The following is a 57,245-nucleotide window of genomic DNA, read 5'->3' on the forward strand; positions in this document are numbered from 1 at the left end:
GTCCAGCACATCAACGTTTTCCGCCGCACAGAATCAGGCCAGCACGCTGTATCTGCCCCCCGGTAGCTGGCGGACAGTGCTCGACTGCCTGTGTGAGCATTTCAGTGCCATCGGGCGCGATCAATGGCTGGATCGAATCGCCCGGGGCAGGGTGCTCGATGGCCAGGGTCAGCCGATTGCGCTGGACTTGCCCTACAAGGAAGGGCTGCGCATTCACTATTTTCGTGAAGTGCCGGATGAAAAACCGATCCCGGTGGTCGAGTCGATCCTGTATGCGGACGACCATCTGGTGGTGGCGGACAAGCCGCATTTCCTTCCGGTGACCCCGGCAGGCGAGTACGTCGAACAGACGCTGCTTCGTCGATTGATCCGGCGCCTGGACAATCCCCATCTGGTGCCGCTGCACCGGATTGACCGGCACACTGCCGGGCTGGTGATCTTCTCTGCCAATCCACAGACGCGGTCGGCGTATCAGTCGCTGTTTCCGACACGGCAGATCGAAAAACGCTATGAAGCCATTGCGGCCGCGCTGCCCGGGCTGGATTTTCCGTTGGTACACAAGAGCCGCATGATCGACGGTGAACCGTTTTTCCGCATGCAGGAAGGGCCGGGTGTGAGTAACACCGAAACGGCGGTAGAGGTTCGTGAAAAGAATGGCGAACTCTGGCGCTACGGCTTGTATCCGGTGACCGGCAAGAAGCATCAGCTACGGGTGCACATGACGGCGCTGGGGGCGAGCATCTGCAATGATCCGTTTTACCCTGAAGTGCTCAAAGACGTTGAGGATGACTACGCCAATCCGCTCAAACTCCTGGCGCAGGGGTTGCGATTCATCGATCCGGTCACAGGGCTGGTGCGCGAATTTGAAAGCCGGATCACGCTGGACTGGTGATCCCGGGTATCAACCCTTTTCTGCCAGACACGAAAAAGCCCGCATATTGCGGGCTTTTCTGTATCCGCTGTCGAACTGAAGACTTACAGCTCTTTGACAGTGCGGATCTGATCCTTGTTGATGCGGGTGTGCTTGCCGTCCAGTTGTTCGAACTCGTAGAAGCCCGAATCTTCATCATACTTGGGGGCGTCGACAGCCTGGATTTCGCGACCGTCATTCAAGGTGATCACTGTTGGCGAGGCGCAACCGGCGAGGGTGGCAAGGCCCAGTGCGAGCATGAAAGTGGCGAGGGTCCGTTGAGTCATGAGTGTGTCTCCGAAGGGAAATTCTTTTGGTTACTGAGCTTGAGACGTATACAAGGCGTGCAAGTTCCTTGAATGCTGTCAGTCTGACACAGTGTTGTGCGAACTCAACAGTTCAGGGGTGTTGAGATTGGCCAGCCGTGGGTCGTTGTCGGGGCAAACCAGGGCCTGGGCATCGAGACTGCGCATCAGTCGGCCCGGGCTACGTTCCCCGGCTTTCCACGCGTCTTCGAAAGCCGGCAGGAGTGCCACCGGGATCACGCAAAGCAGCGGTTCCCAGTGATCGTCATGTCTCAACATTAAAGGTTTTTCAGAATTCAGACTGGCCGCTTCTCGCAGGCTTTGCATCAGTGGCAGATCGATTCGTGGAACATCGCAGGGCAGAACCAGCAGATGGGCGTGGCGCGCAGCTTTCAATCCGGCGCGAATACCGGCCAATGGTCCGGGAAAGTCTTCCTCGTCGTCTGTCACCAACTGATCAGCGTAGGGCGCGTAACGCTCACGATTGCGGTTGCAGGAAATGATCAGGTCATCCGTCAGCAGGCGTGCGTTGTGTTGCACGTGCGCAATCAGCGGTTTTCCTTGCCACTCCACGAGTCCTTTGTCCTGACCTCCCATGCGTTGGCCGCGGCCACCCGCCAGCAACAGGATCGAGCAAGGTGGCAGCGGTATATTCGAAGTCATGGCAACTCTGCGCAAGGTCGGCAAAAAAATAGGGTGCTGTGATATAACACCGGGCTGTTTCTCCTACAACTGGACGAGCCTATGAAAGCCAAGGCTGATGTACCTTTCGCACCGCTCAACATCGCTGTTCTGACGGTTAGCGACACTCGAACCCTTGAAACCGATACCTCCGGCCAGGTTTTCGTCGATCGCTTGACGGCCGCTGGCCACAATCTGGCGGAGCGGGTGCTACTCAAAGATGACCTGTACAAAATCCGTGCACAAGTCGCCCACTGGATTGCCGAAGATGTGGTGCAAGTGGTGCTGATTACTGGAGGCACCGGTTTTACAGGTCGCGACAGTACCCCCGAAGCCGTTGCCTGCCTGCTCGATAAACAGGTTGATGGTTTTGGTGAGCTGTTTCGCCAGATTTCGGTTGCCGATATTGGCACCTCCACGGTGCAATCCCGTGCATTGGCAGGCCTGGCCAACGGCACACTGGTCTGCTGTCTGCCGGGCTCGACCAATGCAGTGCGTACTGGTTGGGATGGCATCCTTGCCGAGCAACTGGACTCTCGACATCGGCCCTGCAATTTCGTCGCTCATTTGAAACAGGCAGCGCCTTGTGAATCCCGTGGGTAAGCCAGGCAAGACCGGCAGTCTGATGCCAGTCGAGGAGGCATTGGCGCGTCTGCTGGAAATGGCCGACGCCTCACGGGTTGTCGAGCGTGAACATTTGCCGCTGGCGCAGATTCAGGGACGAATCCTGGCGCAGGACCTGTTGTCGACGCTGGATCTGCCGCCATGGCCCAACAGCGCGATGGATGGCTATGCGCTGAATCTGTCGAACTGGACCGGTAAGCCTATGACGGTCAGTCAAAAAATCTTTGCCGGGCAGGCGCCAGATTCATTGGCGCCAGGCACATGCGCCCGAATCTTCACGGGGGCGCCCGTACCTCCGGGGGCAGACGTTGTCGAGATGCAGGAAAATGTCGAGGTTCACGCCGATGGCCGAGTGAGTTTCATCGAGCCGATGTCAATCGGGCAGAACATCCGCCCGCAAGGTCAGGAAACCACGGTAGGGGAACTGGTATTGCCGGCTGGAACGCGACTGGGTCCGATAGAACAAGGTCTGGCCGCGTCGTTGGGGTGTGCCGCTCTCGACGTCATTCGCAAGGTGCGCGTAGCGGTCTTGTCGACCGGCGATGAGCTGGTAGAGCCGGGAACGCAATTGGGCCCGGGGCAAATCTACAACAGCAATCGGGTATTGCTGTGCAGCTGGTTGCAGCGGATTGGATGTGACGTGGTGGATGCCGGGATTCTTCCTGATGATTTATCCGCTACTCGCGCACGTCTTGGGGAGTTGTGTAATGTGGATCTGATTCTTTCGACCGGTGGTGTGTCGGTCGGTGAAGCGGATTTTCTTGGCATAGCGTTGAGGGAAGAGGGGGAGCTGACACTCTGGAAGCTCGCTATCAAACCTGGAAAACCTCTGACAGTGGGGCACTTTCGCGGCATCCCGGTCATCGGTTTGCCGGGCAATCCCGCTTCTACCCTGGTGACCTTCGCCTTGCTGGCACGGCCTTATCTGCTGCGCCGGATGGGCGTGCCGGATGCCGAACCATTGAAGTTTTCGGTGCCGGCAGGATTTGTCTGGCCGCAGGCCGGGAATCGCCGCGAATATTTGCGCGGGCGCCTGGAGCAGGGAAAGGCGACTATCTACCGTAACCAGAGCTCGGGCGTACTGCGCAGCGCCGCGTGGGCCGATGGGCTGGTTGAGGTTAAGGAAGGACGAACCCTTGTTGAAGGAGACAGTGTGCCTTTCATACCATTGAGTGAGCTTTTGGGCTGAGTCAGGACTGTGATATGCAGGCTCGGCAGAGATGACCGATGCCTGCATCCCGTTCAACGGCTGATCAAGGCTACGAGTTGATCGAACCGGCTGTTGGCAACCCAGCCAAGCAGTCCGAGTACCACTGTTGTCGCGCCTGCCGAGTAGGCAAGGCGGTGCTTGATGGCTTTGACATCTCCTCTGACTTCATCCATGTCGCGGCGGATGTACTTGAGATGGGTTTCCAGCTCGCTGACACGAGGTTCCATATCGGTTTCTCCGGTTTTCCTGGCACTGCTGTTGAACTCGGTTTTATGACTGGCACGACTTTCGGTAGGAGGCATGACCGGAATTACGGGCACTCTTGCTTCATTGCTTTGCATTGAACTGCCCGTCCGCTGTTTTGAGTTCCGTTTGGCTAATGCCGGCATGCAACCTTTCGAAGCTCCTTGAGCTGTTTCCACTCATTTACTGCACATCCTTGTGTTGTCGGATTGAAGATCGTTGACGCCCCACACGTTCTACCAATGGGTGAGTCAGGTCAATTAAGGCGATTCCTCACGTTCTGTACGAAAAAGTACCTTCATGTAGGACGAGCAATCCCGCTGCTGGAATAAGTCCATGACGCCTGCGACTTTTTTACCGGTATTGAGGGTCAAGATGTTCCGTACAGGTTCATATTCGGGAGTGAGGATAATGAGTGAACGCAGGGCATTGATGATTCTGCATGGCAAGCAGGCACTCAACGAGGCCGTTCGCGCCGCTGTCGAGGCCAAGCGTGGTCAGGGTTGGGAGCTGGCAGTGCGCCTGACTTGGGAGGCGGGTGATGCTCAGCGGCTGGTGGAGGAGGCATTGGCGTCCGGATTCAGTCAGATCATCGCTGGCGGAGGGGACGGCACCCTGCGTGACATCGCCGAGGCGTTGGCGGCGCAGCCGGGCAAGGCCAGTCTCACGCTGTTGCCACTGGGAACCGCCAACGATTTTTCGCGTGCAGCAGGTATCCCGTTGGAGCCAGCCGAAGCATTGGAGTTGCTTGACGCTCCTTCACATGACATTGATCTGGGTGAAGTGGGCGGGCAGATCTTCTTGAACATGGCCACCGGTGGATTCGGTAGCCAGGTCACGGCCAATACCTCGGAGGATCTGAAAAAGGTTCTGGGAGGTGCGGCCTATCTGTTCACCGGCCTCTCGCGTTTCAGTGAACTGCATGCCGCCTACGGCGAACTGCAGGGACCGGACTTTCACTGGCGTGGCGAGCTGCTGGCGCTGGGGATCGGCAATGGCCGTCAGGCCGGCGGGGGGCATGTATTGTGCCCGGAGGCACTGGTGGATGACGGTCTTCTGGATATCAGTATATTGCCGGCACCGCAGGAGCTGGTCGGCACGCTGAAAACCTTGCTCAGTGATGGTTTCGGCATCGATAACATGTTCGTGCGAACCCGTTTGCCGTGGGTCGAGATCAAGGTTGCGGAGGGGCTCTGCATCAATCTCGATGGCGAACCACTGGAAGGCAACAGCCTGCGATTCGCAGCGCGTCCGGGAGCGCTGCGTGTGCATCTGCCCAAGGATTCGCCATTGTTGGGCGGAATCCGTGAGTTCAGTCGTCCAGACTGATGATCTGTTCGCGCACGGCAAACAGCACCAGACCCGCCACGTCGTAGATCTGCAGGCGCTTCATGATCTGCGAACGGTGGGTTTCCACGGTCTTGATGCTCAGGCCCAGACCGTTGGCGATCTCACGTGTGGATTTGCCGCGCACGATCAGGCGCAGGATTTCGAGCTGGCGTGCAGTCAGGTTGTGTGACTCGACAGTCTCTGGCTGCTGCTTCAGATTGCGGGTCAACGCCTGATTGATCACGGTGTGGGCAATGGCCGGACTCAAGTAGCGTTCATTATTGCGCAGGGCTTCCAGCGCATGCTCAAGCTCGGTGGCGGTGGTGTCTTTGAGCAGATAGCCGTGAGCCCCGGATTCCAGCGCCTGCATGATCAGCGCCGGATCGGTATGCATCGACAGGATCAGGACCTTACTCTGTGGGCGGACTCGTCTCAGCCGTTCCAGGGCTTCCAGGCCACTGGTTTCTTTCATGGAAATATCAAGCAACACGATATCGGGAGACAGGTGCTCGACCATCTCCAGCAATTGCGAGCCGTCATTTGCTTCACCGATTACCGCGTAACCGGGAATATCCAGTACCAGGGCGCGCACGCCGGCCCTGATCAGCGAGTGGTCATCCACCAGAAGTAAGTTACAAGTCAACGCATAACCTTATTCGTACTGGCCCGCTCGAGTGCCCGGGGCGCCCAGGGGAATAGTGCTTCGATTTGAGTACCTTTGCCCGGCTCACTGGTGACGCTCAGTGTGCCGCCCAGTTGCTCGATCCGTTCAGCCATCCCGGCCATGCCCCGTTGTCCCTCACGGGCGGGATTGGCCGCCGGAGAGAAACCCAGGCCATCATCGCTGATCAGCAAGGTCAGGCCCTGGGGCAGGCGCTGCAAGCGGATCAACAGATTTCTGGCTTGCGCATGGCGAAGGATGTTCGTCACTGCTTCCTGAGTGATGCGAAAGGCCGCTATGGCCATTTCTTCCGGGATTCCGTTCAGGCGTTGCTGGCAGTCCAGACTCCAGTGCACCGTGGAGTTGGTCAATACCTTGAGCAAATGTGCGCGCAAACTGGCTTCAAGGCCGAGGCTGGTCAGTTGTCGCGGGTTAAGAATGGCCGAAACATCGCGAACCTTGTTGAGGGTTTCATCAAGGGTGTCGCAGAGTGCGGAGCATTGCTCCTGCATGTCGTCCGGCAGTCGACGCTTCAGCCATTCGCTTTGCAGCTTGGCGGCGGTCAGCAACTGGCCGATATCGTCGTGGAGTTCACGACTCAGGCGATGGCGCTCGTTTTCCTGGACTTCCAGGAGCCGATCGGCCAGCTCCTGAGGCTGGAATTTGATGGATTTGCGCGACAGGCGATGCTGTGTCCAGACGCAGCCGGCAGCCGCCACATTGATCAGCATCAGACCGAGTGACAACTGCGCGGACAGACCATAGGTCAACAGGCTGCCCAGCGCCGCACCCGTGCACAGCAAAAGTGTGAACCGGCGGGCATTTTCTCGGGAGGGAGGCCATGTAGTGATTGACTTGAGGCTGGCGTACATAACGGATGGAGCCAATGGATGTTCGCTGCGGGAAGACCGGTCAGAATGGAGGGCGGTCTCTGTCTGAAAAATTGTGATTCAGGTTGTTGATTTCAAAACGGTCCAGTGATCGGTAAATGACTGCCAACTTCGCTGGAGACGATCATTGAAGTCACAGTGCCATTAAGTGAAAACAACTAACGCGCGGCATAATACCACTTAACATACCGTTGGTCGCGTTTGCCCTATATGTCCAAAGAGTCAGGAAATATTCAATGTTGGACGAGGGTTCCATAATGGAAAAAGTTGAATTATCGGGGCCGATAATTATCGACTCCATAGCGGGCCTTCCTTTTATACACAGGAAAACCCTGGCTTGAGCAGATGAAAGTCTGCTTCGCCAAGCATGATTATTTATTGAATGAAGTCGCGGACAGGCATGAATTATTCAATTGCGACATTTGAAGGCAAATACTTATGAGCCGAGATCCAGGCCCATGATGGCATGGTTACGCTTGCTGCTCCGACCAGCTCACGAGAGATAAAGGTTTGCCGCTGCGCAACGGCTGAAAGTGGTTTTGTCCGACCTGAAAGGCAAACGCCTCGATGAGCGAGACCTGCTCGCTTTCATCCAGGCTCAGCTGCCCGGTGCGAGGGTCGATCAGCTCCAACTGCCAGGCGATCAGGGTCAAACAATCCTTCAGTGCCGTCAGCGCCTGTGCGTGCAGGTCCACGTGGTCCTGCGCCTGGGCGAGCAGGCCGTGAAGATGCAGGGAGAATTCGGAGACCGCATCCAGCGCCAGGGCACCGGCCTTGTTTGCCAGCTTCAGAAGGGTGCTGAGCATGCAATCGATGGCGTCCTTGTCATTGCTGATCAACTGCAAGTGACTGAGACATTCTTCGGACTTGGCCAGGAGCATTTCAGCCTCGACAAGAAATTCGGGGAAGCGCTGCGTCCAGTCATCACGGTCGTTCGGCATGCTTATCTCCACCACGTCATGTCTGATGAGGGAATGCCGTGTGTGTCGACGATCATGAACCGTCGCGTGATCGCGCCCCGGCGTGCAAAGACACAGGCCTGGGGTTTCAAGAGGATGTGTTTCCACTGAACTGCGATCGCACACAATAGCCTGACTCCGTTCATGCAATGAGAATGGCGTCACATTAATGGCTATTGGATATCGCGAACATCAGGTTGGGCCTGATTGTTACTAAGGGATTCCCTTAGGCACGGGAACCTGTCGCGCAAACTGAGGTCGCGCCGAAGAGAATGTAGCAGATGATTTCACCGGGCCAGTAAAGCATGATGTTAATGTGACATCAATGCCTGTTCATGGCATTTTGTTAGGGATTTGTGACGGAATCAAGATCCGTCAGATCCAGCCGATAACCCCCAATAGTGAATTCATCAGAACAAGCCCAGGAGTCATTGATGGCCGGCATTCTCGACACGGTAGACCAACGCACGCAACTGGTGGGTGAGAATCGCCTGGAAATTCTCATGTTTCGACTGGCCGGACGCCAATTGTTCGCGATCAACGTGTTCAAGGTTCAGGAAGTCCTGCAACTGCCGAAGCTGACTCTGATGCCCCAGCGTCACCCGTTTGTCTGCGGCGTGGTCAATCTGCGCGGCCAGACGCTGCCCGTGATCGACCTGTCCCAGGCGATCGGCATGCGGCCATTGGTGCCGGGCCCGAACAGCACGATCATCGTCACCGAATACAACCGTTCGGTGCAGGCGTTCCTCGTCGGTGGCGTGGATCGCATCGTCAACATGAACTGGGAAGCCATCCTGCCGCCGCCGACCAGCGCCGGTCGCCAGCATTACCTGACGGCCATCAGCAAGGTCGACGATCAGTTGGTGGAAATCATCGACGTCGAGAAAGTCCTCGCCGAAATCGTGCCTTACAACGCCAAGGTTTCCCGCGACAAACTGGACGATCCGGTGCTCGAACGCGCCCGTGGCCGCGAAGTGTTGCTGGTGGACGACTCCAACGTCGCGCTCTCGCAATTGCGCGACACCCTCGGCCAGTTGGGCGTGAAGATGCACATCGCCAGTGACGGTCTGAAAGCCCTGAACATGCTCAAGGCGTGGGCGGACACGGGGGTGAACATGACCGACAAACTGCTGATGGTGTTCACCGACGCGGAAATGCCGGAAATGGACGGCTATCGCCTGACCACCGAAATCCGCAACGACCCGCGCCTGCGTGGCCTGTATGTGGTGTTGCACACCTCGCTGTCCGGCAGTTTCAACGACTCGATGGTGAAGAAGGTTGGTTGCGACAATTTCCTCTCCAAGTTCCAGCCGGACAAACTGGTGGATGTGGTGCGCCAGCGTCTGATGCTCGACGCCGTACCGGCCTGATCTGTGGGAGCGAGCTTGCTCGGGATGGCGGTGTCACATTCAATATTTTTATGGGCTGAAACGCCGCTTTCGCGAGCAAGCTCGCTCCCACAGTTTTTGGGCTTTGATTCGCTGACGAAGCTCGTATAGGGTGGCGTTTTTGACCCACCAGGGAGCTGGCCATGCTGCGTTTGAGCGCGCTTTATCGTTACCCGTTGAAATCCGCCAAGGGTGAAGTCCTGCAAGGGATCGGCCTGGACAAACTGGGGCTTGAGGGCGATCGACGCTGGATGCTGGTGGACGAGGCCAGCGGGCGGTTCCTGACCCAGCGTGCCGAAGCGAAGATGAGCCAGCTATCGGCGCTGTGGAGTGCCAGCGGCGGTCTGACGCTCAGCGCGCCGGGGCATTCGGCAATCGATGTCGACTTACCTGGCAGCGAAGCCGACCTGCGTGGTGTGACCATCTGGCGCGACACCTTGCGTGTACCGGATGCTGGTGATGAAGCGGCCCGTTGGGTCAGCGAGTTCATCGGCAAACCGACCCGTCTGGTGCAAGTGCCGCTGGATCGCGCTCGTACGACCCAGGCCGGGTACGGCAACGATGACGACCAAGTGGCATTCGCCGATGGTTTCCCGCTGCTGCTGATTGGCGAGGCATCGCTGCAACATCTGTCGCAGGAAGTCGGGCGTCCGCTGGAAATGCTGCGGTTCCGTCCGAATCTGGTGATCGAAGGCAGCGAGGCGTATGCCGAGGATGGCTGGAAGCGCATCCGCATCGGCGATGTCGAATTCCGGGTGGTCAAGTCCTGCTCGCGGTGCATTCTCACCACGATCGATCCGCAGACCGGTGAACGCAGCGCTGACCGCGAACCACTGGCGACCCTGCAGAAGACTCGCGCCCAGGCCGATGGCGCAATGTTCGGCCAGAACCTGGTCAACGACAGCAACGGCCGGCTTGAAGTCGGCATGCCGGTGGAAATCCTCGAATAACCCGCCCTGAAACGAAAAATGCCCGTGTCCTTGGACACGGGCATTTTTCATGACCGCAGAAAACCAGGGTTTCAGCCGCGGTATTCGCACAGGTAAGCGGTGTCGACGGCCACTTTCAGCTGGAACTTGCTGTTGGCGGGCACGTTGAACTGGCTGCCGGCGGCGAAGGTTTCCCAGTCGCTGCTGTCTGGCAGCTTGACGGTCAGTGCGCCCGAAACCACGTGCATGATTTCGCGCTGGCTGGTGCCGAATTCGTATTCGCCCGGGGCCATGACGCCGATGGTCGCAGGACCTTCAGCGGTGCCAAAAGCGATCGACTTGACGGTGCCGTCGAAGTACTCGTTGACTTTAAACATGGGCGATTCCTCTCGAAAAGGGCTTAAAAGGGTTAAAAAGGGTTAAAAAGGGTTAAAAAGGGTCGGCCAGTATGCACAAGGCTTCTGGCGCCGTCACCTGCGCTAGAGCGGCAGCACCAATGGCAATAATCGGGCGGTATTGCGCGCATCTTCCAGCGCCCGGTGCTGTTGACCGGTGAATTGCATGCCCGCCAGTTGCAACGCGCCATTGAGGCCCAGCGGCCGTTCGAGGCGTCGGGCCTTGGCAAAGCGCTGTTTGAGATTCATGTGCGGCACCCGGCTCAGGGCGCTGTCGAGTTGCAGCCGCTGCCATTCCTGAAGCAACTGTTTGCGGTCGTAATCGCCCCAACTGGCCCAGCCTTCAAGGCGCGTCTGATGCTGACCGAGCCAGCGCTCGAAGGCAGGCCAGACTTCGTTGAGCGTCTGGGCCGAGTCGATGTTGGCCTGGGTGATGTGCGTGAGTTCGCGGCAAAAAGCCGTCAACAAGGGGCGCCGCGTCGGTTTGACGAAGCGCTGAAAGTGATCCTGCTCGCGACCGGCGCGATCCACCAGGGTCGCGCCGATCTCGATGATCTCCATTTCCGTAACCGGCCAGCCACCCTCATCGGTGGTGGCTTCCAGATCTATGACCAGCCAATGGGGCATCGCAGGGTTCCTGATTTCCGCGTCCTGATTATTCAGAGCGTAGTCAAACCTTGCGGATGCGCGCGGCGACTACTCGACCTGCAACAGAACCTGACGATTTTTTACCTGATCGCCGACCTTGACCTGCACCCGCTTGAGCACGCCGTCGATGCCGGCCTTGAGCGGATGCTCCATTTTCATCGCTTCCAGCACCACCAGCAGTTGGCCCTTGCTGACCGGGCTGCCTTCGCTGACGAGCACATCGATGATGGCGCCATCCATCGGGGCTTTCAACGTGCCGGAACTGACGCTGGTCTGACTGTCGATCACCGCGTGAGTTCGATCCACCAGGTGCAGGCTGCCGGGGTGGGTGAACAGCCAGAGCTGGTCGTCGCGAAGGCGATAGGCATGGCGCTGGCGCAGGCCGTCGATTTCCAGTGTCACGGCCCCGGCGGTGTGCTCGACCCATTTGAGTTCGATGACGCGCTCCGCGACCTGCACTGCAAACGTGTTGTCCGGACTGGCGCGCAGTTGCACGTTCCAGTCGCGGGCGTCGAGGCCGATGCGATAAAGCAACGGCGCACCGGCATTGTTGCGCCATCCGGACAGCGGGGCGCGATATTGCTGCGCGGCGGATTGGTAAAACAGCACCGCCGCGACGGCCAGCTCTTCGGCACTGGGCGAATAGGCGTGCAGGCAGTCGTGATCTGAGAAGTGTTGAGGGATAAAGCCAGTGCCGAATTCCCCGCTGATGAACTGCGGATGCTGCAACAGGCTGGCGAGCAACCGCTGATTGCTCTGCACGCCAAGCAACACGCTGTCCTGCACCGCACACAACAGTTTGCGCCGGGCCTCTTCACGGGTTGCGCCGTGGGCGATCAGTTTGCCGAGCATCGGGTCGTAGAACGGTGAGATCGACTGGTCTTCGATCAGGCCGTGATCGATCCGCGCACCGCGATCCAGTGCCGGCGCCCAAGCTTCGACACGCCCGGTCTGAGGAAGAAAACCCTGGGCCGGATCTTCGGCATAGAGGCGCACTTCCATGGCGTGGCCATTGAGTTTCACCTGCGCTTGGGTCAGCGGCAGCGGCTGGCCCTCGGCGACCGACAGTTGCCACGCCACCAGGTCCAGCCCGGTAATCAATTCAGTCACCGGGTGCTCGACCTGCAACCGGGTATTCATCTCCAGGAAGTAAAACCGGCCATCGGTATCAAGCAAAAACTCCACAGTGCCGGCGCCGACATAGTTCACCGCACGTCCGGCCTTGAGCGCCGCTTCGCCCATCGCCTGACGCAGTTCTTCGGTCATCACCGGGCACGGTGCTTCTTCGATGACTTTCTGATGGCGCCGCTGGATCGAACAATCGCGCTCGCCGAGGTAGATCAGGTTGCCATGCGTGTCGCCGAACAGCTGCACTTCGACATGACGCGGTTCGATCAGCGCCTGTTCGAGGATCAGTTCATCGCTGCCGAAACCGTTCAAGGCTTCGGAGCGAGCCGTGCGCAACTGCGCCGGCAGCTCTTCGGCGCTGTGCACCAGTCGCATGCCGCGTCCGCCACCGCCGGCGCTGGCCTTGATCATCAGTGGGTAACCGATACGTTCGGCTTCACGGGTCAGGGGCGCGTCGTCCTGCTCGGCGCCTTGGTATCCGGCGATGCATGGGACGCCGGCGGCGAGCATGGCAATTTTCGACTGGCGTTTGCTGCCCATCAGTTCGATGGCTTCGACGCTGGGGCCGATGAAGGTCAGGCCGGCCTGTTCGCAAGCCCGGGCGAATTCGGCATTTTCCGAGAGGAAACCGTAGCCGGGATGGATCGCGTCGGCGCCGCTGCGCCGGGCGGCATCGAGGATCGCCGGGATGTTCAGGTAGGACTGCTGCACCGGCGCCGGGCCGATGTTCACCGCTTGATCGGCCATCTGCACGTGCAGCGCATCGGCGTCGGCGTCGCTGAAAACGGCGACCGTGCGATAACCGAGGGCCTGGGCGGTGCGCTGGATGCGGCAGGCGATTTCACCGCGGTTGGCGATCAGGATTTTGTGGAGGGCGGGCATGGTGGTTTTCCTGAATGTTGGCGGTGAATTGAAGGGCTTCATCGCGAGCAGGCTCGCTCCCACAGGGTCAGGTGCTCCATCCGGGTTTGCGCTTTTGCACAAACGCCATCGTGCCTTCGATCCCTTCGGCGCCGGTCACCGCTTCGCTGAACCACTGCGCGGCTTCGTCCAGCAATTCACTCGACGGCTGGCCGGCGCTGGCCAGCAGCAGTTTTTTCGTCACGGCATTCGCTTCGGGGGCGCAACACAAAACGTGATCGAGCACTTCATCCAGCCGCTCGGCGAGCGCCTGTGGGTCCTGCTCGACAAAATGCACCAGCCCCAGGCGCCGGGCCTGGTGGCCGTCGAAGCGAGCGGCGGTCAGGGCCAGGCGACGGGCTTCAGTGAGACCGATGCGCTGCACCACAAACGGCGCAATCTGCGCCGGCAGCAGGCCAAGGCTGGTTTCCGGCAAACCGAATTGCGCCTGATGATCGGCGATGGCGATATCGCTGACACAGGCCAGACCGAAGCCGCCCCCGAGCACCGCGCCCTGCAACACGGTGATCAGCACTTGCGGCGCGTGCTGCGCTTCTTCCAGCAATGACCCGAAGGCACGGTTCAGATCGCGATAGGCATCGCTGCCCTGGGCGCGGGCATTGGCCATGTCCTTGATGTCGCCGCCGGCACAGAAATGCCCACCGGCACCGCTGAGCACCAGTGCGCGAACGCTGCGGTCATCGCGCACCTCTGCCAGCACGGCGCGCAACTCGGCGACCATTTGCAGGCTCATGGCGTTGCGGCTTTCCGGGCGATTGAGGGTGATGTGCAACACGCCGTTGTGCCGTTCCAGCAGCAGCGTCTGGCAATCGGGCAGGGCGCTCATTTCTTTTTCCCCGGCAGGATGCCCATCAGTTTGCAAATGATCCCCAGCATGATTTCATCGGCGCCGCCGCCAATCGACACCAGCCGCGCGTCGCGGTAGGCGCGGGCCACCGGGTTGTCCCACATGAAACCCATGCCGCCCCAATATTGCAGGCAACTGTCGCTGACTTCGCGGCCAAGACGTCCGGCCTTGAGCTTGGCCATCGAGGCCAGTCGGGTGACGTCCTGGCCCTTCACATATTGCTCGGTGGCCTGATAGACCAGCGCCCGCAGGCATTCGATTTCGGTCTGCAATTCGGCGAGACGGAAGTGGATCACCTGATTGTCGATCAGCGCGTTGCCGAAGGTCTTGCGCTCCTTGCAGTACTCGATGGTGCTGTCGACGCAATATTCCAGGCCCTTGATCATGTTGGCCGCGCCGAACAGACGTTCCTCCTGGAACTGCAGCATCTGCATCATGAACCCGGCGCCTTCATGGCCGATGCGATTGCGCTGGGGCACGCGTACGTTGTCGAAAAACACCTGGGCGGTTTCCGAGCTGCGCATGCCGAGCTTGTCCAGATGCGAGCTGAGGCTGATGCCCGGCGTGTTCATCGGCACCATGATCAGCGACTTGTTGACGTGCGGTTTGTCGTCCGAGGTGTTGGCCAGCAGGCAGATGAAGTCGGCGCTCGGCGAGTTGGTGATCCACATCTTGCTGCCGTTGATCACATAGTCGTCGCCGTCCTTGCGCGCGGTGGTCTTGAGCCCGGCGACGTCGGAACCGGCGCCGACTTCCGAGACGCCGATGCAACCGACCTGCTCGCCGGTGATCGCCGGACGCAGAAATTCTTCGCGCAATTCATCGGAGCCGAAGCGGGCGAGGGCGGGGGTGCACATGTCGGTCTGCACGCCGATCGACATTGGAATACCGCCGCAGTGGATGGTGCCGAATTCTTCGGCCGCGACGATCGAATAGCTGTAATCCAGGCCCATGCCGCCGAATTTTTCCGGCTTGGAAATCCCCAGCAAACCGAGGTCGCCGGCCTTGCGGAAAATCTCGTGGATCGGAAAGCGCCCGGCCTTTTCCCATTCATCGACGTGCGGGTTGATCTCGTGCTCGACGAACTGGCGGACGGTACGGCGCAGGGCTTCGTGTTCCGGGGTGAAGATCATTTTTATTGTTCTCCTTTAATCCGTGGCGATCAGAACCGGCTGACGCCGAAGCTGTTGGGTTGCAGCGTGCGCACGTCGGCTTCGTGGCAGATGTCCAGCAGATAGCCGAGCAGGGTGCGGGTGTCGCGCGGATCGATCAGCCCGTCGTCCCACAGGTTGGCGCTGCCGTAGAGAGCGGTGGACTGGCTGTCGAGTTTCTGCGCGGTGACCTGCTCCAGCATGTCGAGCATTTTCGGGTCGGGTACCAGGCCGTCCTTGAGTTGTTTGGCTTCGGTGACGATGCGCAGCACCTTGCCGGCCTGGGCGCCGCCCATCACCGCCGTGCGGCTGTTGGGCCAGGCGAAGATGAAGCGCGGATCGAGCCCGCGTCCGCACATCGCGTAGTTGCCCGCACCGTAGGAGCCACCGACCACGATTGTCAGTTTCGGCACCCGTGCATTGGCCACGGCCTGAATCAGTTTTGAGCCGTGCTTGATCACGCCGTGCTGTTCCGATTCGGTGCCGACCATGAAGCCGGTGGTGTTGTGAAAAAACAGCAGCGGCGTCTGGCTCTGGTCGCACAGTTGAATGAACTGCGCCGCCTTGCTCGCGCCATTGGGCGTGATCGGCCCGTTGTTGCCGATGAAACCGCAGGTGCGCCCCTGAATTTTCAGGTGGCCGCAAACAGTCTGCTGATCGAACTCGCCCTTGAACTCCAGGAAGCGCGATTCATCGGTGATCCGCGCAATGATTTCGCGCACGTCGTAAGGTTTTTTCGGGTCGTCCGGAATCAGGCCGAGCAGTTCGTCGATGGGGTACAGCGGCTCCTTGAATTGCGGTTTGGGCAACCACGGTATTTGCTCGTTCCAGTTCAGCAGGCTGACGATTTCCCGCACCTGACGCACGCCGTCGGCATCGTTTTCGGCCAGGTATTCGGCGGTGCCGGCCACTTGTGCGTGCATCTCGGCGCCGCCCAGTTCTTCGTCGGTGGCGACTTCACCGGTCGCTGCTTTAAGCAACGGCGGGCCGGCAAGAAACAGCTTGGCCTTGCCGCGCACCACCACCACGTAATCCGACAGCCCCGGCTGATAGGCGCCGCCAGCGGTGGCCGAGCCGTGCACCACGGTGATCTGCGGCAAACCCATCGCCGACATCCGCGCCTGATTGGCAAAACTGCGCGCGCCCTCGACGAAAATCTCCGCCGCGTAATTGAGGTTGGCGCCGCCGCTTTCGGCGAGGGTGATCACCGGCAGTTTGTTTTCCTGAGCGATCTGTTGCAGGCGCAGGGATTTTTTCAGACCCGACGGGGAAATCGTCCCGCCCTTGATCGCGCTGTTGTTCGCCACGATCAAGGCGCGCACGCCGGACACGTAGCCGATGCCCGCGATCAAGCCGCCACCGGCCGAACTGCCGTCCTTGTCGTCGTGCAGTTTGTAGCCGGCCAGGCTCGCCAGTTCGAGGAATGGCGCGCCGGGGTCGAGTAGCAGGTTCAGGCGTTCGCGGGGCAGCAACTGTCCGCGCTTGTCGAATTTCGGTTTGGCTTCGGCAGCCTTGTTCAGCAGGTTCTGTTCGAGTTGCTGGACTTGCTCGATGGCCGCGAGCATCGCTGCGCGATTGCGAGCGAAGGCTTCGCTGTGCGGGTCAAGTTGGGACTGGATCTGCGGCATGGCTTACTCCTTGTCCTTCAAGACGTCCGGCATATAGGCCCGGTGAAAACCGTTGAAGGATTCGCTGTGGGTCGCCTTGTGCAGCGGCCATGCTCGACTGCCCAGACTGGCTGCGCCGTCGATGCGCAAGGTGCTGCCGCTGATGAACGCGGCAGCCGGGCTGAGCAGAAACACGATCGCCGCGCTGACTTCCGACTCGGTGCCGATGCGCTTGAGCGGCACGTGTTCGCGTAAGGTCGGGATCACGGCTTTGAACGCGCCTTCGTAAGTGTCCATGCCGCTGGAAGCGATCCAGCCCGGGGCCAACGCATTCACCCGTACCCCGGCGTAACCCCATTCGAACGCCGCCGTTTTGGTGAAGTTGTCCATGCCCGACCGCGCGGCGCCGGAGTGGCCCATACCGGGCATGCCGCCCCACATGTCGGCGAGCATGTTGACGATGCTGCCGCCGTGTTTGCTCATCGACTGGTTGAACACTTCCCGGGCCATCAGGAAACCGCCGACCAGATTGGTCCGCAGCACGGTTTCGAAACCTTTCTGATTGATCGAGGCCAGGGGCGACGGGTACTGGCCGCCGGCATTGTTGACCAGTCCGTGGATCGGCCCGTGTGCCCGGATCAGTTCGCTGATCAGTGCTTTCACGGCTTCTTCGTCGCGAATGTCGCAGGTGTTCCAGGCGGCGAGACCGCCGTCTTCGGCAATTTCGGCAGCGACGGTTTGAAGCTTTTCCGGTTTGCGTCCGACCAATATAACGTTGGCCCCGAGCGCCGCCAGTTCATGGGCGGTGCAACGCCCGATGCCACTGCCGCCTCCGGTGACGATGACGGTCTGACCGCTGAACAGATCAGCCCTGAAAATCGATTCGAACGCCATGGTGCCAATCCTCTAGTCGAACTGTTCGGCGATGCTCTGCGGCACCGGGATCTGGATTTCCAGTAGTTGTTGGGCGAAGGCCTTGCCTTGCGGGTCGATACGCAGGCTCGCCACGCCACCGCCACCGAGGGCGTTTTCCAGCAGGAAGTTGAGGCTGTGGGTGCCCGGCAGATACCAGCGTTCGACCCGGCCGTAAATCGGGTCGAGGACATGGCTCATCCAGTCGACGACCACCGCCGGGGTCAACGCCTCGGCGATCCACGGCAGGTATTCGGGACGACGCGGCATGACGCCGATGTTGCTGTGATTGCCTTTGTCGCCGGAGCGTGCCACGGCCAGCTTCACCAGTGGCACACTCGCGTCGGCGCGGCCCTGGGGTTTGGGCGTTTCGTGGGGCCGGGGCAGATCCTGACTGTCGAGGGTGGCGGGGGCGGGCAGAGTGAATGGATGAGACTCGCCAGCGATGTCGATCTGCAATGTGCAGGCGCTTTTGTCGATCAGGAACGAGAACAGCCGGATCAGCGGATACACCGTCGGCCGCCCGCCGACAATGCCGGTCAGGCCCGGCGCCATGCCGGTGGCGGCCTGGGCGATCTCCCGGGAGAACAGGATCAACGCTTGTTTGTTCGGGTGACGCACGGCGAGTTTGATCACCACTTCACGGCTGTCCCGGCGCTGGCCGTGAGGGCCGTAGGTGGCTTCGCTGCCGAGCAGTTCGAAGTGGGTTTCGGTGTAGGGGCCGAGACCTTTCTGGTCGAGCATTTCCGAAGTCTTGTCGAGGATCGCCTGGCTGACGCGCCGGGCTTTCTCCACGGCATCGATGCCGGCGATCAGGCAACTGGCGGTGCAACGGAAACCGTCCGGATACGTTGCGCTGACCTTGTATTGGTCGCTGGGCGGCAGGCCTTTGGCACCGTGGACCCGGACGGCGTTTTTGCCTTGTTGCTGGAGTTTGACCTGGCTGAAATCGCAGACCACATCGGGCAACAGATAGGCCTGAGGGTCACCGATTTCGTAGAGCATCTGCTCGCCGACGGTCAGTGGCGTGACCAGTCCGCCGGAACCTTCGGGTTTGCTGACGATGAACTGGCCGTCGGTGCTGACTTCGACGATCGGGAAACCGATGTGTTCGTAGTCCGGCACGTCGCGCCAGTCGGTGAAGTTGCCGCCGGTGCACTGCGCGCCGCATTCGATGATGTGCCCGGCCAGGGCCGCTTGCGCGAGTTTGTCGTAGTCGTGCCACGACCAGCCGAATTCGTGCACCAGCGCGGCGCTGACCACTGCGCTGTCGACCACACGGCCGGTGATGACGACATCCGCGCCCAGGCGCAGCGCTTCGACAATGCCCGGCGCGCCGAGGTAGGCGTTGGTCGACACGCACATCGGCGGCAGCGGGGCGCCGCTGAACATTTCCGTGATGCCTCGGGTGGCGAATTGTTTGAAGTTCGGTTGCAGGTCATCGCCCGACAGCACGGCGATTTTCAGCGCCACGCCGGCCTTGTCGCAGGCCGCTTGCAGAGCGGCGGCGCAGGCCTTGGGATTGACCCCGCCGGCATTGCTGATGACGCGAATCTTCTGTTCGGCCAGTTTCGGCAGCAGGGGCGCGAGGACTTCGATGAAATCGCCGGCGAACCCGGCTTGCGGGTCCTTCATGCGCGCGCCCGCCATGATCGACATGGTGATTTCGGCCAGGTAGTCGAAGACCAGATAATCCAGCTGTCCTGCGGCCACAAGCTGCGCGGCGGCGGTTGAGGTGTCTCCCCAGAATGCGCTGGCGCATCCGATGCGAACCGTGGTGGGCATTTTGATCTCCGACTCAGGAACCTGTGACAGAAGTGCATCGAGACTACCAAGCAAGCGCTTGGTTTGTAAACGCCTGGAATTATCTTCTGCCCAAGCGCTTGCTTGGTCACCGCCGGCGGCTTAAATTGCCCGCGCAACCCCGCCGTTTCTGCGGCGTGCGGCGCATTTGACTGATCGACTGTAGGAGAGAACGGGTGGACGAGCAAAAAGCCCTGAGGGTCATGCGTGAACTGGTCGATGCCGGCCAGCTGACCGATCCGGACAGCGCTCGCGGCAAACTGCTGCAAGTGGCGGCCCACCTGTTCCGCAACAAAGGCTACGAGCGCACCACCGTGCGCGATCTGGCCGGTGCCGTGGGGATTCAGTCGGGCAGCATCTTTCATCACTTCAAGAGCAAGGATGAAATCCTGCGGGCGGTGATGGAGGAAACCATCCGCTACAACACCGCGCTGATGCGTGCGGCCCTTGCCGATGCCGCCGATGTGCGCGAGCGGGTGCTGGCGCTGATCCGCTGTGAATTGCAGTCGATCATGGGCGGCAGCGGCGAGGCGATGGCGGTGTTGGTGTACGAATGGCGTTCGCTGTCCGAAGACGGTCAGGCAAAAGTGCTGGCGCTGCGCGACATTTACGAAGACCTCTGGCTGCAAGTGCTGGGTGAGGCCAAAGAGGCGGGGTTCATCCGTGGCGACGTGTTCATTACCCGACGATTTCTCACGGGCGCGTTGTCCTGGACCACCACCTGGTTCCGCGCCGGCGGCAGCCTTAGCCTGGATCAACTGGCCGAAGAAGCGCTGATTCTGGTACTCGAAGAACGCTAGGCGCTTTCTATCGGGTCGGGAAACTGGCTAACTGGGCGAAACCGCCTAGCTTGAATGCAATGATCGGTACTTTTTCGGGGAGTGGGGTGTTTTGAAGTCTTCGCCAATTCGGACGGCCGCCGGGCTGATGCTCGCAGCGCTGGCTGCATCATGGGTATTGTCTGCTCCGGCGGCGCAAGTGGTTCGGGTGGGCGCGGCGCATTTTCCGCCCTACACCATTCGCCCGGAAAACGGCGCCGACACCGGCCTGCTGCCGGAACTGGTCGCGGCTTTGAACAGCGCCCAGAGCGACTATCGTTTCGAGCTGGTGCCCACCTCGATTCCTCGCCGGTTCGGCGATTTCAAGGATGGCCGCACCGACATGGCGATCTTCGAAAATCCGGAATGGGGCTGGAAAGACATTCCCCACACCACCGTCGACATGGGCCTGGAGGACGCGGAGATTTTCGTCGCGCAGAACAAGCCCGGTCGTCAGCAGAATTACTTCGCCGATCTCAAGGGAAAACGGCTGGCGCTGTACAGCGGCTATCACTACGAATTCGCCAACTTCAACGCCGATCCCAAGTACCTCGCTGAAACCTACAGCGCCACGCTGACCTATTCCCACGACAGCAACCTGTTGATGGTCTTGCGCGGACGCGCGGACGTTGCGCTGGTGACCCGCTCGTACTTGTTCGATTACCTGCTGCGCAACGAAAAAGTGCGCGACGAATTGCTGGTGTCGCAACGCATCGACCAGATCTACCACCATTACGCGATTCTCAGTCCGAAGGCGCCGATCACCGGCGAAGCGTTCGGCAAATTGCTGCAAGGTCTGCGCGACAACGGGCAGATGCTAAAGATCTTCGATCCGTACAAGATTGCGGTGGTGCCGGTGCCGCATCAGTGACCAGCGGTTTTTCGCGTCCGGCCTAAATTTCCCGCCCCGGCTCACGTCCCATCGTTGAACTGTCGACGATTATCGTGAGCCCGACCCATGTCCAATCTGAATGACCTGACTGCCCTGGCCCTGCCTTCGGGCAGCCAACTGGTAGCCGATGCCACCGAAAGCCGTCTGAGCCTGAGCCTGGACGGGCAACCGCTGATTCGCCTGCGTCTTGATCGTGAAGGCCAGGGGCCGATCCAGATCGATGAACGCTACGCACTGCCGCCGGGCCAGGCGCTGTGGGCGGCCTGTTATTGGCTGTTTGCCCGGGATCCGGCGCGTCAGCAATTGATCTGGCAACTCGATCAGGCTCCAACCGAAGCCTTGCTCAGTGGTTTGTTGGTGGGCACTGAAGTGGCGGGAGAATATCGCTGCGAACGCACGTTGTTCTGGCAATTGCCGCAACCGTGGCTCGGCACCTCACTGACGGGCAGTTATCCGCAGCAGATGGTCATCAGCAACGGCAAGCGCCATCCGCTGCGACCGATGAAGCCGCGTGGCGAGGTCTATCGGCGTTTCGATGCCCGTCTCGGTGCCTGGATTTCCCTGCGAACGGTGGAGATCGAGCAGGATCTGGCGCGCTTCAATCGCTGGCAGAACAGCCCGCGAGTCGCCAGTTTCTGGCAGGAGGAGGGCAGCCTCGAACAGCATCGCGAGTACCTGAGCAAACTTGACGCCGATCCGCACACGCTGACCCTGATCGGATGTTTCGATGATCAGCCGTTTGCCTATTTTGAAGCCTACTGGGCCAAGGAAGATCGCATCGCACCGTTCTACGATGCCGACAATTACGATCGCGGCATTCACATGCTGGTCGGGGAGGAAGATCATCGCGGCCCGCACAAGGTGGCGAGCTGGCTATCGGCGCTGGTGCACTACCTGTTCCTGGACGATCCGCGTACTCAACGTGTGGTCGCCGAACCGCGTGCCGACAACGCGAAGATGATCGGCCACATGCACAACCAGTGCTTCCACTGCGAGAAGGAATTCGACTTCCCGCACAAGCGCGCGGCGCTGATGATCCTTGGGCGCGAGCGGTTTTTTGATCGCTGCAAACTGGTGTGATTTCTCGCTGAAACAAAAAAGATCGCAGCCCTTCAACGAAGGCTGCGATCTTTTTTTTGGCTCTGCTTAAGCCCTGTTTTGGTTCAGCGACGGTTCGCGGACACTGCATCGGCGCGACTGCCGGATACCTTGCGGCAGTGCACCAGCGCATCACGAATCATGAAGTTGACCAGCGTCGGCGAAACACCGAGTTCCTTGGCGATGTCCTTCTGCGGCACGCCGTGCAGACGGTACATCTCGAAGGCGTAGCGCGTGCGGACCGGCAACTCGGTCAGCGCGTCGGCGATGTGTTCCAGGGTCGAGAAGTTGATGTGCGAGGTTTCCGGCGAAGCGCCCTGAATGACCACGTTCAACCCTTCCTCCTCGGGGCCGGCGTACTTCTGCTCCAGCGCCTGTTTGCGGTAGTGATCGATCGCCAGGTTGCGCACGATCTGGAACAGATAACTCAGCTGGGCCTTGATCGACGACGTGATCGGCGGTGCCGACTGCAGTCGGAAGAACGCATCCTGCACCACATCTTCGGCGCGTGACCGGCAGCCGGTAATGCGGGCTGCAATCTTGACCAGAATCAGTCGATTGTCGACGAATGCCTGAAGTAGCGGTGAATCGCACCTGCTTGTGGATACTTGTTCCGTCATGGAAATCACCTTGCTGCCAATAGGTTAGTGGGACGCCTGGGGGACGGGGCCGTCCTACACATCGAGCGACAAATTATGTTGAATGATAATGATTGTCAATTGAGAAAGAGAACTAATGATCCATAACAGTGCGATCTGAGAACTGCGACACGCCGCCGCACTCGCCCAAGCGCCCAGCCCCGTTGGCGATCCAGCCTGCCGACTAATTATTTCAAGACGTCATCCGTTCTCATTGGTGAATGGATCCGGGTACGCAGCCCCGGACCTACCGCATTCCAATGCCTTGCACGGTCGGCGAAGACCGTGTCCCGCATGCCTTGCACGGGCATGCCGCAGCCAACCCGATTCCATCAGCAAGCCGAATTCAGGCAGGAAACCTCATGACCGACGCGTTCGAACTCCCCAGCACCCTGGTCCAAGCCCTCCAGCGCCGCGCGGCCCTGACGCCGGATCGGCTGGCCCTGCGCTTTCTCGCCGAAACCGAGGAACAGGCTGTGGTGCTCAGTTATCGCGAACTCGATCAGCGTGCGCGCACCATCGCGGCAGCGTTGCAGGCCGAGGCCGGATTCGGTGATCGCGCGGTATTGCTGTTCCCGAGCGGCCCGGATTACGTCGCGGCGTTCTTTGGCTGCCTGTACGCGGGCGTGATCGCGGTGCCGGCCTATCCGCCGGAATCGGCCAAGCGTCACCATCAGGAACGCCTGCTGTCGATCATCGCCGACGCCGAACCGCGCCTGTTGCTGACCAGCGCCGACCTGCGCGACGCCCTGCAGCAAATCGAAGGCGCGCCGCCGCTGTTGTGCGTCGATACCCTCGACGCTGCACTGGCCGAACGCTGGGTCGAACCGACCTTGCCCCAAGATCACATCGCCTTCCTGCAATACACCTCCGGCTCCACCGCGCTGCCCAAGGGTGTGCAGGTCAGCCACGGCAACCTGGTGGCCAACGAACTGCTGATTCGCCACGGCTTTGGCATCGATGTGAACCCGGACGACGTGATAGTCAGCTGGCTGCCGCTGTACCACGACATGGGCCTGATCGGCGGCCTGCTGCAACCGATCTTCAGCGGCGTGCCGTGCATCCTGATGTCGCCGGCGTACTTCCTCGGCCGGCCGTTGCGCTGGCTCGAAGCGATCAGCCAATACGGCGGCACGATCAGTGGCGGACCAGACTTTGCCTATCGACTGTGCAGCGAGCGGGTCAGTGAGTCGGCGCTGGAGCGCCTCGACCTGAGCCGTTGGCGCGTGGCCTATTCCGGTTCCGAGCCGATCCGTCTCGACACCCTTGAGCGCTTCGCCGAGAAATTCACCGCGTGCGGTTTCAGCGAAAGCAGTTTCATGGCGTCCTATGGTCTGGCCGAGGCGACCCTGTTCGTCGCCGGCACACCACGCGGCACAGGGATTCCTGCACTGCGCGTTGACGATCAAGCCTTGGCACAGAACCGTGCCGAAGCGGGCGAGGGCAGTCCGATCATGAGTTGCGGCATTAGCCAGCCCGATCATGCGGTGCTGATCGTCGAGCCGAACACCCTCGAAGAACTGGCCGACAATGCCGTCGGTGAAGTCTGGGCCACCGGCCCGAGCATCGCCCTCGGCTACTGGCGCAATCCCGAGGCGACTGCCAAGACTTTCGTGCAGCACGCCGGCCAGACCTGGCTGCGCACCGGTGACTTGGGCTTTATCCGCGACGGTGAACTGTTCATCACCGGTCGCCTGAAAGACATGCTGATCGTGCGCGGCCACAACCTCTATCCGCAGGACCTCGAAAAGACGGTCGAGAACGAAGTCGAGGTGGTGCGCAAGGGCCGTGTCGCGGCGTTCGCGGTCAATCAGAATGGCGAAGAAGGCATCGGCATCGCAGCGGAAATCAGCCGTAGCGTGCAGAAAATCCTCCCGCCTGAAGCATTGATCAAAGCCATTCGCCAGGCCGTGGCCGAGGCGTATCAGGAAGCTCCGAGTGTGGTGGTGCTGCTGAATCCAGGCGCGCTGCCGAAGACCTCCAGCGGCAAGCTGCAGCGTTCGGCCTGCCGCAATCGCCTGGCCGACGGCAGCCTCGACAGCTACGCGGTGTTCCCGTCGGCCACCGCTGAAACCGCTCATGAGTCGACCGCGTCCGAACTCGAAACCGTTATCGGCAAAATCTGGGCCGAGCAACTCAACGTCAAACAGGTCAACGCCGACGACCATTTCTTCCTGCTCGGCGGCAACTCGATCGCCGCGACTCAAGTGATCGCCAAGGTTCGCGAAGAACTGAGCCTGGAGCTGAACCTGCGCCTGCTGTTCGAAGCGCCGACCCTGTCCGCGTTCGCCGCCGCTGTGGCGCAACAGCAGCAGGACGGCGGCAGCGCCCAGGGCGAAATCACCGCGTTATCGCGCAACGAAGCATTGCCGCAATCCCTGGCGCAAAACCGTCTGTGGATCACCTGGCAGCTCGACCCGCAAAGCAGCGCCTACAACATTCCCGGTGCCCTGCGCCTGCGTGGCGAACTGGACGAAGACGCACTGCGCGCCAGTTTCCAGCAACTGATCGAACGCCACGAATCCCTGCGCACGCGCTTCTTCGAACGCGACGGCGTGGCCCTGCAACGGGTCGAAGCGGCGGGTGAGTTCAACCTGCAACTGATCGACATCAGCGACCTGCCGGCCAGCGAGCGTGAAGCCCGCGCACAACAGATCCGCGAAGACGAAGCCCGCACCCAGTTCGATCTGGAGAAAGGCCCGTTGCTGTGGGTGACGCTGGTTCGTCTCGATGACGAGGATCACCAGTTGCTGGTGACCCTGCACCACATCATCGCCGACGGCTGGTCGCTGAACGTGCTGATCGACGAGTTCTCGCGCCTGTACGCCGCCGCTTCCCAAGGCCAGCGCGCGGAACTGGCAGCACTGCCCACCCAATACGCCGATTACGGCAGTTGGCAGCGCCAATGGCTGGCGCAGGGCGAGGGCGAACGTCAACTGGCGTACTGGAAAGCGCAGTTGGGTGACGAGCATCCGACCCTGGAGCTGGCGACCGACCATCCGCGTTCTGCCAAACAAGTTCACAGTGCCGCACGCCACAGCGTTCGCCTGGGAATCAGCCTCAGCGACGCCATCCGCCAGACTGCCCAGGCCTATCAATCCACCCCGTTCATGCTGCTGCTCTCGGCGTTCCAGAGCCTGTTGCATCGCTACAGCGGCCAGCGCGATATCCGCGTCGGCGTACCCAACGCCAACCGTCCGCGCCTGGAAACCCAAGGCCTGATCGGCTTCTTCATCAACACCCAGGTACTGCGTGCCGACGTCGATTCACGTCTGCCGTTCACAGAACTGCTGGCGCAAACCCGACAAGCTGCACTCGGTGCCCAGGCGAATCAGGATCTGCCTTTCGAACAACTGCTCGAAGCCTTCCCCCAGGCCCGCGAACAAGGCCTGTTTCAGGTCATGTTCAACCACCAGCAGCGCGACCTGAGTGCGCTCAAACGTCTGCCCGGTCTGCTCGCCGAAGAACTGCCGTGGCACAGCCGCGAGGCCAAGTTCGATCTGCAACTGCACAGTGAAGAGGACCGCAACGGTCGCCTGACGCTGTCCTTCGACTACGCCGATGAGTTGTTCGATGCTGCGACCATCGAGCGTCTGGCCGAGCATTTCAGCAACCTGCTGCGTGCTGTCTGCGAACGTCCGGAACAAACCATTGGCGAGCTGCAATTGCTGACCGCCGCCGAAAATACTCAGCAAAGCGAATGGAGCATCGCCCCGTGCACCCCGGCGCAACAATGGTTGCCGGAACTGCTCAACGAACAAGCCCGGCAAACCCCTGATCGCACCGCGCTGGTATGGGACGGCGGCAGCCTCGACTTCGCCGAACTGCACACCCAGGCCAACCGTCTCGCCCATTACCTGCGCGACAAAGGCGTCGGCCCGGACGTGTGCGTGGCCATCGCCGCCGAGCGTTCGCCGCAACTGCTGATCGGCCTGCTGGCGATCATCAAGGCCGGTGGCGCCTACGTGCCGCTGGACCCGGATTACCCGGTCGATCGCCTGGCCTACATGCTCAGCGACAGCGGCGTCGAACTGCTGCTGACCCAGACTGCATTGCTCGACCGCTTGCCGGCCAGCGAAGGCGTCAGCGTGATCGCCATGGACACCCTGCATCTGGAGAACTGGCCGAGCCAGGCACCGGGCCTGCACCTGCACGGCGACAACCTCGCCTACGTGATTTACACCTCGGGATCCACCGGCCAACCGAAAGGCGTGGGCAACACTCACGCGGCGCTGGCCGAGCGTCTGCAATGGATGCAGAACACCTATCGCCTGAACGACACCGACGTGTTGATGCAAAAGGCGCCGATCAGTTTCGACGTGTCGGTGTGGGAATGCTTCTGGCCGCTGATCACTGGCGCGCGCCTGCTGATTGCCGCCCCCGGCGAACACCGCGATCCGCATCGCATCGCGCAGCTGGTTCAACAGTACGGCGTGACCACGTTGCACTTTGTGCCGCCGCTGCTTTCGCTGTTTATCGATGAACCGTTGAGCGCCGAATGCACCAGCCTGCGTCGCGTGTTCTCCGGCGGTGAAGCACTGCCGGCGGAACTGCGCAACCGAGTTTTGGCGCAACTGCCGGCGGTGCAACTGCACAACCGTTACGGCCCGACCGAAACCGCGATCAACGTCACCCACTGGCATTGCAGTGTGGCGGATGGCGAGCGTTCGCCGATTGGTCGTCCGCTGGGCAACGTGGTCTGCCGCGTGCTCGACAGCGATCTGAATCCAGTGCCGGCCGGTGTACCGGGTGAGCTGTGCATCAGCGGCATCGGCCTGGCCCGTGGTTATCTCGGGCGCCCGGCGCTGACCGCCGAACGTTTCGTGGTCGATCCGCTGGGCGAGCAGGGCGCGCGTCTGTACCGTACCGGTGACCGCGCGCGCTGGACGAATGATGGCGTGATCGAATACTTCGGCCGTCTCGATCAGCAGGTCAAACTGCGCGGCTTCCGCGTCGAGCCTGAAGAGATCGAAGCGCGTCTGCTGGCTCAGGATGGCGTCGCTCAGGCTGCCGTACTGGTGCGTGAAACCGTCGCCGGCCCGCAACTGATCGGCTACTTCACCGCCACCGACGCCAATGAAGATCAGGGCGCGCAAATCGCTCGCCTGAAAACCGCACTGGCCGCCGAGCTACCGGAATACATGGTCCCCGCGCAACTGATGCGCCTGGACGCAATGCCCCTGAGCCCGAGCGGAAAACTCGACCGCCGTGCCTTGCCCGAACCGCAATGGCAGGTGCGCGAACACGTCGAGCCGGTCACGGAGCTGGAGCAGCAGATCGCCGCAATCTGGCGCGAAGTGCTGGGCCTGAAACAGGTCGGCCTGCGCGACGACTTCTTCGCCCTCGGCGGCCACTCGCTGCTGGCCACGCAAATCATCTCCCGCACCCGCCAGGCCTGCGACGTCGAGCTGCCGCTGCGTGCCTTGTTCGAACACAGCGAACTGGGTGATTTCGCCGAGCAGATCCGCCAGATCCAGGCCAGTGGCCGAACCAACAAACAACCACCGATCGACAAGGTTGATCGCAGCAAACCGGTGCCGCTGTCCTATTCCCAACAGCGCATGTGGTTCCTCTGGCAGATGGAGCCGGACAGCCCCGCGTACAACGTCGGCGGCATGGCGCGTCTGCGTGGCGTGCTGGATGTCGGGCGTTTCGAGGCGGCGCTGCAAGCGCTGATCCTGCGTCATGAAACCCTGCGCACCACGTTCCCGAGCGTCGATGGCGTGGCCCGTCAGCAGGTGCATGCCGAAACCGGCGTGCGCATGGACTGGAAGGATTTCTCGAAACTCGCCGCCGATGTGCGCGAGCAGAAAGTCCAGCAACTGGCCGACGACGAAGCACACCTGCCGTTCGATCTGGAAACCGGTCCGCTGCTGCGCGCCTGTCTGGTCAAGACCGCCGAGCAGGAGCATTACTTCGTCCTGACCCTGCACCACATCGTCACCGAAGGCTGGGCGATGGACATCTTCGCCCGCGAACTCAGCGCACTGTACGAAGCGTTCGTCGATGACCGCGAATCGCCGCTGGAACCGTTGCCGGTGCAGTACCTCGACTACAGCGTGTGGCAGCGCCACTGGTTGGAGTCCGGCGAGCGTCAGCGTCAGCTCGACTACTGGACCACACAACTCGGCCGCGAACATCCACTGCTGGAACTTCCGGGCGACCGTCCGCGTCCGCCGGTGCAAAGTCACCAGGGCGAGCTGTTCCGTTTCGACCTCAGCGACGATCTCGCCGCGCGGGTTCGCGCCTTCAACGCGCAGAACGGTCTGACCCTGTTCATGACCATGACCGCCGCACTCGCAACCCTTCTTTACCGCTACAGCGGCCAGACCGATCTGCGCATTGGCGCGCCGGTGGCCAACCGTATCCGCCCGGAAAGCGAAGGCCTGATCGGTGCGTTCCTCAACACTCAGGTGCTGCGTTGCCAGCTCGATGGCCAGATGTCGGTCGGCGAATTGTTCGAGCAGGTGCGCCACACCGTGATCGAAGGTCAGTCCCATCAGGATTTGCCGTTCGATCATCTGGTTGAAGCGCTGCAACCACCGCGCAGTGCCGCCTACAACCCGTTGTTCCAGGTGATGTGCAACGTGCAGCGCTGGGAATTCCAGCAGAGCCGCATGCTCGCCGGCATGACCGTCGAGTACCTGGCCAACGATGCGCGGGCGACCAAGTTCGACCTCAACCTGGAAGTCACCGACCTCGACCATCGCCTCGGTTGCTGCCTGACATACAGCACTGACTTGTTCGACGAACCGACCATCGCGCGCATGGCCAAACATTGGCGAAACCTGCTGGAAGCGCTGATCGCCGACCCGCAGCAACGCCTCAGCGAACTGCCGTTGCTCGATGCGCCTGAGCAACAGCAATTGCTCGACAGCCTTGGCGTCGAGCCGGGCGAGCGTCGTCTCGACCAGTGCATTCATCACCTGTTCGCCGAGCAGGCGCTGGCGCGCAAAGATGCGCCAGCCCTGACCTTCGCCGGGCAGACCCTGAGCTACGCCGAACTCGATGCTCGCGCCAATCGTCTGGCCTGGGCCCTGCGTGAGCGCGGTGTCGGCCCGCAAGTGCGGGTCGGTCTGGCGCTGGAGCGTTCGCTGGAAATGGTCGTCGGCCTGCTGGCGATTCTCAAGGCCGGTGGCGCCTATGTGCCGCTGGATCCGGAATACCCACTCGACCGCCTGCATTACATGATCGAAGACAGCGGCGTCGGCCTGCTGCTCAGCGACCGGGCGATGTTCAAGGCCCTCGGCGAACTACCGTCGAACGTGGCACGCTGGTGCCTGGAAGACGACAGCGCGGCGCTGGCCGATTACCCGGCAACCGAGCTGCCGTTTATCAGCCTGCCGCAGCATCAGGCGTACCTGATTTACACCTCGGGCTCCACCGGCAAGCCGAAAGGTGTGGTGGTGTCCCACGGTGAAATCGCCATGCACTGCCAGGCTGTGATCGAGCGCTTCGGCATGCGTCCGGACGACTGCGAGCTGCACTTCTATTCGATCAACTTCGACGCCGCCACCGAGCGTCTGCTGGTGCCGCTGCTCAGCGGTGCGCAGGTGGTGCTGCGTGCGCAGGGTCAGTGGGACGCGGAGGAAATCTGCGGCCTGATCCGTGAACATCGCATCAATATTCTCGGTTTCACCCCGAGCTACGGCAGCCAGTTGGCGCAGTTCCTTGCGACGCAAAACGACATCCTGCCGGTGCGCATGATCATCACCGGCGGTGAAGCGCTGACCGGCGAACACCTGCAACGGATTCGTGCAGCGTTCAAGCCGAGCCTGTTCTTCAACGCTTACGGCCCGACCGAAACCGTGGTCATGCCGTTGGCCAGCCTTGCGCCGGAAGTATTGGAGGAGGGCGCCGGCAGTGTGCCGATCGGCAGCGTGATCGGTGATCGCGTGGCCTACATTCTCGACGCCGATCTGGCGCTGGTGCCGCAAGGTGCGACCGGTGAACTGTTCGTCGGCGGCGTCGGTCTGGCGGTGGGCTATTACGAGCGTGCGGGCATCACTGCCGAACGTTTCGTCGCCGACCCGTTTGCTGCCGATGGCGGGCGCATGTACCGCACCGGCGACCTGGTGCGCCAGCGCGCCGACGGTCTGGTGGAATACCTGGGGCGGATCGACCATCAGGTGAAGATTCGTGGTTTCCGGATCGAACTGGGCGAGATCGAAACCCGCCTGCTCGATCACGACTCGATCCGCGAAGCGGTGGTGCTGGCGCTGGATGCGCCGAGCGGCAAGCAACTGGTCGGCTATCTCGTGACCGAGGTCGCTTCGCGCGGCGAAGCCGAGCAAGCCGAACTGCGCGACGCCCTGAAGGTGCACCTGAAGACGCAACTGCCGGACTACATGGTGCCGACGCATCTGATGCTGTTGGCGAGTATGCCGCTGACCGCCAACGGCAAGCTCGACCGCCGCGCCTTGCCGGCACCGGATCCGGAGCTGAACCGTCAGGATTACGTGGCACCGAGCAACGAGCTGGAGCAGACCCTGGCGCAGATCTGGTGCGAGGTGCTCAACGTCGAGCAGGTCGGTCTGAACGACAACTTCTTCGAGCTGGGCGGCGACTCGATCCTGTCGATTCAAGTGGTCAGCCGGGCGCGGCAGCAGGGCATTCACTTCAGCCCGCGCGACCTGTTCCAGCACCAGACTGTGCAGACCCTGGCGGCTGTCGCCAGCCGCAGTGAAACCGTGACCGCCGAGCAAGGTCTGGTGACGGGCGAGTCGCGTCTGACACCGATCCAGCACTGGTTCTTCGACACCGAGATTCCCGAGCGTCAACACTGGAACCAGGCGTTGCTGCTGGAGCCGACTGTTGCACTGGAACCGCACCGACTGGAGCAAGCATTGCTGGCGGTGATCGAGCAGCATGACGCCCTGCGTCTGCGCTTCACCGAGGTCAACGGCGCATGGCAAGCGACCTATCAACCGGTGACCGATGCCGCCGTACTGTGGCAAGTCCGCGTACCGTCGATGGACAAATGCGCCGCGCTGTTCGCTGATGCCCAGCGCAGCCTCGACCTTGCCCAAGGCCCGTTGCTGCGCGCAGTGCTGGTCGATGGGCCGGACGATCAGCAGCGGCTGTTCATCGCGATCCATCACCTGGTGGTCGACGGCGTGTCGTGGCGCGTTCTGCTCGACGATCTGCAAACCGTGTATCGCCAGCTCGACGCCGATCAGTCGGTGAAACTGCCGGCGAAAACCAGTGCCTTCAAGGACTGGGCGGCGCGTTTGCAGGCTTACGCCGGCAGCGAATCCCTGCGTGAAGAACTGATCTGGTGGCAAGCGCAACTGGCCGGTCCGACTGCCGATTTGCCGTGCGAACGTCCTGAGGGCGGTCGCGAGAATCGTCATGCGCAAACCGTCAGCGTGCGACTGGATGCCGAACGCACCAAGCAACTGCTGCAACAGGCGCCGAGCGCCTATCGCACGCAGGTCAACGACCTGTTGCTGACCGCGCTGGCCCGCGTGCTGTGCCGCTGGAGCGGTCAGCCGTCGGCGCTGATTCAACTGGAAGGCCACGGCCGCGAAACCCTGTTCGACGAGATCGACCTGACCCGCACCGTCGGCTGGTTCACCAGCGCCTATCCGCTGCGCCTGACCCCGCACAACATCGAAGAGGCTGCCGGGCAGGGCGCTTCGATCAAGGCGATCAAGGAGCAACTGCGCGCCGTTCCGCACAAAGGTCTGGGCTATGGCGTGCTGCGTTATCTCGCCGATGACGCCAGCCGTCAGAGCATGGCGGCGTTGCCGAATGCGCCGATCACCTTCAACTACCTCGGCCAGTTCGACCAGAGCTTCGGCAGCGACGCGCTGTTCCGTCCGCTGGATGAGTCGGTTGGTGCGGCCCACGATCCTCACGCACCACTGCCGAACGAGTTGAGCGTCGACAGTCAGGTGTACGGCGGGGAACTGCTGCTGCGCTGGACCTTCAGCGCCGAACGCTACGACGCGCAGACCATCAACGAGCTGGCCGATGCCTACGTCGGCGAGTTGCAGAGCCTGATCGAACATTGCCTGCAGGACGACGCTGGCGGCCTGACGCCGTCGGACTTCCCGCTGGCAAAACTGACCCAGGCGCAACTTGACGCACTGCCGGTGCCGGCGGCGCACATCGAAGACGTATACCCGCTGACGCCGATGCAGGAAGGCATGTTGCTGCACACCTTGCTGGAGCCGGGCACCGGTCTGTACTACATGCAGGATCGCTACCGCATCAACAGCGAACTCGACCCCGAGCGTTTCGCCCACGCGTGGCAAGCGGTGGTCGCCCGTCATGAAGCGCTGCGTGCGTCGTTCTGCTGGAACGTCGGCGAAGACATGCTGCAAGTGATTCATACGCCGGGTCGCACGCCGATCGAGTACCTGGACTGGAGCGCGATCGCCGACGCCGAGCAAGAACCGAAACTGCAAGCGCTGCTCAAGGCCGAGCGCGAAGCCGGGTTCGATCTGCTCAATCAGGCACCGTTCCACCTGCGCCTGATCAAGGTCGGCGCGGCGCGTTACTGGTTCATGATGAGCAACCACCACATCCTGATTGATGCCTGGTGCCGCTCGCTGCTGATGAACGATTTCTTCGAGATCTACACCGCTCTGGGCGAAGGTCGCGAAGCACAATTGGCGGTGCCGCCGCGTTATCGCGATTACATCGGCTGGCTGCAACGCCAGAGCCTGGCCGAAGCGCGTCAGTGGTGGCAGCAGAACCTGCAAGGTTTCGAGCGCACCACGCCGATCCCGAGCGACCGTCCGTTCCTGCGTGAACATGCTGGCGAAAGCGGCGGCATGATCGTCGGTGACCGCTACACCCGACTGAATGTCGAGGACGGCGCCCGTCTGCGTGAGCTGGCCCAGGCCCATCAACTGACCATCAACACCTTCGCCCAGGCGGCGTGGGCACTGGTGCTGCGCCGCATGAGCGGTGACCGCGACGTGCTGTTCGGCGTGACCGTGGCCGGGCGTCCGGTGGAAATGCCGGAGATGCAGCGCACCGTCGGCCTGTTCATCAACAGTATTGCGCTGCGGGTGCAGATCCCGGCGGACGATCAGCGCGTCAGCGTGCGTCAGTGGCTGAGCGGTCTGCTCGACAGCAACATGCAACTGCGCGAGTACGAATACCTGCCGCTGGTGAACATCCAGGAACAGAGCGAGCTGCCGAAAGGCCAGCCGCTGTTCGACAGCCTGTTCGTGTTCGAAAACGCCCCGGTGGAAGTCTCGGTGCTGGACCGTGCGCAGAGCCTCAACGCGACCTCGGACTCGGGGCGGACCCACACCAACTTCCCGCTGACGGCGGTGTGCTATCCGGGCGATGACCTCGGTCTGCACCTGTCCTACGACCAGCGCTACTTCGACGAGTCGACCATCGAGCGCATGCTCGGCGAGTTCAAGCGTCTGTTGCTGGCGCTGGTCGATGGCTTCCATGGCGACATGGCCGACCTGCCGCTGCTGGGCCATGAGGAACAGGACTTCCTGCTCCACGGCTGCAACCAGAGTGAGCACGACTATCCGCTGGAACAGAGCTACGTCGAACTGTTCGAAGCGCAGGTCGCGCAACATCCGCAACGGATTGCCGCCAGTTGCCTCGATCAGCAGTTGAGCTACACAGAGCTGAACCAGAACGCCAACCGCCTCGGCCATGCACTGGTCGCGGTCGGTGTGCAGATGGATCAACCGGTGGCGCTGTTGGGCGAACGTAATCTGGATCTGCTGGGCATGATCATCGGCAGCTTCAAGGCCGGTGCCGGTTACCTGCCGCTGGATCCGGGCCTGCCGAGCCAGCGTCTGCAACGGATCATCGAGCTCAGCCGCACGCCGGTGCTGGTGTGCACCGAGGCTTGCCGTGAACAGGCGACGACCTTGCTGGATGAGTTCAGCTGCGCGAACCGTCCACGCTTGCTGGTGTGGGAAGAGGTTCAGGCCGGCGCGGTGTCGTCGGTGAATCCGGGCATCTTCAGCGGCCCGGACAACCTGGCCTACGTCATCTACACCTCGGGTTCCACCGGGTTGCCGAAAGGCGTGATGGTCGAGCAGCGCGGCATGCTCAACAACCAGTTGAGCAAGGTGCCGTACCTGAACCTGAGCGACGCCGATGTGATTGCCCAGACCGCGTCGCAAAGCTTCGACATTTCGGTCTGGCAGTTCCTTGCAGCGCCGCTGTTCGGGGCGCGGGTGGACATTGTGCCGAACACCATCGCCCACGATCCGCAAGGTTTGCTGGTGCATGTTCAGCAGCAGGGCATCACAGTACTGGAAAGCGTGCCGTCGCTGATTCAGGGCATGCTCGCTTCGGATCGTCTGAGCCTCGACGGTCTGCGCTGGATGCTGCCGACCGGTGAAGCAATGCCGCCGGAACTGGCGCACCAGTGGCTGCTGCGTTATCCGGAGATCGGTCTGGTCAACGCCTATGGCCCGGCGGAGTGCTCGGACGACGTGGCATTCTTCCGCGTCGACCTGGCCTCGACTCGCGGCAGTTACCTGCCGATCGGTACGCCGACCGACAACAACTTGCTGTACCTGCTCGATGGCGCGCTGGATCTGGTGCCGTTGGGTGCGGTGGGCGAGTTGTGCGTGGCGGGCACTGGTGTCGGTCGCGGTTATGTCAGCGATCCGCTGCGCACCGCGCCGGTGTTTGTGCCGAATCCGTTCGGTGCGCCGGGCGAGCGTCTGTATCGCACCGGTGACCTGGCGCGCCGTCGCAGTGACGGCGTGCTGGAATACGTCGGCCGGGTCGATCATCAGGTGAAGATCCGCGGCTACCGGATCGAGCTGGGTGAAATCGAGGCGCGTCTGCATGAGCAACCGGAAGTCCGCGATGGCGCGGTCGGTGTGCAGGAAGGCGTCAACGGCAAGCATCTGGTCGGCTACCTGGTCGCCGCAGATTCCGCATTGAATCAGAGCGAGCGCCTCGAGCGGATCAAGCAGCGCCTGCGCGCCGAACTGCCGGAATACATGGTGCCGCTGCACTGGTTGTGGCTCGACCGGTTGCCGCTGAACGCCAACGGCAAACTCGACCGCAAGGCCTTGCCCGCGCTGGAAATCGGCCAGTTGCAAAGCCAGGATTACCTGGCGCCGCGCAGCGAGCTGGAACAGACCTTGGCCGATATCTGGGCCGAGGTGCTGAAGGTCGAGAAGGTCGGGGTACGCGACAACTTCTTCGAACTCGGCGGCCATTCGTTGCTTGCCACACAGATCGCTTCGCGGGTGCAAAAAGCCCTGCAACGTGACGTACCGCTGCGAGCGATGTTCGAGTGCAGCACGGTGGAAGAACTGGCCGGTTACATTGAAGGATTGGCGGCCAGTGACATTACCGAGGAGAAGGTTGATCGGCTGAATGATTTGATGGCGGAGTTGGAAGGCTTGTAGTCTTCAGCGTCAGTGATCTCAACAACGATCAACCGGCACATGGATGTACGTTTGTATAGTTGACGATCCCGAACCGGCAGCCCAGTCTGCCGGTTCTCTTTTTTGTCGCGGGGGTGATCGATGGCTTTCTTCGAAGTTGACGGACAGGCGCTTCACTACATTGATCAAGGCACGGGCCCGGCGGTGTTGCTGGCCGGCAGCTACCTGTGGGATCAGGCCATGTGGGCGCCGCAGATCGCAGCGCTTTTGCCGCACTATCGGGTGATTGCGCTGGATCTGTGGGGCCATGGTGAATCCGGTCGCTTGCCTGAAGGCACCGCTTCGCTGGACGACATTGCCCGACAGGCGCTGGCCTTGCTCGATCATCTGGACATCGACCGGGTGACGCTGGTCGGGCTGTCGGTCGGCGGCATGTGGGGCGTGCGTCTGGCGTTGTCGGCACCGCAGCGGCTCAACGGTCTGGTGCTGATGGACACTTACGTCGGCGTCGAGCCGGAGCCGACCCGCCAGTACTATTTCTCGCTGTTCAAGCAGATCGAGGAAAGCGGCGGGATCTCCGAGCCACTGCTGGATATCGTGGTGCCGATCTTCTTCCGCCCGGGCATTGATCGAGAGTCGGCGCTGTATCAGGATTTCCGCGCAAAACTCGCCGGCTATTCAGCTGAACGCCTGCGCGAAAGCATCGTGCCGATGGGGCGGATCACCTTTGGCCGTGACGATCTGTTGCCGCGTCTGGGCGAGTTGAATGCGGCCACCACGCTGGTGGTCTGCGGCGATCAGGACAAGCCACGCCCGCCGTCGGAAGCACGGGAAATGGCTGAGTTGATTGGCTGTCCGTGTGTGCTGGTACCGGAGGCGGGGCATATCTCTAATCTGGAGAATCCGGAGTTTGTGACCGACACGCTGCTGAAGTTTCTGGCTGAGCTGAAGTAACGAAAACGCCCACGCATTGCGTGGGCGTTTTTTATTTCGGGCCGAGAATCTTCGCCAGTTTGTCTGGCGTCGGCGCGCCTTGCTGTTGTTGCAGCTCGCCCTTGTCGTCCATGTAGAAGATCGCCGGAGTGGCCTGCAATTCCAGGTCTTCCATCAACTGCATGTTCGCTGCCAGTTTGGTCTGTACGGCAACCGGAATATCTTTCAAAGCCTTGAGTGTGCTGGCCTTGCCGGCCTTCTCGTGATCTTCCAGAGCTTTGCTCGGGTCTTTGGCCGCGAGCAGGGCGGCGGATTTGGCCGGGCTGTCTTCGCGGATGATGCCGACCATGATGTGCCGCAACTGCACCTTGCCGGCCTTGACCCACGGACGGGCCTGTTCCCAGAACATGTTGCAGTACGGGCAGTTCGGATCACTGAACAGGTACACCGTGCGCGGTGCATCCTTGTTGCCGTCCTGAATCCAGTTGCTCGCCTCGAATTTGGCCCAGACTTCCTTGGCCATCGGCGCGTAGACCAGTTTTTGCAGCGGCGCGCTGCTCAGGTCATTGCCGTCGGCGTCGTACAGATTGCCCAGCAGCACGTGCTTGCCGTCCGGCGTCAGGTACAGCGCCATGCCGCGGTTCTGGTATTGCGCGGCGTAACCACGCAAGCCGTCCGGCGCGTCGAACTGGCCGACGATTTTTGCACCTTTGGCTTCGATCTTCTTGATCGCTTCAGGCAGTTCTTCAGCGGCCTGTACCGACGGCAAGTGCAGCAGGGCGGTACCCAGTGTCAGCGTCAGCAGGTGGCGGAGGCGGGGCATGGCAGTTTCCTTGAAGAAGAGGTGGCCGGATTCGGGCTGGAAGCCGGGGTGTCGAAGTTTTCCAGGGCACGGGCCAGGCTGGCGTTCGACAACTCGCCCAGATGGCTGCCCAACAGGCGACCATCCGGGCTATAGAACAGCGTAGTCGGCAGAGCCATGGAGCCCACGGCCTGGCCGAGACGCCCGCCTCTGTCGAACAGTACGTTGGTCAGGCTCAAACCCTGGGTTTCGAGAAAGGTCGCGACGCTTTGCATGCTTTCGGCCTGGTTGACGAATAGAAATGTCAGGTCCGGGCGTTGTTGCTGCGCGTTTTCCAGCACCGGCATTTCCCGGCGGCACGGCGGACACCAGGTGGCCCACAGGTTGATCACCAGCGGCCCGCCCTGATAGTCGGTAAGTTTCACGGTTTCCCCGGCGGCGTTGCGCAGGGTGATGTCTGGCAGGCGTGTGCCTTGCTCGTAAATGCTTAGCGACAGGGTCGCCAGCACCCAGAACGCCACGCCGCTGACCACGCCGAAGCCCAGCGGTCGACGCAAACCCGGCCGGCGCCAGCCGCGATACAGCGCCGCCAGCAACAGCACGATCACCCCTGGCCAGGCGAGAAAACCGCCGTCGCGCAGGTCGATGATCTGCCACAGATCGTTGCGATAGTGCCCCCAGTACACAGCGACAAACGCAATGCGCGCCGCCAGCATGCCGAGCAGAAACAGGCTGAACAGCGCCGACTCGGGGTTGTCACCGCCGCGCTTGGCCACCCGCCAGCCGACGAAGGTCGCCAGCGCCAGCGCGCTGATCAGCAGCAGGTGGTTGAGTGCGATGGCAAAGGTGCCGAGGGTGAAAGTCAGCATTAACGGGCGTCTCGGGTGGTGGTCCAGCGTTGCAGGAAAGTATCGGCATCGACCTCGCCGGTGATGCGCTGGCTGCGGCGCTCATCGCCGTCGGCGCCGATCCACACGAAACTCGGTGGCCCCGGCACTTTATAACGGCCGAGCAGTTCGCGGCTGGCGGCATTGTCGGCGGTGACGTCGAGTCGGAGCAAGCGCACATCGCTCAGGGCCTGCATTACCCGCGCCTGGCCGAACACCTGTTTTTCCATCACTTTGCAGGACGTGCACCAGTCGGCGTAGTAATCGAGCAATACCCATTGCCCCTGTGCTTTGGCGGCGTCGAGCTCGCGTTGCAGGGCGGCGGGATCCTTGATCGTCGTGAAGGCATCGTGGCCGTTGGGCGCCATGGACCCCTCGCGGCCGGCGCTGTACACCTGCAACGGCTGATACGGATCGTCACTGCCGCCCGCCGCACCGACCACCAGCAGACTGCCCCACAAACCCAGCAACAGCGAACCGGCGCCGAACACATGCGCCACGCGACCAAAGCCCTCGGACTGTTTCCAGGCACTGTAAGCGGCGATCAACAGCAGTGCGCCGCACAGACCGAGCCACAGCGATGGGTCCAGCACCGGGCGCAGCATCAGCAACGCCGTGGCGAGGAACAGGAAGCCGAATACGCCTTTGAGCAGATTCATCCACGCGCCGGGTTTGGGCAGGAAACGATTGCCGACGGTTACCAGCAACAGCAGCGGTACGCCGATGCCGATGCCCAGGGCAAACAGAATCAAACCACCGTGCAGCGCGTTGCCACTTTGCGCGATGTAAAGCAGGGCGCCCGCCAGCGGTGCGGTCATGCACGGGCCGACCAGCAGACCGGACAACGCGCCCAATACGCCGGCACCGACCAGGCTGCCACCGCGTTGACTGCGCGAAGCGTGTTCCAGTCGATCACGCAGAGCCACCGGCAATTGCAGTTCAAAGAAGCCGAACATCGGCAGCGCCAGAACCACAAACACTGCCGCGAACGTCCCGAGCAGCCACGGGTTCTGCAACCATGCCTGCAGGTTCGCCCCCAGCAGCGCGGCGATGACGCCCATCGCCGCATACACCAGCGCCATGCAAACCACATAGCTGGCGGCCAGCGCGAAACCGCGACGCGGTGTGGCACCGCTGCCCACGACCATGCCTGCCAGAATCGGCAGCATCGGTAAAGAACACGGCGCAAACGCCAGCAGCAGACCCAGGCCGAAGAACACCAGCAGACTCCAGCCCAGCGAGTGCTGTTGCAGACCGCTGGCCAGTGCCTGATCCGGCGCTTCATCCGTCGTCGCTGCGGCTTTGCCGCCAAGGTCGATCACTCGGGTCTGCGGGGGATAGCAAAGACCGGCGTCGGCGCAGCCCTGGTAACTGACCTTGATCTGGCCTTGGGCGGCTGCCGGGATCTTCAGCTCAAGGCCCTGGCGATAGACTGGCTGCTCGCCGAAATACTCGTCGCTGTGGGACTCGCCTTCGGGCAGGGCCGGGACGTTCTGCACCGCCAGCCCGTCGAACTTCAGACGCTTCTGGTACAGGTAGTAACCGTCGGCGATTTGCCAGAACAGTTGGGTCTCACCGGATTCCAGACGTTCCGACGTCAGTACGAACGCTTTGTCGACCGGCAGAAACTCCGGTTTTGTCGCAAAGGGATCATTCCCCGCTTGGGTCAGACCCGAAAACAGCAGTGCAAACAATAGAAAAAAATGACGCATGGAGGAGCCTTGTCCCTGTGCAATTGAGGGGCACAGTGGCGGGCGGCGATTAACCGATGATTAACCCGGCTTTTTCCTGCCTCGATGCGCTTGAATATTCATGCGCTGGTGATTGAGCGACGATTCAGAGGCCCCGTAACAAACCGGGAAAGCTGTCGACCTTACGCAAGCCACCTGCGACCTGGTTTTTTTGCATGTTGTAAATAATGAATTCATCATTTGTCAGGAATATATACCAAAGGCTGTCGCTAAAGGTTGGGTCAACTTGTGCGGCTGTAATGATGCGCTGTTTATAGGGTTCGAGTCCGCGCATGTTTGTACTCGGTTTGAGCGTGAGCTGCTGTTTGACGGTATCGAAAACCAGGCTGTCACCATTGCTCAGCAGGAAGCGGAAGGTGTTTTTACTGGTTACTTCCCACCAAGTACCCGCCACGATCCTGTCGAAATAAGGCAGCAAAGGTGCCCAGAGCGAGTTGGACAGGCGATAGAAAGCGCTGACCTTGTCTGCGTCCTGATCATAGGCGCAAACCCAAGGTGTATCGTCGTTATAAAAGAACAGCCAGGAAGTGTCGGCATCGTCGAAAAGGCCTGGCGCTGTACGAGTGAAGCCGAAGCGTAGATGTTTTGCATACGGATCAAACTCGCTCCAGTGCTCCTTGACAGGTTTTGGATAGATATCAAGCACCCTGTTGTCAGAGATGTCGTATCGAGAGTAAGTATCGGAGTTCTTGAAAAAGAAATAAATACGGTCAGGGCCTGCGCGCCAGTCGATAGCGACAAAGTTTTTTAGTTTGGACATGTTGTCATTCCTTTGTGTGGTTTGTTTTATGCTTGCGGGCTCAGGTTATGTCCATTGTTGATGTTTATGCCATGTTTGGTTCGTTATGATATGTTTCTGATGTTTCTGATGTTTCTGATGTTTCTGATGTTTCTGATGTTTCTGATGTTTCTGATGTTTGTTAGTTTGTTGATCGTTGTCTTTTAAATGTCGGCTTAATATTTTTTGCAGCAGACGGCAACACTTGTCATCGCATACATCGTGGCCATGCTTCTCCTTCGCGCGGTCAGTGGCCATAATTGCCGCTTAATCCCCGGCTGCTTGAATCGCGTTTTTTCCCTGGAGCTCCCATGCACGTACTGGTTTGCGAAGACGATGAGTTGATCGCCAGCGGCATCGTCGCCGGGCTGACGGCGCAAGGCCTGACGGTCGAGCACGTCAATACGGCTTCGAAGGCGCGGGCGATTCTCAAGGTTGCCGAATTCGACGTGATGGTGCTCGATCTCGGCCTGCCGGACGAAGATGGCCTCAAATTGCTGCAACAACTGCGTCAGCAAGGCCTGGAGATTCCGGTGCTGATTCTCACCGCGCGGGATTCGGTCACGGATCGGGTCGACGGCTTGCAGTCCGGTGCCGACGACTATCTGCTCAAGCCTTTCGACCTGCGCGAGTTGTTTGCCCGTCTGCAAACCTTGCTTCGGCGGGTGGCCGGGCGCAGCGTCAACCTGATCGAGCACGGTGCGCTGACTTACGACCCGAGCAGCCGCGAAACCACACTCGCGGGCCGGTCTGTGGATCTGTCCCGTCGCGAACAATCCCTGCTGCAAGCCTTGCTGCACAACCGTGGCCGGGTGCTGTCCACCGAGCAGTTGAAGGACAGCGTCTACGGTTTCAACGATGAGCTGGAGAGCAACGCACTCAACGTGCACATCCATCACCTGCGCAGCAAACTGGGTAAAGGCATCGTCGAAACCGTGCGCGGTCTGGGCTATCGCCTGGGCCCGGCCGATGGCGGAGAACACGACAAGTGATGAGTCTGCGCTTGCGCTTGAGCCTGACCCTCGGCGCCGCGTTTGCGTTGATCTGGGCCCTGGCCGCTGCCTGGATGCTCAGCGATTTGCGCAACCAGATGATGTTTTCCCTCGACCAGCGGCTGGTAGCGTCGGCGCGGATGGTCGCCGGGTTGCTGGAACAATTGCCGCCCATACCGAGCAAAGGCGAGGGTACTCACTTCAGCGCCGAGCAACTTAATATTCCCGGCGGCATGGCCTGCCAGGTCAGTTCGCTGCGTGGGGAAATCCTCGCCCGCAGTCACAACAATCCGGAACAGGCGCTGGAAGCCCAGAAGATGGGTTTCCACGATCAGATGATCGATGGCGCGCCATGGCGCAGCTTTACCCTGGCCCGAGGTGATGTGCGAATTACCACCGCTGACCGGGCGATAGAACGCGAAGCTCTGAATATGTCGATCCTGCTGGCAGCTTCGGTGCCGGTCGGCGTGGCGCTGCTCGGCTGCCTTTGCCTGTTGTGGCTGGGGATCGGTCAGGGCCTGGCGCCGCTCAACCGCTTGCGTGAGGCGTTGATGCGCCGCAACGCGGACTCCCTGGAGCCGTTGCAGTTGCAGTCATTCCCCAGCGAACTGAAACCGCTGCTTGAAACCCAGAACCAGTTGTTCCAGCGCATCGGCAAGACGATCGAACGCGAACGTCGCCTGACCGGCGATGCCGCCCATGAACTGCGCAGCCCGCTGACCGCGATCAAGACCCACCTGCAAGTGGCACGCATGACCGAAGGCAACGCCCGCGATCAGTCCCTGGCCCGGGCCGAAGAGGGTGCCGATCGCCTGCATCGGACCCTTGAACAATTGCTGTTGCTGGCCCGGGTCGAAGGCAGTCTGTCGTTCGACGACGGTGTGCAATGCAGTGCTGAGCAGGTGGCGAAACTGGCGATTCAGGACTCGGCCAGCGACCAGCGCCAGCGCATCAGGCTGCACCTGCCTGAACGCTTGTCCGGTGCGCCGCTGCAAATGCCGGCGGTGCTGTCGATTGCAGCCTTGCGTAATCTGCTCGATAACGCCCTGCGTCATACACCGACCGACGGCGCGGTGGACCTGAGCCTGGAAACCACCGCCAATCGCGTGCGTTTTGTGGTACGCGATCATGGGCCGGGAATTGCCCCAGACGATTTGCAACATCTGACCCAGCGTTTCTGGCGCAATGGCCAGAGCACCGGCTGCGGGCTGGGACTGGCGATTGTCCAGGCCATCGTTCAGCGCTGCGCCTGCACCCTGCATTTCGACAGCCGCCCGGATGGTTTGCGGGTCGAGCTGACCATGCCGCTGCAACCGGTCTGAAACTTTGCCAGGCACATCAAATGTAACCTCTCTCCATTAGTCATCCGCCGGCCGCGACGTTATTGTCGCGCCAGCCTTTGACTCAATGGATTGAGGGAAACAGCGCCATGGAAGCACCCGTTTATATCTGTCCCGCCACACCTGCCGATGCCGGCATCATCAGCCGGATTCTCGAACGCTCGATCCGCGTCGGTTGCGCGCTCGATCATCGTAACGATCCACAACTGGTCGAGCGCTGGGTCCACCGACAATCGTCGGAGTACATCAGCGTCTGGCTCGCCGATCCCCATCATTATCTGAACATCGCACTACTGCAGGACAAACCGGTGGGCGTCGGCATGGCCGCAGCCAATGGTGAAGTCACGTTCTGTCATGTGCAGCCGGAGTGGTTCCGCCGAGGTGCAGGCCGTGCGCTGATGGGTGATCTCGAAGGTTGGCTGAGGATTCGCGGCCGGCCTTGCGTCACGCTCGCCAGTACGCGAACCGGCGAGGCGTTCTACCGGCGTCTGGGTTATCGCGAAGCGGCGACTGCCTTCATGCAACACGGCGTTTTGACCCTGCCAATGCACAAGCCGCTGGCATTGTCGGCCTGACATTCGATCAAGGGTGTAAATCCTCGACACGCTGGTGCGTTTCCAGAACAGGAAAACCTGCATGTGCGCCCCGCGACCGGAACGCGCACCTGCCCGGTGTGCAGTTTTGGTCACTATCCATAGCGTATTGAGGGGTCGAGAGATGTCAGTCGCCACCAGCCTTATCGAAGAGTCGTCGGCCCGGATCACCTCCGCGCCGGTGGAAACGCTGTATCAGTTCAATGAATCACCGTTGCTGGCCCGCCAGAGCCAGCAGGAATCCAATGCCCGCAGTTACCCGCGACGTATTCCTCTGGCTCTCAAACGAGCCAAGGGTCTGTATGTCGAAGACGTTGAAGGTCGTACCTTCATCGATTGCCTCGCCGGAGCCGGCACCCTCGCGCTGGGGCATAACCACCCGGTGGTGATCGAGGCTATCCAGCAGGTGCTGGCCGATGAGTTGCCGCTGCACACTCTCGACCTGACCACGCCAGTGAAAGACCAGTTCGTTCAGGACCTGTTCGGTCTGCTGCCGCCAGCATTGGCAAAGGAAGCGAAAATCCAGTTCTGCGGCCCGACCGGTACCGATGCGGTGGAAGCTGCGCTGAAACTGGTACGCACCGCCACCGGGCGCAGCACCGTGCTGTCGTTTTCCGGCGGTTACCACGGCATGAGTCAGGGCGCCTTGAGCCTGATGGGCAGTTTGGGGCCGAAAAAGCCGCTGGGTGCGCTGCTCAGCAACGGTGTGCAATTCATGCCATTTCCTTACGACTACCGTTGCCCGTTCAGCCTCGGTGGCGCGGCGGGCGTGAAGGCCAACCTGAGTTACCTGGAAAACCTGCTCAATGATCCAGAGGCCGGCGTGCAACTGCCGGCTGCAGTCATCGTCGAAGCGGTGCAGGGCGAGGGCGGCGTGATTCCGGCTGATATCGAGTGGCTGCGCGGTCTACGCCGCATCACCGAAAAGGCTGGCGTGGCGCTGATCATCGACGAGATCCAGAGCGGTTTTGCCCGCACCGGCAAGATGTTTGCCTTCGAGCACGCCGGCATTACTCCGGACGTTGTGGTGCTGTCCAAAGCCATCGGTGGAAGCCTGCCGCTGGCGGTGGTGGTTTATCGCGACTGGCTCGACACCTGGCAGCCGGGCGCTCACGCCGGTACGTTCCGTGGCAACCAGATGGCGATGGCCGCCGGTTCCGCAGTGATGCGTTACCTGGTTGAACACAGGGTTTGCGAGCACGCCGCTGCGATGGGTGAACGCCTGAGTGAGCACCTGCACATTCTGCAGCGTGACTTTCCGCAACTGGGCGACATTCGCGGTCGTGGCCTGATGCTCGGCGTCGAGCTGGTCGATCCGAGCGGCACGCCAGATGCCCTGGGCCATCCACCGGCCTTCGCACGTCTGGCGCCGCTGGTTCAGCGTGAATGCCTCAAGCGCGGACTGATTCTTGAGCTGGGCGGGCGTCACGGTGCGGTGGTGCGATTCCTGCCGCCACTGGTGATCACCGCTGCTGAAATCGATCACGTCGCCGAGATCTTCGGCCGTGCGTTGAGCGCCGCGACCGCCGGCCTGTAAATTTTTCGCCGCGTCGAACGTTCTTTCTACATACCCGGCTGCACCCGTCGTGCAGCCCACCCTTACAGCGATGGAGACACAGCATGACGTCAGTATTCGACCGCGAGGACATCCTCTTTCAAGTCGTGGTCAACCACGAAGAGCAGTACTCGATCTGGCCGGACTACAAGGCCGTGCCGGAAGGCTGGCGCACCGTCGGCAAAAGTGGCCTGAAAAAGGAATGCCTGGCCTACATCGAAGAGGTCTGGACCGACATGCGCCCGCTGAGCCTGCGCCAGAAGATGGAAGCGCAAGCGGCAGCACAGTAAGTCTTCAGCCAAAAAGAAACCCGCTGGACTGGAAACAGTCAGCGGGTTTTTTCATGGCCGGCATTTTTGTTGCGTGTGAAGGCCTCATCGCTGGCAAGCCAGCTCCCACAGGTTTTTGTTGCGTTGCACATTACTCGCGAACGCCTCAAATCACTGTGGGAGCTGGCTTGCCAGCGATGAACGATGACGCGGTCCTAATGGCGTTACGCGCCGGCCAAGCCTTTGAGCAGCACATCCACATTGCCTTCCAGCTCCGCCACCGGATCAGCCGCATCGGTGCTCAGCACCAACAAATGACTGCCCGACTCGGCAATCGCCGCTTTCACCGCATCCGACGGCTGGCGATGGTGCAGCACCACTGCCACGTCGTTGTCTTTCAGCGTGGCGGTCAGATTTTTCAGATCTTCCGGTGTCCATTCGGCATCCGGTCGGGCGTCCTGTCCGATCAACTCCAGATTCAGGCTGCCGATCAGATAACCGAAATGATCGCTCAGGCTCATCACGCTAAGGTTATCGGCACTGGCCAGACGCGCCTCGCTGTCGGCACTGAGTTTCAGCAGGCGCTGTTTCAGAGCCGCCAGATTGGCTTCGATCTTCGATTTGTCCTTCGGCGCGAGGCGCACCAGGTCCGCCGCCATCACGTCGGCCATGCGCCCCATGTTGTTGCTCGCCAGCCACGGCTGGCTGTTCAGGCCGTCGACCTTGAGCCCCGGTTGCACGGCAATGCCGGGCAAGGCGCCGTCCACCGGGCGGGCTGCGTCGACTTCGACGATGCGGATGTTGCTGCGCCGCGCGATTGGATAAAGCGGATCATCGGCCCACAGCGAGCGCACGCCGATCACCGCATCGGCGCCGGTGGCCAGTTTGTTTAGCTCCGGAGCGCCGCGCCCGGTGAAGTACGCGGTCTGGCGGCTGCCCGGCAGGTTCGCCGGTGCCGCGCGTTCGAGGCTGATATCGGTGCCTTTGAGCAGTACTTCACCCAGGCCAAAGGTGATCGGCAATGAAGCCAGCACGCGCACGTTTTTTTCGGCCGCCAGCAAAGGGCTCGATACCGCGCCATACAGGGCGATGGCCAGAGTCAGTTGACGCATTGAAAAAGCCATTTATCCAAGGTTCCCTTTCAGACTGGGGACGACGCCCCGGGCAATCGCAGCGAGGGCGAACGCAATACCGGCGACCAGAATGATCGCGGCGCCGGACGGAATCGGCAGGTCGAAGACGATGGGCGCAAGAATCCCGCACAGCGTACTGACCGTGGCAATCAGTACCGAACACCAGAAAAAGCCTTTGAGCGACTGGCTGAGCAAGCGGGCGGCGGCTGCCGGAATCACCAGCAATGCGCCGACCAGAATCGCGCCGATGACTTTCACTGCCGCGACGGTGATCAGTGTCACCAGAATCACGAACAGGTAATCCAGAGTTTTCACCGCGACGCCGCGTACCGCCGCCAGTTGCGGGTTGAAGCTGGCGAGCATGATCCGGTTGTACAGCGGCAGGGCCAGCGCCATCACCAGTGAACCGACAATCGCCAGCACCAGCAGGTCGTTACCGTTGACCGTCAGCACCGAGCCGAACAGCACGTTTTCCAGAATGTGTACGTTGATCTTGCCCGCCAGAATCAGCAGCAGGCTGGCGCCCAAAGCGAGGGACACCGACAGGAATACACCGATCAATGTGTCGGGTGCCAGACCGGTGCGGTTGCGCAGGTAATTGAGCAGAATGCCGAACAGCAGGCAGTACCCGAACAGGCTGCCGTACGGCCCGGTGTAGGGTTCGCCGAGCAGGATGCCAATGGCCACGCCGGTCAGTGCCGCGTGGCCGACTGCTTCGGAGAAAAACGCGAAACGCTTGACCACCACCAGTGTGCCGAGGCCACCCAGCACCGGCCCGATCAACAGACCGGCGAGCAGCGCGTTGACCACAAACCCGTAGGCCAGGGCTTCAGGCAGGTAACCGGAGGAGGCCCAGCCCTGCACCATCAAACGAAAGGCTTCGTAACTCATCAGGCAGCGCTCCGTGGATGGGTCGAGAACAGGGTCAGCAGACGTTCCGGGGTCAGGGCCTGTTGCGGCGTGGCGTCGAACAGTACCCGGCGGTTGAGGCCGGTGACGCGATTGGCCAGACGCCCGACCGCCTCCAGATCGTGCTCGATCCACAGCACGGTGATGCCCGCCGCCCGCCAGTCGCCCAGCAAGCGCTCGAACACCTGGATCCCGGCTTCGTCGAGGGCCGACATCGGTTCATCCAGCACCAGCAATTGCGGCGCCGGAATCAGGCCTTGGGCGAGCAGCACTCGCTGGCGTTCACCACCGGACAGTGCGCCCATCCGGCGCTTGCGCTTGTCCTGCATGCCGACCCGCTCCAGCGCATCACCGATGGCGCCGGCGTAGTGTTTGCTCAAGCCGAGAAAGGCCGGGCGACGCTGGCACATGGCGGCCATGAAATCATCGACGGTCATGGGCAGGCCCCGATCGAACTCCAGCGCTTGTGGCACGTAGCCGATGGTGCCGGGCTCGCCGGGCCATTGCAGGCTGAGCCGGCCCTGATGCGGCATCTGCCCGAGCAGGGTCTTGATCAGCGAACTCTTGCCACCGCCGTTGGGGCCGACCAGCGCATGCACGCTGCCGGGCTGCACCTGAAAGGTGACCTTGTCCAGAATCGTGGTGCGCCCAAGCGTCAGGCTGACTTCCGAAAAATCCAGAGTCGGGCCTGATACTTGTGGGAGCGAGCTTGCTCGCGAATGCGGTTTCTCATCCAACGGAGACGTTGACTGAATGGGCGCTTTCGCGAGCAAGCTCGCTCCCACAGGGAGTTCGATTTCTTTTGAAGTCATGCGCCGGACTCCTGAATCGCCCGAACCACGGTGTTGAGGTTGCCGGTCATTTCCTTTTCGTACTTGTCGGCGGTGTATTCACCATAGGAAATGTGCGACAGCGGGTACAGCTTCACACCGGATTCGCGCTGGATGGTTTCGACGTAGGTGGACGGGAAGTCCATCTCCGAGAAGATCACTTTCACGTCCAGCTCACGCAATTGGTCGATGGTTTTCTTCAACTGGCTCGGGCTCGGCTCGATGCCGTGGGCCGGCTCGACCACGGCGGTGACTTCCAGACCGAACTCGCGCAGCAGGTAGTCATAAGCGGCGTGCACCGTGGCCACTCGCAGTTCGGCGTTCGGCGCCTGGGTCAGTTTGGCCAGAGCGTCGGCACGCATCTGCCGCAGGCGTTTGCCGTAGGCGCGGGCGTTCTGGGTGTAGGTCTTGGCGTTATCCGGGTCGAGCTTGCCCAGTTCCCGGGCGATGTTGTTGACCTGGGCAATCGAGGCGCTGATCGACAGGAATGTGTGCGGGTTCACCACTTTGCCGGCACCGCGCGCGGCGACCCCGGTGGCAGCCAGCAGCGGCACGTTTTCGTTGGCTTCGATGGTCTTGATGTCCGGTGTTTCGCTGGCGGCGATCATGCGGTCGGCGAAGTCGTCATGGCCGACGCCGTTGAGCACGATCACGTCCAGCCCGCTGATGCGCTTGATGTCTTCGGCGCGCGGCTCGTAGGCGTGCGGGTTGAAACCGGCGGGAATCAGCGGCACGACTTCGGCCTTGTCGCCGACGATATTCGCCACATAGCTGTAATACGGATGCAGGGTGATGCCGATGCGCAGGCGCTTGGCCTGATCGGCGCTGACCAATGGGCTCAGCAGGCAGGCGCACAGGCCGATCAGCAGCAGGCGAAGGAAAGAATGGCGTTGAGATGAACTAGGCATGGGCAAGCGGTCTTCTCTCGAATGAAAGCGAGGGTTCAATGACGATGTTCGCGGGTCACACCGGCGTCGAATTGCGCGACGATCTGTTTCCAGCCGGCGGCGGTCAGCGCAGCGTCAGACAGGTCTGTCGGCGCTTGCAGATCGGTGGCGCGGTTGAGCCAGATATCCGGCGCGGCGTCATCGGCTGCGTTGAGGCGCATCAGAAACGAACCGGCCACGGCCGGTGCCTGGCTGTGGCCGAAGTAGGCGCGGTCGGCCAGCAACTGCCAGGCATGAGCGCCACGACTGACCGAACTGGCATCTTGGGCAAACGGGGCGAAACCTTCGTCCGCCAGGTTCTGCGGGCTTGGCAGTGCCTGTTGTTCTTCACGCAGCAGATGGATCTCGTCGAGGGTCACCCGCAAGTCGGCATAGATGCCTTGCTCACTGGCGCCGAGATCGCGCCGGGCGTCGAGTTGATGGCTGGAAACCGGCTCGGGTTCGTGGGAGACGCCGCGCCACGCCACCACGGAACCGGCGACCGCGAGGATCAGCAGGCACATCAGCAGCACGTTGAGGGTTTCGTGCCCGGCACCGGCCGGGCGTACAACCTGGGTGGTCGGCGTGGTCATGGGGCTTCGATATCCGCTTGGTCGATTTCGACCACGTGGCCGGGGCCGGCGTCGAACAGCACGTAGAACTCGGCGCCGGGTTTCTTGAAGGTCAGGGTCGAATCGGCGCCGAGCTTGCCCGGCACCAGAATGGTTTCGTCGTAGCCGATCACGTCGAGGGTCACCCCCGGTGCGCCGCTGCCGTCGGAGAAGCCGCCGGTGCACTTGATCTGCTCGGCGTCGATGGCCTTGCACTCGCACATCGGGTTGTGAGCCAGGGCGCTGGCGCTGAAACCGGCACACAGCACCAGCATCAGGCTGCTCAGGCGCAGGCGGGAAAAGCGTCGGGCGAGCGTCATGGTTTGGCTCCTTGTTTGTTCAGCCAGGCGATGGTGGCGGGGGAGGCCTGGCTCAGGGGAATCGAGGCCTGATGCAGGCTGCCGTCCCAGCCTTCCATGGTGATCCACAGTTCGGCGTCGGCAGCGGTTTTTTCCGGTATCGGTAACTGGGTGCCCATGCGATAAGGCGTACCGAAGAAAATCACGCCGGCAGCGCGCAGGCTGCGAGGTTTGCCGATGCGCAGATAGGTCGCCTTGACCGGTTCGACACAGGCATTGCACAGCGCGGCGCTGAAGGCTTTCAGGTAGCCGCCGGGGCCGTCGGAGCGGGGCGCTTCGTTACGAAACTCGGCGAGGCGCAGGCTCCAGGGGCCAACATGTATTTCGCCGATCTCCCGTTCGCCCAGCCCGGTGTCACCGCGAAACAGTGCAGCGTCGGAAAAATACTTGGGCATGAAGCCCAGCGGGATCAACAGCAACAGCACGTTGATGTGAAAGCGCCATTTGTGCCAGAACAGGCTCAGCCGTGAAGGTTGAGGGGCGGTAGTGACTTTGCTCACAGGTTGACCTCCGACGGTTCACGGTTGATGACCGGTTGCGCCTTGACGCGACTCTTCTTGTTCTCGCGCTTGAGGGCGTTGGCGGTGGCCAGTGCGGTGCGCTTGGTCCAGATCAGCAGGCCGCTGAGCACCATCATGCTCAGCAGCAGGCCGAAGAAGAACCAGATCAGCTTGATCCACAATCCGCCGAAATCCCCGGTGTGCAGCGGTCGCATGGATTCAGTGACGAACTCCAGGGACGTGCGGTCGGACAACACCCGTGAAGACGCCAGGTCACCGCTGTACGGATTGAGCGTTGCGCTCTGGAACATCAGCGGATACCAGCCGCGCCCCCGGATATCGAGGTGGCTGTAGGCATTGCCTGGAAGATTGATCACGCTGGCTTCCAGCCCCGGGATCTTCTGTTGCGCAAGTTCGATGGCGCGCTCGAGGCTGACGCGCGGCGGCGGGGTGCCATCGGCCGACAATGGCACGCTTTCACGGGCCATGGCCGGGAGGATCGTCTCGCTGGAAATGGAAATGTGGTTGTCGGACAGCGCGGCTTCGATCAGAAACCAGGTGCCGGTGATGGAGATCACCGCAATGAACCAGATCGACCAAATACCGCTGAGGCGGTGGAAGTCGCCCCAGAAGATCCGCGCGCCGTGGCGAAAGCGCAGGGTCGGACGCAGGAAGCCTTTCCAGAACCTTTTGTAGACCACCAGCCCGGTGATCAGCGAGGCCAGTAACGGCAGACCCAGCGCGGAAACCAGATACCAGCCCCAGCTGTAGCCGTTGGTGAACGGCACCAGCCACCAGCCATGCAGTGCACGGGTGAAGGCTTCAAAGTTGAATTCCGGCGCCGTGCCCTGGATCACCCCGGTGTAGGGATTGACGTAGCTCACCAGTGAGCGGCCATCGGGGTAGCTGAGGGTGACATCCAGGGCGAAGTGCGATTCGTCGGGACGACTGATGCGGGAAACGAGGGCTTGCGGTTCGGCTTTTTTGATGGCGGCGAGGATATCGTCATAGCTGAGCCGTTGTGCGTCGTCCGACGGTGCGCTGGCGCGCATCTGCGGGTTGGCGAGCCAGACGATTTCCTGGCTGACCACCGCCAGGGTGCCGGTTACGCAGACGATCAGGACAAAAAACCAGATGGGCAATGCCAGCCAGCTGTGTACCAGGAACCACAGTTTCGAGCGGGATTTCTTCGACATGATGTCCGGTCTTGATTCGGTGAGAGGGAGCGGTACTACGGGCTTCGCAGCACGGGATTCCCTGAAAGGCCCGGTCGTGGCTTTTGCCTACGCGACCGGTCCGCATCTCTATAAGACGGATGAGCGAAGAAAATCCCGATGAAGGATATGAAAGTAAATGTTTCGCGATTGCATGTCCGTGTCATTCCGGCCGATTCATGCAAATGAAGAAGCAGATCTGACGGCCCGCGCCGCCAGACTGAGGGAGGAAATCAGCGGAGAAAGTCGAGCGCTTCGGCCAGCAACAGCTCGGGGACTTCCTCGGCAAGGTAATGGCCGGCCGGCAAGGCCTTGCCACGTACATCGGCAGCAACTTGTCGCCATTCCTTCAGAGGATCGAAGCAACGACCGACCGTACCCTCGGCACCCCAAAGCACCAGCAACGGCCGATTCAGGTGACGGCCGGCAACGAGGTCGGCGCGATCATGTTCCAGATCGACACCGGCACTGGCGCGGTAGTCTTCGCAGATCCCGCGTGCGCTGCCCGGAAGTTCGAGACAGCGCAGATATTCCCCGAATGCCTCGTCGGTGAACGGCTTGAGCCCGGCGCTGCGACTGCCCATGACGCTGCGCAGGTAACCTTCGGGATCGGCTTCGATCAGGGTTTCCGGCAACGGCGCCGGGCGGATCAGGAAGAACCAGTGCCAGTAGGCCCGGGCAAAGGCTTCATTGGTCTGAGCGTACATCGCCAGGGTCGGAGCGATGTCCAGCAGAACCATGCGCTGTACGACCTCGGGATGATCGAGGGCCAAACGATGGGCGACCCGGGCGCCCCGGTCGTGGGCAAGAATCGAGAATTGCTCGAAACCCAGCGCTTTCATCAATTCCACTCCGTCGCGGGCCATCTCGCGCTTGGAGTAATTGAGGTGAGTTTCATCGGCCGGCGGGCGACTGCTGTCGCCATAACCGCGCAGGTCGGCGGCGATCACCGTGAAGTGCTCCGCCAGTTGCTCGGCAATCTTGTGCCAGATGACGTGGGTCTGCGGGTGCCCGTGCAACAGCAGCAGGCCGGGGCCGCTGCCGCCGAGTCGGTAGGTGATGTCCACGCCGTTGACGTGGCGCTGGTCTTTGACGAATCCGGCAAACATCGGGTGATCCTTTATTCAGGCGGGTGTTCGCATCCTGAAATCGCCGGGCGTTCATGACAAGGTGTTAAGCGTGGTTCGACGGTTCATGAATCGTGTTCGCCCAGACCCGCGCGCTGCGCGGGAATGGACACCCGGCATTGCTAACCCTGCTGAAACATCTCCTTTGCCCGCTGCTCGATCTGCTCTTGCGTCAGGTCTTCCTTGCGCGTGGCCAGAAACCACAAATGCCCATACGGATCTTTCAATGTCCCGCTGCGGTCGCCGTAGAACTGATCCTTGACCTCGGACACCGAGGTGGCGCCGGCATCCAGCGCACGCTGGAAGGATTTGTCGACATCGGTCACGTAGAGATGCAGACCGACCGACACCGCTTTGTCGGGATTGCTCAACGGCCCTTGATCGCAAGGCGATCCGAGCATTATCGCGCTATCACCAATGCGCAGTTCCGCGTGGCCGATGCCGCCGTCGGGCATGCTCAGGCGCATGACCTCGGTGGCACCGAACGCCTTTTTATAGAAGTCGATGGCTTCGGCAGCCTTATGGATGCCGAGATACGGGGTAATGCTGTGATACCCCTCTGGAATGGGTTTGACGCTCATATCGATACTCCCTGTTTATTTGTTGCCCTGTTCTTGTTGGAGGAAGGCGTGCCTTTGCCGGGTAACCGGTCGCTCAACTATAGGCCTGTGCCAGGGGCCCGACCGAGTACCCGACGAGCAGTGTTCAGCCATCGACAGTGAAGCAACAGAATGCGCGGCTTTTTAACTTCAAACCCTGCAAGAAACCTCTGAAAGCCCCGAAAAACAAGGCCTGTCAGTCAGGCACAGAAGCTGCAATGACCCGGTACAACACCGATACCGAGAGTCATCCATGTCTGAATCTGCCGTTTATCTGATCAACCCGCCCGCCGCCCACCGGATCGCCGACGACGCCGAAGCCTTGCGCGTGGCCGCACAGGTCGCCGCCGTCTTGCAGGAACACGCCGCCGAGCGTGACCGCAGCCGCGAAGTGCCCGCCGAGATCGTCGACCGGTTTTCCAACAGTGGCCTGTGGGGTATCACCGTGCCGAAGGAATACGGCGGCGCGCAGGTGTCCTGTGCGGTGCTGGCGCAGGTGATTGCGATCATTTCCGCCGCCGATCCGTCCCTCGGGCAGATCCCGCAAAACCATTACTGCCTGCTCGAAGACATCCGCCTGCAAGGCACGCCGGCGCAGCAGGCGCATTTCTTTGAGCTGGCGCTGCAAGGTCATCGTTTCGCCAACGCGCTGTCGGAAACCGGCGGCAAGAACGTGCAAGACATTCAGACGACCATCCGCCGTTATGGCGATGGCTTCGTGATCAATGGCCGCAAGGGCTACTGCACCGGTTCGCTCTACGCCCACTGGCTGGCGGTGCTGGCGCTGGATGAAGAACAGAAGGGCCAGTTGGCGTTCGTCGAACGCGGTACAAAGGGGCTGGTAATCGTCGACGACTGGGACAGCATCGGCCAGCGCACCACCTCCAGCGGCACGGTGCTGGCGCAGGATTTACAGGTGGCACCGTTCAATCTGTTTCCGACGTACCGTTCCTACGAGAACCCGACCCTGGCCGGGCCTTTCGCTCAGTTGACCACCGCTGCCATCGACGCCGGCATCGCCCGGGCAGCCTTGCGCGATACCGTGGAATTCGTCCGCCAGTTCGCCCGGCCATGGATCGATGCGGGCGTGGAAAGAGCCAGCGAAGATCCGCTGACGATCATTCAGATCGGCGCATTGGAAATTCGTCTGGAAGCCGCCGAAGCCTTGCTCGAACGCGCCGGTTGGGCGCTCGACGCCGCACGTCCGGCGCCGGATGAAGACAACGTCGCACTGGCGTCCCTGGCCGTGGCCAAGGCCAAAGTGCTGACCACCGAAATCGCCATCGAGGCCAGCAACAAACTGTTCGAACTCGGTGGCACCCGCTCGACCTTGAAGAAGCACAACTTCGACCGCCACTGGCGCAACGCCCGGGTTCACACCCTGCATGACCCGGTGCGCTGGAAATACCACGTGGTCGGCAACTGGCTGCTCAACGGCGTCAAACCACCGCGCCACGACTGGTCCTGATCATGGCCGAGTGGTTCAAACACATTTACTGGGCCGACATCGCCCGGGCCTGTCTGGACACCCTGAGCATGCTCGGCGCTGCGCTGCTGTTCACGGTGTTGCTGGGCCTGCCGCTGGGGCTGCTGCTGTTTCTCACCGGCAAGCGCCAGTTGCATGAAACGGTCGGCCTGTACCGGGTCCTGTCGGTAATCGTGAACATGCTGCGTTCGCTGCCGTTCATCATTTTGCTGATCGTGCTGATTCCACTTACCACGTTGCTGGTGGGTACCTCGCTGGGCGTGCCCGGGACCATCCCGCCGCTGGTGGTCGGCTGCACACCGTTCTTTGCGCGGCTAGTGGAAACCGCGTTGCGCGAAGTCGATCGCGGCGTGGTCGAGGCGACCCAGGCGATGGGCGCCAACACCTGGCAAATCATCCGCCACACCCTGTTGCCGGAAGCCCGTGGCGGGTTGCTGGCAGCGGTGACGGTCACCGCCATCGTGCTGGTGGATTACACGGCGATGGCCGGCGTGATCGGTGGCGGCGGGCTCGGCGATCTGGCGATCCGCTACGGCTATCAGCGTTTTCAGACCGACGTGATGGTGGTCACCGTGGTGTTGCTGCTGATTCTGGTGCAGGCCCTGCAAATGACCGGCGACCGATTGGTGGCGCACTACAGCCGACGCTGAGCAAACAATTTCAACCCATAAAGGCCCCACGTTCACCCCACGACGGCCACTCAAATCTGCCTTGGAGCACAGCATGAAAAAGACCCTGGCCGTACTGGCTGCCGTTCTGTCGTTCGGCGCTCATGCCAACGAAAAACTGATCGTCGGTGCCACCCCGGTGCCGCACGCGGAAATCCTCGAGTTCGTCAAACCGACCCTGGCCAAGGAAGGCGTGGATCTGGACATCAAGGTCTTCACCGACTTCATCCAGCCCAACCAGCAACTGGCGCTGAAAAACCTCGACGCCAACTATTACCAGTACCGGCCGTTTCTCGATGATTTCAACAAGACTCGCCACACCGATCTGGTGCCGGTGGTCGGCGTGCACATCGAGCCGTTCGGCGCTTACTCGACCAAGATCAAAAACATTTCGGAACTGAAGGACGGCGCCAGCGTGTCGATCCCCAATGACCCGGTGAACACCGGTCGCGCCCTGGTGCTGTTGCACGAGGCGGGGCTGATCAAGCTCAAGGATCCGAGCAACACCCTGGCCACCCAGCGCGACATCGCCGAAAACCCCAAGCACCTGAAAATTCGTGAGCTGGAAGGCGCGTTGCTGGCCCGCTCAGTGAGTCAGGTGGACCTGGCGTTCGTGTTCGCCAACTACGCGCTGGAAGCCGGGATCGACACCAACAGCG

The 57,245-nt window shown here is 61.3% G+C and carries 48 protein-coding genes (2 of these 48 only partly in view); 19 read left to right on the forward strand and 29 right to left on the reverse strand.

What is annotated here, in order from left to right:
- On the forward strand, nt 1–892 hold the 3' portion of the coding sequence (locus tag N8H71_RS08520; RefSeq protein WP_262193627.1) for a pseudouridine synthase. It extends 2 nt beyond the left edge of the window; the window shows 892 of its 894 coding nt (coding positions 3–894); only part of the start codon is in view: it crosses the left edge, with 1 base visible at nt 1; the stop codon is at nt 890–892.
- An 83-nt stretch (nt 893–975) separates the two neighbouring features.
- Here the strand turns inward: N8H71_RS08520 and N8H71_RS08525 are convergent, their stop codons facing one another.
- A complete protein-coding gene (locus tag N8H71_RS08525) occupies nt 976–1,197 on the reverse strand; it encodes a YgdI/YgdR family lipoprotein (protein WP_007955739.1) in 222 nt (73 codons plus the stop codon).
- A gap of 78 nt (nt 1,198–1,275) precedes the next feature.
- On the reverse strand, nt 1,276–1,878 hold the full coding sequence (gene mobA, locus N8H71_RS08530; protein ID WP_262193628.1) for a molybdenum cofactor guanylyltransferase MobA: 603 nt from the start codon (nt 1,876–1,878) through the stop codon (nt 1,276–1,278).
- A gap of 81 nt (nt 1,879–1,959) precedes the next feature.
- Between mobA and moaB the strand changes: the two genes are divergently transcribed.
- Nucleotides 1,960–2,499 carry a molybdenum cofactor biosynthesis protein B gene (moaB, locus tag N8H71_RS08535; protein ID WP_262193629.1) on the forward strand — a complete coding sequence of 180 codons (540 nt, stop codon included), beginning with the start codon at nt 1,960–1,962 and terminating at the stop codon, nt 2,497–2,499.
- Complete coding sequence (locus N8H71_RS08540; protein WP_262193630.1) at nt 2,483–3,709, forward strand: molybdopterin molybdotransferase MoeA; 1,227 nt, start codon at nt 2,483–2,485, stop codon at nt 3,707–3,709. Before moaB ends, N8H71_RS08540 begins: the two co-directional genes overlap by 17 nt.
- A 53-nt stretch (nt 3,710–3,762) precedes the next feature.
- On the opposite strand, the gene N8H71_RS08545 is transcribed toward N8H71_RS08540, so the two are convergent.
- Complete coding sequence (locus N8H71_RS08545) at nt 3,763–4,071, reverse strand: hypothetical protein (protein ID WP_262193676.1); 309 nt, start codon at nt 4,069–4,071, stop codon at nt 3,763–3,765.
- A 313-nt stretch (nt 4,072–4,384) separates the two neighbouring features.
- Between N8H71_RS08545 and yegS the strand changes: the two genes are divergently transcribed.
- A complete protein-coding gene (yegS, locus tag N8H71_RS08550; RefSeq protein WP_262193631.1) occupies nt 4,385–5,302 on the forward strand; it encodes a lipid kinase YegS in 918 nt (305 codons plus the stop codon).
- Here the strand turns inward: yegS and N8H71_RS08555 are convergent.
- The 3 genes from N8H71_RS08555 to N8H71_RS08565 all read right to left on the reverse strand — a co-directional run bounded on the left by N8H71_RS08555 (nt 5,286) and on the right by N8H71_RS08565 (nt 7,794).
- Complete coding sequence (locus N8H71_RS08555; protein WP_262193632.1) at nt 5,286–5,945, reverse strand: response regulator transcription factor; 660 nt, start codon at nt 5,943–5,945, stop codon at nt 5,286–5,288. The genes yegS and N8H71_RS08555 overlap by 17 nt on opposite strands.
- On the reverse strand, nt 5,942–6,835 hold the full coding sequence (locus N8H71_RS08560; RefSeq protein ID WP_262193677.1) for a sensor histidine kinase: 894 nt from the start codon (nt 6,833–6,835) through the stop codon (nt 5,942–5,944). Before N8H71_RS08560 ends, N8H71_RS08555 begins: the two co-directional genes overlap by 4 nt.
- A 488-nt stretch (nt 6,836–7,323) precedes the next feature.
- Nucleotides 7,324–7,794, reverse strand: coding sequence for a hypothetical protein (locus tag N8H71_RS08565; RefSeq protein ID WP_262193633.1), 471 nt, complete (start codon nt 7,792–7,794; stop codon nt 7,324–7,326).
- Between the two features lie 452 nt (nt 7,795–8,246).
- Here N8H71_RS08565 and N8H71_RS08570 point away from each other — a divergent pair, with 452 nt between their 5' ends.
- Nucleotides 8,247–9,182, forward strand: coding sequence for a chemotaxis protein CheV (locus N8H71_RS08570; RefSeq protein ID WP_217830830.1), 936 nt, complete (start codon nt 8,247–8,249; stop codon nt 9,180–9,182).
- A gap of 161 nt (nt 9,183–9,343) precedes the next feature.
- The gene (locus N8H71_RS08575) at nt 9,344–10,150 is read left to right on the forward strand and encodes an MOSC domain-containing protein (RefSeq protein WP_262193634.1); all 807 of its coding nucleotides are present in this window, start codon (nt 9,344–9,346) and stop codon (nt 10,148–10,150) included.
- Between the two features lie 71 nt (nt 10,151–10,221).
- Here the strand turns inward: N8H71_RS08575 and N8H71_RS08580 are convergent, their stop codons facing one another.
- From N8H71_RS08580 to N8H71_RS08615, 8 genes are all read right to left on the reverse strand, one after another.
- Nucleotides 10,222–10,506 (reverse strand): pyrimidine/purine nucleoside phosphorylase, encoded by a 285-nt coding sequence (locus N8H71_RS08580; RefSeq protein ID WP_007940055.1) that lies wholly within the window; start codon nt 10,504–10,506, stop codon nt 10,222–10,224.
- A gap of 102 nt (nt 10,507–10,608) precedes the next feature.
- Nucleotides 10,609–11,151: an exonuclease domain-containing protein gene (locus N8H71_RS08585; protein ID WP_262193635.1), complete on the reverse strand. Its 543-nt coding sequence runs from the start codon at nt 11,149–11,151 to the stop codon at nt 10,609–10,611.
- Between the two features lie 69 nt (nt 11,152–11,220).
- A complete protein-coding gene (locus N8H71_RS08590; protein WP_262193636.1) occupies nt 11,221–13,182 on the reverse strand; it encodes an acetyl/propionyl/methylcrotonyl-CoA carboxylase subunit alpha in 1,962 nt (653 codons plus the stop codon).
- 67 nt (nt 13,183–13,249) lie between these two features.
- The gene (locus tag N8H71_RS08595; RefSeq protein WP_262193637.1) at nt 13,250–14,047 is read right to left on the reverse strand and encodes an enoyl-CoA hydratase/isomerase family protein; all 798 of its coding nucleotides are present in this window, start codon (nt 14,045–14,047) and stop codon (nt 13,250–13,252) included.
- A complete protein-coding gene (gene atuD, locus N8H71_RS08600; RefSeq protein ID WP_262193638.1) occupies nt 14,044–15,201 on the reverse strand; it encodes a citronellyl-CoA dehydrogenase in 1,158 nt (385 codons plus the stop codon). The genes N8H71_RS08595 and atuD overlap by 4 nt, the downstream gene beginning before the upstream one ends.
- Before the next feature lie 29 nt (nt 15,202–15,230).
- Nucleotides 15,231–16,847 (reverse strand): geranyl-CoA carboxylase subunit beta, encoded by a 1,617-nt coding sequence (gene atuC, locus N8H71_RS08605; RefSeq protein WP_262193639.1) that lies wholly within the window; start codon nt 16,845–16,847, stop codon nt 15,231–15,233.
- A 3-nt stretch (nt 16,848–16,850) separates the two neighbouring features.
- A complete protein-coding gene (locus tag N8H71_RS08610; RefSeq protein ID WP_262193640.1) occupies nt 16,851–17,720 on the reverse strand; it encodes an SDR family oxidoreductase in 870 nt (289 codons plus the stop codon).
- A gap of 12 nt (nt 17,721–17,732) precedes the next feature.
- On the reverse strand, nt 17,733–19,523 hold the full coding sequence (locus N8H71_RS08615; protein ID WP_262193641.1) for an acyclic terpene utilization AtuA family protein: 1,791 nt from the start codon (nt 19,521–19,523) through the stop codon (nt 17,733–17,735).
- A gap of 194 nt (nt 19,524–19,717) precedes the next feature.
- Here N8H71_RS08615 and N8H71_RS08620 point away from each other — a divergent pair, with 194 nt between their 5' ends.
- The 3 genes from N8H71_RS08620 to N8H71_RS08630 all read left to right on the forward strand — a co-directional run bounded on the left by N8H71_RS08620 (nt 19,718) and on the right by N8H71_RS08630 (nt 22,331).
- On the forward strand, nt 19,718–20,341 hold the full coding sequence (locus N8H71_RS08620) for a TetR/AcrR family transcriptional regulator (RefSeq protein ID WP_007955773.1): 624 nt from the start codon (nt 19,718–19,720) through the stop codon (nt 20,339–20,341).
- Nucleotides 20,342–20,432: 91 nt separating this feature from the next.
- Nucleotides 20,433–21,230: a substrate-binding periplasmic protein gene (locus N8H71_RS08625; RefSeq protein ID WP_262193642.1), complete on the forward strand. Its 798-nt coding sequence runs from the start codon at nt 20,433–20,435 to the stop codon at nt 21,228–21,230.
- Nucleotides 21,231–21,317: 87 nt separating this feature from the next.
- Nucleotides 21,318–22,331 carry a GNAT family N-acetyltransferase gene (locus N8H71_RS08630; RefSeq protein WP_262193643.1) on the forward strand — a complete coding sequence of 338 codons (1,014 nt, stop codon included), beginning with the start codon at nt 21,318–21,320 and terminating at the stop codon, nt 22,329–22,331.
- Nucleotides 22,332–22,414: 83 nt separating this feature from the next.
- Here the strand turns inward: N8H71_RS08630 and N8H71_RS08635 are convergent, their stop codons facing one another.
- Entirely contained in the window at nt 22,415–22,969 is a 555-nt protein-coding gene (locus N8H71_RS08635) for an RNA polymerase factor sigma-70 (protein WP_007955779.1), read from the reverse strand.
- A 380-nt stretch (nt 22,970–23,349) separates the two neighbouring features.
- Between N8H71_RS08635 and N8H71_RS08640 the strand changes: the two genes are divergently transcribed.
- Together N8H71_RS08640 and N8H71_RS08645 are read left to right on the forward strand one after the other, a co-directional pair.
- Entirely contained in the window at nt 23,350–36,345 is a 12,996-nt protein-coding gene (locus tag N8H71_RS08640; protein ID WP_262193644.1) for a non-ribosomal peptide synthetase, read from the forward strand.
- 120 nt (nt 36,346–36,465) lie between these two features.
- Entirely contained in the window at nt 36,466–37,278 is an 813-nt protein-coding gene (locus tag N8H71_RS08645; RefSeq protein ID WP_262193645.1) for an alpha/beta fold hydrolase, read from the forward strand.
- Between the two features lie 31 nt (nt 37,279–37,309).
- On the opposite strand, the gene dsbG is transcribed toward N8H71_RS08645, so the two are convergent.
- The 4 genes from dsbG to N8H71_RS08665 form a co-directional block, all read right to left on the reverse strand.
- Entirely contained in the window at nt 37,310–38,080 is a 771-nt protein-coding gene (gene dsbG / locus N8H71_RS08650) for a thiol:disulfide interchange protein DsbG (RefSeq protein WP_262193646.1), read from the reverse strand.
- Nucleotides 38,056–38,928, reverse strand: a complete 873-nt coding sequence (locus N8H71_RS08655) for a TlpA disulfide reductase family protein (RefSeq protein WP_262193647.1) — start codon at nt 38,926–38,928, stop codon at nt 38,056–38,058. The genes dsbG and N8H71_RS08655 overlap by 25 nt, the downstream gene beginning before the upstream one ends.
- Entirely contained in the window at nt 38,928–40,658 is a 1,731-nt protein-coding gene (dsbD, locus tag N8H71_RS08660) for a protein-disulfide reductase DsbD (RefSeq protein WP_262193648.1), read from the reverse strand. Before dsbD ends, N8H71_RS08655 begins: the two co-directional genes overlap by 1 nt.
- Before the next feature lie 124 nt (nt 40,659–40,782).
- A complete protein-coding gene (locus N8H71_RS08665; RefSeq protein WP_262193649.1) occupies nt 40,783–41,457 on the reverse strand; it encodes a hypothetical protein in 675 nt (224 codons plus the stop codon).
- Nucleotides 41,458–41,786: 329 nt separating this feature from the next.
- Here N8H71_RS08665 and N8H71_RS08670 point away from each other — a divergent pair, with 329 nt between their 5' ends.
- The 5 genes from N8H71_RS08670 to N8H71_RS08690 all read left to right on the forward strand — a co-directional run bounded on the left by N8H71_RS08670 (nt 41,787) and on the right by N8H71_RS08690 (nt 46,245).
- The gene (locus N8H71_RS08670) at nt 41,787–42,467 is read left to right on the forward strand and encodes a response regulator (protein ID WP_085683382.1); all 681 of its coding nucleotides are present in this window, start codon (nt 41,787–41,789) and stop codon (nt 42,465–42,467) included.
- Nucleotides 42,467–43,789 (forward strand): ATP-binding protein, encoded by a 1,323-nt coding sequence (locus N8H71_RS08675; protein ID WP_262193650.1) that lies wholly within the window; start codon nt 42,467–42,469, stop codon nt 43,787–43,789. The genes N8H71_RS08670 and N8H71_RS08675 overlap by 1 nt, the downstream gene beginning before the upstream one ends.
- A gap of 107 nt (nt 43,790–43,896) precedes the next feature.
- Nucleotides 43,897–44,382 carry a GNAT family N-acetyltransferase gene (locus N8H71_RS08680; RefSeq protein ID WP_262193651.1) on the forward strand — a complete coding sequence of 162 codons (486 nt, stop codon included), beginning with the start codon at nt 43,897–43,899 and terminating at the stop codon, nt 44,380–44,382.
- Nucleotides 44,383–44,524: 142 nt separating this feature from the next.
- Nucleotides 44,525–45,937 carry an aspartate aminotransferase family protein gene (locus N8H71_RS08685; RefSeq protein ID WP_262193652.1) on the forward strand — a complete coding sequence of 471 codons (1,413 nt, stop codon included), beginning with the start codon at nt 44,525–44,527 and terminating at the stop codon, nt 45,935–45,937.
- An 83-nt stretch (nt 45,938–46,020) separates the two neighbouring features.
- The gene (locus tag N8H71_RS08690) at nt 46,021–46,245 is read left to right on the forward strand and encodes an MbtH family protein (protein ID WP_007917715.1); all 225 of its coding nucleotides are present in this window, start codon (nt 46,021–46,023) and stop codon (nt 46,243–46,245) included.
- 203 nt (nt 46,246–46,448) lie between these two features.
- Here N8H71_RS08690 and N8H71_RS08695 read toward each other — a convergent pair whose 3' ends face one another.
- The 10 genes from N8H71_RS08695 to N8H71_RS08740 all read right to left on the reverse strand — a co-directional run bounded on the left by N8H71_RS08695 (nt 46,449) and on the right by N8H71_RS08740 (nt 54,414).
- Nucleotides 46,449–47,348 (reverse strand): metal ABC transporter substrate-binding protein, encoded by a 900-nt coding sequence (locus tag N8H71_RS08695; RefSeq protein ID WP_262193653.1) that lies wholly within the window; start codon nt 47,346–47,348, stop codon nt 46,449–46,451.
- Complete coding sequence (locus tag N8H71_RS08700) at nt 47,349–48,248, reverse strand: metal ABC transporter permease (RefSeq protein WP_003226663.1); 900 nt, start codon at nt 48,246–48,248, stop codon at nt 47,349–47,351. It lies immediately after the preceding gene.
- Nucleotides 48,248–49,078 (reverse strand): metal ABC transporter ATP-binding protein, encoded by an 831-nt coding sequence (locus N8H71_RS08705; protein ID WP_262193654.1) that lies wholly within the window; start codon nt 49,076–49,078, stop codon nt 48,248–48,250. The genes N8H71_RS08700 and N8H71_RS08705 overlap by 1 nt, the downstream gene beginning before the upstream one ends.
- The gene (locus N8H71_RS08710) at nt 49,075–50,004 is read right to left on the reverse strand and encodes a metal ABC transporter substrate-binding protein (protein ID WP_262193655.1); all 930 of its coding nucleotides are present in this window, start codon (nt 50,002–50,004) and stop codon (nt 49,075–49,077) included. The genes N8H71_RS08705 and N8H71_RS08710 overlap by 4 nt, the downstream gene beginning before the upstream one ends.
- A 35-nt stretch (nt 50,005–50,039) precedes the next feature.
- The gene (locus N8H71_RS08715; protein ID WP_262193656.1) at nt 50,040–50,615 is read right to left on the reverse strand and encodes a DUF6162 family protein; all 576 of its coding nucleotides are present in this window, start codon (nt 50,613–50,615) and stop codon (nt 50,040–50,042) included.
- Nucleotides 50,612–50,953, reverse strand: coding sequence for a hypothetical protein (locus N8H71_RS08720; RefSeq protein ID WP_007955813.1), 342 nt, complete (start codon nt 50,951–50,953; stop codon nt 50,612–50,614). The genes N8H71_RS08715 and N8H71_RS08720 overlap by 4 nt, the downstream gene beginning before the upstream one ends.
- Nucleotides 50,950–51,492: a thiamine pyrophosphate-binding protein gene (locus N8H71_RS08725; RefSeq protein ID WP_262193657.1), complete on the reverse strand. Its 543-nt coding sequence runs from the start codon at nt 51,490–51,492 to the stop codon at nt 50,950–50,952. Before N8H71_RS08725 ends, N8H71_RS08720 begins: the two co-directional genes overlap by 4 nt.
- Nucleotides 51,489–52,688, reverse strand: coding sequence for a PepSY-associated TM helix domain-containing protein (locus N8H71_RS08730; protein ID WP_262193658.1), 1,200 nt, complete (start codon nt 52,686–52,688; stop codon nt 51,489–51,491). The genes N8H71_RS08725 and N8H71_RS08730 overlap by 4 nt, the downstream gene beginning before the upstream one ends.
- Before the next feature lie 251 nt (nt 52,689–52,939).
- Nucleotides 52,940–53,815 carry an alpha/beta fold hydrolase gene (locus N8H71_RS08735; protein WP_262193659.1) on the reverse strand — a complete coding sequence of 292 codons (876 nt, stop codon included), beginning with the start codon at nt 53,813–53,815 and terminating at the stop codon, nt 52,940–52,942.
- Between the two features lie 140 nt (nt 53,816–53,955).
- Nucleotides 53,956–54,414: a VOC family protein gene (locus N8H71_RS08740; protein ID WP_085607067.1), complete on the reverse strand. Its 459-nt coding sequence runs from the start codon at nt 54,412–54,414 to the stop codon at nt 53,956–53,958.
- A gap of 271 nt (nt 54,415–54,685) precedes the next feature.
- Between N8H71_RS08740 and N8H71_RS08745 the strand changes: the two genes are divergently transcribed.
- The 3 genes from N8H71_RS08745 to N8H71_RS08755 form a co-directional block, all read left to right on the forward strand.
- Nucleotides 54,686–55,900 (forward strand): SfnB family sulfur acquisition oxidoreductase, encoded by a 1,215-nt coding sequence (locus N8H71_RS08745; protein WP_262193660.1) that lies wholly within the window; start codon nt 54,686–54,688, stop codon nt 55,898–55,900.
- A gap of 2 nt (nt 55,901–55,902) precedes the next feature.
- Nucleotides 55,903–56,568: a methionine ABC transporter permease gene (locus tag N8H71_RS08750; protein ID WP_262193661.1), complete on the forward strand. Its 666-nt coding sequence runs from the start codon at nt 55,903–55,905 to the stop codon at nt 56,566–56,568.
- Nucleotides 56,569–56,641: 73 nt separating this feature from the next.
- On the forward strand, nt 56,642–57,245 hold the 5' portion of the coding sequence (locus tag N8H71_RS08755) for a MetQ/NlpA family ABC transporter substrate-binding protein (protein WP_262193662.1). The gene runs 167 nt beyond the window's last position; 604 of the gene's 771 nt are visible here — the first part of the coding sequence; its start codon is at nt 56,642–56,644; its stop codon lies beyond the right edge, outside the window.

This window comes from Pseudomonas koreensis (genome assembly GCF_025447595.1).
In the GTDB taxonomy this organism is placed as follows: domain Bacteria; phylum Pseudomonadota; class Gammaproteobacteria; order Pseudomonadales; family Pseudomonadaceae; genus Aquipseudomonas; species Aquipseudomonas koreensis_H.

Excerpts from the sequence above, each read along its gene's own strand:
- N8H71_RS08525 (WP_007955739.1), bottom strand. The coding sequence starts at position 1,197 with ATGACTCAACGGACCCTCGCCACTTTCATGCTCGCACTGGGCCTTGCC.
- mobA (WP_262193628.1), bottom strand. The coding sequence starts at position 1,878 with ATGACTTCGAATATACCGCTGCCACCTTGCTCGATCCTGTTGCTGGCG.
- moaB (WP_262193629.1), top strand. The coding sequence starts at position 1,960 with ATGAAAGCCAAGGCTGATGTACCTTTCGCACCGCTCAACATCGCTGTT.
- N8H71_RS08545 (WP_262193676.1), bottom strand. The coding sequence starts at position 4,071 with ATGCAAAGCAATGAAGCAAGAGTGCCCGTAATTCCGGTCATGCCTCCT.
- yegS (WP_262193631.1), top strand. The coding sequence starts at position 4,385 with ATGAGTGAACGCAGGGCATTGATGATTCTGCATGGCAAGCAGGCACTC.
- N8H71_RS08560 (WP_262193677.1), bottom strand. The coding sequence starts at position 6,835 with ATGTACGCCAGCCTCAAGTCAATCACTACATGGCCTCCCTCCCGAGAA.
- N8H71_RS08565 (WP_262193633.1), bottom strand. The coding sequence starts at position 7,794 with ATGCCGAACGACCGTGATGACTGGACGCAGCGCTTCCCCGAATTTCTT.
- N8H71_RS08570 (WP_217830830.1), top strand. The coding sequence starts at position 8,247 with ATGGCCGGCATTCTCGACACGGTAGACCAACGCACGCAACTGGTGGGT.
- N8H71_RS08575 (WP_262193634.1), top strand. The coding sequence starts at position 9,344 with ATGCTGCGTTTGAGCGCGCTTTATCGTTACCCGTTGAAATCCGCCAAG.
- N8H71_RS08580 (WP_007940055.1), bottom strand. The coding sequence starts at position 10,506 with ATGTTTAAAGTCAACGAGTACTTCGACGGCACCGTCAAGTCGATCGCT.
- N8H71_RS08585 (WP_262193635.1), bottom strand. The coding sequence starts at position 11,151 with ATGCCCCATTGGCTGGTCATAGATCTGGAAGCCACCACCGATGAGGGT.
- N8H71_RS08590 (WP_262193636.1), bottom strand. The coding sequence starts at position 13,182 with ATGCCCGCCCTCCACAAAATCCTGATCGCCAACCGCGGTGAAATCGCC.
- N8H71_RS08595 (WP_262193637.1), bottom strand. The coding sequence starts at position 14,047 with ATGAGCGCCCTGCCCGATTGCCAGACGCTGCTGCTGGAACGGCACAAC.
- atuD (WP_262193638.1), bottom strand. The coding sequence starts at position 15,201 with ATGATCTTCACCCCGGAACACGAAGCCCTGCGCCGTACCGTCCGCCAG.
- atuC (WP_262193639.1), bottom strand. The coding sequence starts at position 16,847 with ATGCCGCAGATCCAGTCCCAACTTGACCCGCACAGCGAAGCCTTCGCT.
- N8H71_RS08610 (WP_262193640.1), bottom strand. The coding sequence starts at position 17,720 with ATGGCGTTCGAATCGATTTTCAGGGCTGATCTGTTCAGCGGTCAGACC.
- N8H71_RS08615 (WP_262193641.1), bottom strand. The coding sequence starts at position 19,523 with ATGCCCACCACGGTTCGCATCGGATGCGCCAGCGCATTCTGGGGAGAC.
- N8H71_RS08630 (WP_262193643.1), top strand. The coding sequence starts at position 21,318 with ATGTCCAATCTGAATGACCTGACTGCCCTGGCCCTGCCTTCGGGCAGC.
- N8H71_RS08635 (WP_007955779.1), bottom strand. The coding sequence starts at position 22,969 with ATGACGGAACAAGTATCCACAAGCAGGTGCGATTCACCGCTACTTCAG.
- N8H71_RS08640 (WP_262193644.1), top strand. The coding sequence starts at position 23,350 with ATGACCGACGCGTTCGAACTCCCCAGCACCCTGGTCCAAGCCCTCCAG.
- N8H71_RS08645 (WP_262193645.1), top strand. The coding sequence starts at position 36,466 with ATGGCTTTCTTCGAAGTTGACGGACAGGCGCTTCACTACATTGATCAA.
- dsbG (WP_262193646.1), bottom strand. The coding sequence starts at position 38,080 with ATGCCCCGCCTCCGCCACCTGCTGACGCTGACACTGGGTACCGCCCTG.
- N8H71_RS08655 (WP_262193647.1), bottom strand. The coding sequence starts at position 38,928 with ATGCTGACTTTCACCCTCGGCACCTTTGCCATCGCACTCAACCACCTG.
- dsbD (WP_262193648.1), bottom strand. The coding sequence starts at position 40,658 with ATGCGTCATTTTTTTCTATTGTTTGCACTGCTGTTTTCGGGTCTGACC.
- N8H71_RS08665 (WP_262193649.1), bottom strand. The coding sequence starts at position 41,457 with ATGTCCAAACTAAAAAACTTTGTCGCTATCGACTGGCGCGCAGGCCCT.
- N8H71_RS08670 (WP_085683382.1), top strand. The coding sequence starts at position 41,787 with ATGCACGTACTGGTTTGCGAAGACGATGAGTTGATCGCCAGCGGCATC.
- N8H71_RS08675 (WP_262193650.1), top strand. The coding sequence starts at position 42,467 with ATGAGTCTGCGCTTGCGCTTGAGCCTGACCCTCGGCGCCGCGTTTGCG.
- N8H71_RS08680 (WP_262193651.1), top strand. The coding sequence starts at position 43,897 with ATGGAAGCACCCGTTTATATCTGTCCCGCCACACCTGCCGATGCCGGC.
- N8H71_RS08685 (WP_262193652.1), top strand. The coding sequence starts at position 44,525 with ATGTCAGTCGCCACCAGCCTTATCGAAGAGTCGTCGGCCCGGATCACC.
- N8H71_RS08690 (WP_007917715.1), top strand. The coding sequence starts at position 46,021 with ATGACGTCAGTATTCGACCGCGAGGACATCCTCTTTCAAGTCGTGGTC.
- N8H71_RS08695 (WP_262193653.1), bottom strand. The coding sequence starts at position 47,348 with ATGGCTTTTTCAATGCGTCAACTGACTCTGGCCATCGCCCTGTATGGC.
- N8H71_RS08700 (WP_003226663.1), bottom strand. The coding sequence starts at position 48,248 with ATGAGTTACGAAGCCTTTCGTTTGATGGTGCAGGGCTGGGCCTCCTCC.
- N8H71_RS08705 (WP_262193654.1), bottom strand. The coding sequence starts at position 49,078 with ATGACTTCAAAAGAAATCGAACTCCCTGTGGGAGCGAGCTTGCTCGCG.
- N8H71_RS08710 (WP_262193655.1), bottom strand. The coding sequence starts at position 50,004 with ATGCCTAGTTCATCTCAACGCCATTCTTTCCTTCGCCTGCTGCTGATC.
- N8H71_RS08715 (WP_262193656.1), bottom strand. The coding sequence starts at position 50,615 with ATGACCACGCCGACCACCCAGGTTGTACGCCCGGCCGGTGCCGGGCAC.
- N8H71_RS08720 (WP_007955813.1), bottom strand. The coding sequence starts at position 50,953 with ATGACGCTCGCCCGACGCTTTTCCCGCCTGCGCCTGAGCAGCCTGATG.
- N8H71_RS08730 (WP_262193658.1), bottom strand. The coding sequence starts at position 52,688 with ATGTCGAAGAAATCCCGCTCGAAACTGTGGTTCCTGGTACACAGCTGG.
- N8H71_RS08735 (WP_262193659.1), bottom strand. The coding sequence starts at position 53,815 with ATGTTTGCCGGATTCGTCAAAGACCAGCGCCACGTCAACGGCGTGGAC.
- N8H71_RS08740 (WP_085607067.1), bottom strand. The coding sequence starts at position 54,414 with ATGAGCGTCAAACCCATTCCAGAGGGGTATCACAGCATTACCCCGTAT.
- N8H71_RS08745 (WP_262193660.1), top strand. The coding sequence starts at position 54,686 with ATGTCTGAATCTGCCGTTTATCTGATCAACCCGCCCGCCGCCCACCGG.
- N8H71_RS08750 (WP_262193661.1), top strand. The coding sequence starts at position 55,903 with ATGGCCGAGTGGTTCAAACACATTTACTGGGCCGACATCGCCCGGGCC.